The sequence below is a fragment of the Streptomyces lancefieldiae genome, assembly GCF_031845825.1.
GTDB lineage: Bacteria > Actinomycetota > Actinomycetes > Streptomycetales > Streptomycetaceae > Streptomyces > Streptomyces lancefieldiae.
This window is the reverse complement of sequence record NZ_JAVRFH010000024.1, coordinates 1-55808: the sequence shown is the minus strand read 5'-3', so window position 1 is coordinate 55808 and position 55808 is coordinate 1. Positions and strand designations below refer to the sequence as shown.

Below are 55808 nucleotides of genomic sequence, written 5' to 3'. Positions count from 1 at the left end.
GTGAGGACCGGGGTTTCCAGCTGCCGCTCGGCCTGCTGGCGCTGAAGACCGGCTGCCCGGTGAAACTGACCGCCACGCGCGAGGAGTCCTTCCTCGGCCACGCCCACCGGCACCCCACCCTCCTGCGCTACCGCCACCACGCGGACGCCGAGGGACGGGTGGTGAAGGTCGAGGCGCAGATCCTGCTCGACGCGGGCGCCTACGCCGACACCTCCTCCGACGCGCTGGCCGCCGCGGTGGCGTTCGCCTGCGGCCCCTACGTCGTCCCCAACGCCTTCATCGAGGGCTGGGCCGTACGCACCAACAACCCGCCGTCCGGTCATGTGCGCGGCGAGGGCGCCATGCAGGTGTGCGCCGCGTACGAGGCGCAGATGGACAAGGTCGCCAAGAAGCTCGGCCTGGACCCGGCCGAGGTGCGGCTGCGCAACGTCCTGGCCACGGGCGACGTGCTCCCCACCGGCCAGACGGTCACGTGTCCCGCCCCCGTCGCCGAACTCCTCCAGGCGGTCCGCGACTTCCCGCTGCCCGCCCTGCCCAAGGACACGCCCGAGGACGAGTGGCTGCTGCCCGGCGGCCCCGAGGGCGCGGGCGAACCGGGCGCCGTGCGCCGGGGCGTGGGCTACGGCATCGGCATGGTGCACATGCTCGGCGCCGAGGGCGCCGACGAGGTCTCCACGGCCACCGTGAAGGTCCACGACGGCGTGGCGACGGTGCTGTGCGCGGCTGTCGAGACCGGCCAGGGCTTCACCACCCTGGCCCGGCAGATCGTGCAGGACACCCTCGGTGTCGACGAGGTCCACGTGGCCCCCGTCGACACCGACCAGCCCCCGGCCGGCCCGGGCTGCCGGGGCCGCCACACCTGGGTGTCGGGCGGCGCGGTGGAACGGGCGGCCAAGATGGTCCGCACCCAACTCCTGCAGCCCCTGGCGCACCAGTTCGGGATGTCGACCGAGCTGCTCCAGATCGCCGACGGCAAGATCACCTCGTACGACGGCGTGCTGTCCACCACGGTCGCCGAGGCGCTGGACGGCAAGGAACTGTGGGCCACCGCCCAGTGCCGCCCGCACCCGACCGAGCCGCTGGACGAGGCAGGCCAGGGCGACGCCTTCGTCGGCATGTCCTTCTGCGCGATCCGCGCGGTGGTGGACGTCGACATCGAGATGGGCTCGGTACGGGTCGTGGAGCTGGCCGTCGCGCAGGACGTGGGCCGGGTGCTGAACCCGGCCCAGCTCACCGCCCGGATCGAGGCGGGCGTGACCCAGGGCGTCGGCATCGCGCTGACGGAGAACCTGCGCACTCCGCGAGGCCTGATCCGCCACCCCGACCTGACCGGCTACGCCCTCCCGACCGCGCTGGACGCCCCGGACATCCGGATCGTGAAGCTCGTCGAGGAACGCGACGTGGTCGCCCCCTTCGGCGCGAAGGCGGTCAGCGCGGTGCCGGTGGTGGCCTCCCCGGCGGCCGTGGCCTCCGCCGTACGCGCGGCCACGGGGCGCCCGGTCAACCGTCTCCCGATCCGGCCGCAGGCCGCGGTGGTCACCGGAAACTGACCTTCTCGCGCGAAACCGGCCTCCTCGCGCGCGTGAGGCAACGCGTGGGGTGTCCGGCGCGTCCTACCGGGGGAACGGGTCCCGCACGCGGACGCGTTGTCAGTGGCGGCGCGTAGTCTCCGCAGGAGTGGGAACGGCAGCCGTCCGCGTACGGGCGGACACACATGCTCGGGGGAGACGATGCACGCGGTCACGAGCGGGACGACGACCACGGTGCGCACGACGGCGACGCCCACCCGGGCGGTGCCGTCGCTGGTGACCCGGGTCCGCCTCGCGACGTCGCTGGAGGACCCGCGGTGGACGCGCGGCGCCGCCCGGCGGGCACCGGGGGGTGGTGAGACACCGTCGCTGTGGAACACCTCCGCGCTGATGAGCTGCCTGCTCCTGGCCGCGGGCCACCGCACGGCGCCGGGACCGTCCCAGGACCTGCCGGCGCGGTTCCTGGACCGTGAGTTCGGCCGGAGCCGGGTGACGCGGTTCGAGGACGTCGACTTCCCGGGGACCCTCCACCACGAACCCACCCGCCGCTTCCTTCGGCAGACGGGCCTGCCCGAGGACGCCCACCCCTTCCGGCTGGACCGGGACCCGGACGACCTGCCGCTGCCGACGCTGGCCGAGTACTGCGAGGAGTTCCCCGGGCGCCGGGCCCCCGACCGCGCGGCTCACCTCATACGCCTGGGCCGGCTGGCGAGCGGGGATCACGTGGTCGTCGACGGCACGACGGGCGCCGTCCTGACCTGGAGGGCGCCCGACGACGCCCTCCACCCCCTGGTGTCGGACGTCTCCGCCCTCGCCCTCACCCTCTGGGCGCTGCGCCGCGCGACACTGCTGGAGGCCGTGGCGGGGTTCGAACCCGCGTAACTCGCTTTGCAGGCGAGCCCCTCAACCACTCGGGCACACGGCCGTGTCCCGAGCTCGGTCCGGACCGGTGCCGAACTCGGTGACTCGACCGTAGGGCGGCGCGGGGGAGGGGCTCAAGGCATCCGGAGGCGCCGCAACGTGACTGCCACACGCCGTTCACGAACGCTCGGACCGGGCCGGTGGTCGTACGACCAAGGTCCTGGTCCGGGACCGTCTCCCGACAGGGGTCACCGCGGGCTGTGGCCCTTACTCTGGCGACCATGACCGTCCCTGAGCCCCGCGACACCGATGTCGCCGTCCCCGCTGTGACCGCCGTAGACCCCGCGACCCCCGACGACAGCGCCACTCCCGACGACAGCGCCACCCCCGACGGCCCCGCGAGTCCCGACGACACCGTGCTGAGCCGCGCCTACCGGGCGTTGAGCATCGGCATCGTCTCCGTCGTCGTGCTGATCGCCTTCGAGGCGACGGCGGTCGGTACCGCGATGCCGGTGGCGGCGCGGGAGCTGGACGGGGTGTCGCTGTACGCGTTCGCGTTCTCCGGGTACTTCACGACGAGCCTGTTCGGGATGGTGCTCTCCGGACAGTGGTCGGACCGGCGGGGCCCGCTGGCGCCGCTGACCGTCGGGATCGCCGCCTTCGCGGCCGGGCTGGTGCTGTCCGGCACGGCGGGCGCGATGTGGCTGTTCATCCTCGGGCGGGCCGTGCAGGGGCTCGGCGGCGGGCTGGTGATCGTCGCGCTGTACGTCGTCGTCGGGCGGGCCTACCCGGAGCGGCTGCGGCCCGCGATCATGGCGGCGTTCGCCGCGGGCTGGGTCGTCCCGTCCGTCGTCGGCCCGCTGGCCTCCGGAGCGGTGACCGAGCACCTCGGCTGGCGCTGGGTGTTCGTCGGCATCCCGGTGCTGGTGGTGTTCCCGCTGGCCCTCGCGCTGCCGCAGATACGCAGCCGGGCGGCGGGTCCGGTGCGGGGGCCGGACGCGCAGGACGCGCCGGCCTCCTTCGACCGCCGCCGCATCCGCCTCGCCCTCGCCATCTCACTGGGCGCCGGCCTGCTCCAGTACGCCGCCCAGGACCTGCGCTGGGTCTCCCTGCTGCCCGGCGCGGTGGGCGTGGCGCTGCTCGTCCCGGCCGTCCTCGGGCTGCTGCCCCGCGGCACCTACCGGGCGGTGCGCGGCCTGCCCTCCGTCGTCCTGCTCCGCGGCGTCGCCGCGGGCTCCTTCATCGCCGCCGAGTCCTTCGTACCGCTGATGCTGGTCACCCAGCGGGGGCTCAGCCCGACGCTGGCCGGGCTCTCCCTCGCGGCGGGCGGCGCGACCTGGGCGGCGGGCTCCTGGCTGCAGTCCCGGCCGCGCATGGAGCCGTACCGGGACCGGCTGATGACGTTGGGCATGGTGCTGGTCGCGGCGGCCATCGCCACCGCCCCGAGCGTGCTGATCGACGCCGTGCCCGCCTGGACGGTCGCCGTCGCCTGGGGCTTCGGCTGCCTCGGGATGGGCCTGGTGATCTCCTCCACCAGCGTGCTCCTGCTCCAGCTCTCCGCCCCCGAGGAGGCCGGGACCAACTCCGCCGCCCTCCAGATATCCGACGGCCTGTCCAACGTGATCCTGCTGGCCGTCGGCGGAGCCGCCTTCGCGGCCCTCGGCGGCGGCACGGTGACCCACGCCGCCACCGAGGCCACCGGCTCCCACCCGACGGCCTTCGCGGCGGTGTTCCTGCCGATGGCGGCGGTGGCGCTGGTGGGCGCGTGGGTGGCCACACGGGTACGTGAGCGTGCCGAGCCGTGAAACCGGCCGTGGTGGTCGGGAGGGGGCGCTCGCGGGGCGGGCGCGGCGGCTGTGACGTCCGTCCCACCGGGGGGTGACCCGCCCCGGTGGGCGCCTTGATCACGTCGGGGCGCCGGTAGGGTGGCCCGGTTGTCATACGTGGCCGAGCCGTTCTACCCCCCTTCGGAGACCGTGACTACCACCGCCAGCTCCAGCACCTCGCACCACCTCTCCCCGGCCTTCCCCGGCCGCGCCCCGTGGGGCACCGCCAGCAAGCTGCGGGCCTGGCAGCAGGGGGCGATGGAGAAGTACCTCCAGGAGCAGCCCCGGGACTTCCTCGCGGTCGCCACCCCCGGCGCCGGAAAGACCACGTTCGCGCTGACGCTGGCGTCCTGGCTGCTGCACCACCACGTCGTGCAGCAGGTGACCGTGGTCGCGCCGACCGAGCACCTGAAGAAGCAGTGGGCGGAGGCCGCGGCGCGGATCGGGATCAAGCTGGACCCCGAGTACAGCGCCGGACCGCTCAGCCGCGAGTACCAGGGCATCGCCATCACCTATGCGGGCGTCGGCGTGCGCCCCATGCTGCACCGCAACCGCGTCGAGCAGCGCAAGACCCTCGTCATCCTCGACGAGATCCACCACGCCGGTGACTCCAAGTCCTGGGGCGAGGCCTGCCTGGAGGCGTTCGAGCCGGCCACCCGGCGCCTCGCGCTGACCGGTACGCCGTTCCGGTCCGACACCAACCCGATCCCCTTCGTCACGTACGAGGAGGGCAACGACGGCATCCGCCGCTCCGCCGCCGACTACACCTACGGGTACGGCTCCGCGCTCGCCGACGGCGTCGTCCGTCCGGTCATCTTCATGAGCTACAGCGGCAACATGCGCTGGCGCACCAAGGCCGGCGACGAGATCGCGGCCCGGCTCGGCGAGCCCATGACCAAGGACGCGGTCAGCCAGGCCTGGCGCACCGCGCTCGACCCGCGCGGCGAGTGGATGCCCGCCGTGCTGCGCGCCGCCGACCAGCGGCTCACCGAGGTCAGGAAGGCCATCCCGGACGCCGGCGCCCTCGTCATCGCCGCCGACCAGGACTCCGCCCGCGCCTACGCCAAGCTGATCCGCGAGATCACCGGCAGCAAGGCCACCGTCGTCCTGTCCGACGACACCGGCGCGTCGAAGAACATCGACGACTTCAGCGCGAACACCGACCGGTGGATGGTCGCCGTCCGCATGGTGTCCGAGGGCGTCGACGTCCCCCGCCTCGCGGTCGGCGTGTACGCCACGACCATCTCCACGCCGCTGTTCTTCGCCCAGGCCGTCGGACGCTTCGTCCGGTCCAGGCGGCGCGGCGAGACCGCCTCCGTCTTCCTGCCGACCGTGCCCGACCTGCTCACCTTCGCCAACGAGATGGAGCGCGAGCGCGACCACGTCCTCGACAAGCCCAAGAAGGAGGGCGAGGAGGACCCGTACGCCGAGTCCGAGAAGGAGATGGACGAGGCGAACCGGGAGCAGGACGAGGACACCGGCGAGCAGGACATGCTGCCCTTCGAGGCGCTGGAGTCCGACGCCGTCTTCGACCGGGTCATGTACAACGGCGCCGAGTTCGGCATGCAGGCCCACCCGGGGAGCGAGGAGGAGCAGGACTACCTCGGCATTCCGGGCCTGTTGGAGCCCGACCAGGTGCAACTCCTGCTCCAGAAGCGGCAGGCCCGGCAGATCGCGCACAGCCGCAGGAAGCCCGACGACGAGGCCGACCTGCTCGAACTGCCCGCCGAGCGGCGCCCGGTCGTCTCCCACAAGGAGCTGATGGAGCTGCGCAAGCAGCTCAACACCATGGTCGGCGCCTACGTCCACCAGAGCGGCAAGCCGCACGGCGTGATCCACACCGAGCTGCGCCGCGTGTGCGGCGGCCCGCCCAGCGCCGAGGCCACCGCGGGGCAGTTGCGCCAGCGCATCGCCAAGGTGCAGGAGTGGGCGACGCGGATGAAGTGATCCGCGGGGTGGGAGGCGGCCGCGCGAGCGCTGTACGTATCCGGACAAACACAGGTAGTCCCCACCGGTCACCGCCCGGATTCTGGACGGAGCCTTCCGCTGAGCGAACCTGGTCGCTACTGTCCCGCTACGCACACGCCCCGTGGCAGCGCCGCCGCGGAGCGCAGCCGTGAAGCGACTGGGCCCGGGCACAAGGCCGGGCCGTCAGCCGATCGGCGGCCTCTGAAGCGCGTCACTGACGGGACTCGGTGACGCATCCGCCGCGAGGGGGCCGTCGACCTCACCACTAAGGAGTGGGCGTCGTGACCGCGGAGACCTCTCAGACGCTCGACCGGGGACTGCGGGTCCTCAAACTGCTGGCCGATACGGACCACGGGCTGACCGTCACCGAGCTTTCCCACAAACTGGGCGTGAACCGGACTGTCGTGTACCGGTTGCTCGCCACGCTGGAGCAGCACGCATTGGTACGCCGTGACCTGGGCGGACGCGCCCGGGTCGGACTCGGGGTGCTGGGACTGGGCCGTCAGGTGCACCCACTGGTGCGCGAGGCGGCGATGCCCGCGCTGCGGTCGCTGGCCGAGGACATCGGGGCGACGGCCCATCTGACGCTGGTGGACGGGGCGGAGGCGTTGGCCGTGGCCGTCGTCGAACCGACCTGGACGGACTACCACGTGGCCTACCGGGCGGGGTTTCGGCACCCGCTGGAGCGGGGGGCCGCGGGGAAGGCGATCCTCTCCGCCCGGCAGCAGCCGCTGCCCGCCGGCGGCGACGCGGACGGGCCCGGATACACCCTGACCCACGGGGAGTTGGAGACCGGGGCCTGCGGGGCGGCCGCGCCGCTGCTCGGGGTGACGGGGGTGGAGGGCAGTGTCGGGGTGGTGATGCTGGCCGACGTGGTGCCGGAGCGGGTGGGGGCGCGGGTGATGGACGCGGCCCGGGAGGTGGCGGAGGCGTTGAGGTGACGTTCCGAAGGTGAACGCGGGCGCCCCGTACCGAAGATGCTCGACCGGTGCGGGGCGCTGCGTCGTTTGTGCGGGTGTTTCGGTCCCGCGTGGTGTACGAGGGCGCCGCCCCGCGCGGCGGAGCGTCCGTGCCGGGCCGGGCCTGCGGCGCCTTGCCTCCGGGTGGCGCGCGAGTGCGCGCACTCGGAAGCACACGTGTGGATACCCGTCCCCCGGTGGGCCCCGGACACCGTGGCCATGGGGCGCGCCGGCTCCGGCAAGGCGCCGGCCGGCCGAAAGCCGAAAAGGGGAGCGGCATGACCGTGGTGACCGGGTTGGTCACGCACGTCGATCTGGGCGACGACGTCGCGGACGCTCGGCAGATGTCGGTGTCGGCACGGCTGGAAGCCGTCCTTGCGGACGGCCGCAGCCTGGTGTTGCTCGACGGCCGTGGCTGGGGCTGGAGTTCCTCGGCCTCGGCGGATCCCGGGGACCGGATCACGGCCTCGGACATCGAGGAGGATGCCCGCACGGTGGTCGGGCCGGACGAGCCGGTCGACGGCGAGACGCATGAGCGGATGGCGGCTGCCCACTGGCGCCACCTGGCCGGCGTCCTCGGGCGGCAGGGCGTGGACGTGGGTGACCAGGAGCTGGAGCGGCTTCCGCATGACGTCGTGCTCGGTGAACGCCTTCGAGCGCGGCTTCGAGGGCGCCTTTGAGACCCACGAGGACAGCTCCCCCCTGGGGCGCGGGCGCAAGGGCACCGCTAACCGGATAGCTCATCCGAATATGTGTTACCGTCCCGATAACCGGATGGAGTATCCGGATGTTGGTGGAGGGGCGCATGAGGAAGACAGCCGTGGTCACGGCCGGGACGGCCGGTATCGGAATGGAGACGGCGCTGGGGCTGGCCGCCGCCGGCTTCTCCGTCACCGTGGTCGGACGCGACGCCGACCGGGGCGCCCGGGCGGTCGACCGCATCACCGCGGCGAACCCGGAACGCCCCGGCCGGTTCCTGTCCGCCGACCTGGGCTCGCTCGACGCCGTGCGCGCGCTCGCCGACCGGATCGCCTCCGACCACGCCGCCTCCGGTGAACCGCTGACCGTGCTGGTCAACAACGTCGGGGGGATGTTCCCCGAGCGACTGGCCATGGACGGCGTGGAGGCGTCGTTCGTCGTCAACCACCTTTCGCCGTATCTGCTGACGGAACTGCTGCTGCCCACGCTGACGGCCGGTGCGCCGAGCAGGATCGTGAACGTGACCTCGGCCGCGGTGGTCGCCGCCAAGCGGGTCTTCGACGCCGTCGAGCCGCCCGGCGGCTACTACGGTTTCCACTGGTACGGTCGCGCGAAGCTGGCCCACCTCGCCCACACGCTCGACCTGGCGACGCGACTGGAGGGTACGGGCGTCTCGGTGTTCGCCGCCGACCCCGGAGGCGCCGCGACCGCCATGACCGACGGCACCATGACCGACCCGAAGATCGTCTCTCCGGCCCTGCGTCTGCTGTGGCCGCTGGTGCGCCGTAAGTTCGAACGCTCGACGTCGGGTCCGGCGTCCGAGGCCGCCCGGCCCTCGATCGTCGCCGCCACCGACGAGGCTCTGACGGGCCGGACCGGCATCGTCATCGGCGCACGGTCGCGCCCGGTGGCGCCGTTCCGCGCGGCGACCGACCCCCGCCTCGCGGAGGCCGTGCGCCGGCTCGGCGAGCGGTACGCGCCCCTCGTGGCGACCTGACCCGTCAGGCGGGGCCGGCCCGGACGGGCAGGCCATCCGGATGAGCCATCCGATTAACATGTCCCCATGACGACGACGCCACTGCGCAAGGACGCGGCCCGCAACTGGGAACGGATCGTCGCCGTCGCCCGTGAGTTGGTCGAGCAGGGCACACCCTTGCAGCTCAACGACGTCGCCCGCCGCGCGGGACTCGGCGTCGGCACCGTCTACCGGCACTTCTCCACCCCCGAGGCGTTGCTGGAGACCGTCGCCACCCCCTGCCTGGAAGCCCTGGTCGCGCACGGCGAGCAGGCGCTGGCCGACACCGACCCCTGGCGGGCGCTCGAGGGCTTCCTCACCCGTACCGTCGAGGCGCAGGTCACCGACGCCTCCCTGGCCCCGGTCACCGCCGCACCGGAGGAAGCCCTGCCGCGTACCAGGGAGCTCAAGGCGTCGCTGTGGTCGACCGGCACCGAACTCTTCGACCGGGCCCGCGAGGCCGGGACCATCCGTGTCGGCCTGGCCGCCGCCGACATGGTCCCGCTCATGTGCGGCATCGCCTACGCCGTGGACGTCCACGGCGGCGCCGCCGCCGACCGGGTCGGCACCGCGCACCGCTACCTGGCCACCTTGCTCGGCGGCCTGCGCGCCACGCCCTCGAACGCGTGAGACGCCTCCCGGGGCGGGGCCGTACCCATGGTGGGCTGTCCGCGGCCGCGCGGGCGGGCCGCGCTGCCCGCAGCCGGGGCGGCAGCCACCGCGCGTTAGATTGACCCCGTGCTCTCTCGTCTCACACGCCCCCAGGCTCTCGCCGTCTGTGCTCTGCCCGTCGTGGCGCTGCTCGCCGCCGTCCTGTTCGCGCCGTTGCCGTTCTCCGTGGCGCGGCCCGGGCTGACGGCCGACGTGCTCGGCAGCCACCGGGGCGCGCCGGTGATCACGATCAAGGGGGCGCCGACCCACGACACGAGCGGGCAGCTGCGGATGACCGCGATCGAGGCGACCGGCCCGGAGGCGAGCATCCACCTCGGTGACGTGATCGGCAACTGGTTCGACACCGATCGGGCGGTGATGCCGCGCGACGCCGTCTATCCGAGCGGCGACGATCTCAAGGAGATCGAGGAGCACAACGCGGAGCAGATGAAGGAGTCCCAGGACGCGGCGGTCACGGCCGCGCTGGGCTACCTGGACCTCGAGGACTCGGGCGTCGACGTCAGCCTGAGCCTGGAGCGCGTCGGCGGCCCCAGCGCCGGTCTGCTGTTCTCCCTCGGCATCATCGACAAGCTGGGCGCCGACGACCTCACCGGCGGCCGGGTCATCGCCGGTACCGGCACGATCACCTCCGGCGGCAAGGTCGGCGCCGTCGGCGGCGTGCCGCTGAAGACGCAGTCCGCCCGGCGGGACGGGGCCACCGTCTTCCTGGTGCCGAAGGCGGAGTGCTCGGAGGCGCAGGCACAGCTGCCGAAGGGGCTCAGGCTCATCCCGGTCACCACCCTCAAGGGCGCGGTCGACTCGCTGCGGGCCCTGGATTCGGGCAAGGGCGAGGTCCCCGCCTGCTGAGGGCGTGCTGAGCGCGCCCTGCCGATCCTGCCGCGCGGGGCTCAGCTCTCCTTCACGAAGCCCTTCTCCACCATCCAGTCCAGCGCCACCTGGTGCGGGTCCTCCCCGTCCACGTCGACCTTCGCGTTCAGCGTCCGCGCGACCTCGTTGGTCAGCGCCTCGGTGACCGGGGCGAGGACGGAGGCGATCGCCGGCCACTTCTCCAGGGTGTCCGTGCGGACCATGGGCGCCGCGTTGTAGTTCGGGAAGAACTTCTTGTCGTCCTCCATCACCACCAGGTCCATGGACTTGATCCGCCCGTCGGTGGTGTACACCTCGCCGTACGTACAGGCGCCCTTCGCGGTCTGCGTGTAGATGATGCCGGTGTCCATCTGCGTGCTGTTCCGGGCCGGGATGCTCATCCCGTACGCCTTCTGCAGCCCCGGCAGCCCGTCCGCGCGGTTGGCGAACTCGCCCTCCACGCAGAGCGTCACCGCGCCGGGGTCCTTCTTCGCCAGCTCGGCCACCTCGGACATGGTCGTCGTGCGGTACTTCCGGTGGTTGGCCTGGTTCATCGCCAGCGCGTAGGTGTTGTTCAACGACGCGGGCGCCAGCCAGGTCAGCCCCTTCCTCGCATCGGCGTCCCGTACCGCCTCCCACTGCTGCCGCGGGTCGGGGATCGGCCGGCTGTGGCCCAGGTACGTGATCCAGGCGGTGCCCGTGTACTCGTACGCGGCGTCCGCGTCGCCGTTCTCGACCGCCGCGCGGGTGCCGACGGAGCCCTGGATGCCGGTGCGGTCGAGCACCTCGGCGCCGGCCGCCTCGAAGGCGATACCCATGACCGCGCCGAGGACCAGCTGCTCGGTGAACTGCTTGGAGGTGACGGCGAGATCGGCACCCTCCAGCGGCCGGCCCTTCCCGATCGAGCCGGGCTCGACGTCGTCGACCATGGGGGAGCCGCTGGTCAGGCCGCAACTGGCGACCACCGCCAGGACCGCGGCGGCCGGCAGCAGCGACGTACGCCGTCTCATGTCCCCGCCTCCAGACCGTGCGGGCGCAGCAGCAGCTCGGCGAGCGAGGCCAGCCAGTCCACCAGCAGCGCGAGGGCGACGGTGAGGATCGAGCCGAGCACCAGCACCGGCATGCGCTGGCTGGTGATGCCCGTGGTGATCAGCACGCCCAGGCCGCCGCCCCCGCCGAAGGTCGCCAGGGTCGCCGTACCGACGTTCAGCACCAGGGCCGTGCGCACACCGGCCAGGATGAGCGGGACGGCCAGCGGCAGCTCCACGCGCGTGAGCACGCCCAGGGGGGACATGCCGATGCCGCGGGCCGCCTCCAGCAGCGTCGGGTCGTTCGCCTTCAGGCCCGCGATGGTGTTGGAGAGCACCGGCAGGACGGCGTAGACGATGATGCCGATCAGAGCGGCCCTGCGGCCGATGCCCAGCCAGATCACCAGCAGCGCCAGCAGGCCGATCGCCGGGGTGGCCTGTCCCATGTTGGCGAACGCCATCGCCACCGGCGTGGCCCTGCGGAACATCCGGCGGGTCAGCAGGACGCCCAGCGGGATGGCGATGATCAGCACGAAGAAGGTGGAGATCACCGTGAGCTGGACGTGCTGCCACAGGGCCTTGGTGACCTGGCCGTTCGACAGGGCGTTCTGGCTCAGTGCATCCAGCTCGGCCTGCCGGAACCACAGCCAGGTCGCCAGCAGCAGGGCGACCAGGACCGCGGGCAGGAAGGTCAGCTTCTGCCAGGTGACCCGCCGCCCGGTCGCGGCCGGGGACGGCGGGCGGAGCTCCTGCCCCGCCTCGTCCTCGTCCTCGTCGTCGTGGGCGACAGCGTCCTCGTGGCCGCCGTCGGGCCGCCGGCCGGAAGCGGTGCTCACGCCTTCGCCTCCCCTCCGAAGCCTCCGGGACCTCCGGGACCTCCCGGGCCTCCGGGACCTCCCGGGCCTTCGAAGCCGCCGACGCCCTCCTGCTCGGAGTGCGTCTGAGCGGCCCGGGCCTCCTCCAGGTCGTGCTGGTGCTCCAGCGCGTCGAGCCGGTCGGCCTCCAGCATCTCGTGCACGGAGTTCATCAGCGTCTCCATGTCGACGACGCCCTCGTACTGCCCGCGCCGCCCGGTGACCGCGACCCGCCCCGTGTTGTCGGTCAGCACCGCCTCCAGCGCGTCCCGCAGCGTGGCGTCCCGGGTCACCGTGTCGTGCACCAGCGTTCCGGCCCGCGCCAGCGAACCCCTGGCCCGCATCAGGTCGCCGCGCCGCAGCCACTTGTAGGGCCGCCCGCGCCGGTCGAGGAGCAGGATCTCGTTGGTGCCGGCCGCCCGCAGCCGGTCGAAGATGTGCTGGAGCGGGTCCTCCACGGTCACCGTCGGGTAGTCGGTGATCCCCACGTCCCGCACGCGGGTCAGGTTCAGCCGCTTCAGGGCCGCCCCGGCGCCCACGAAACCGGAGACGAAGTCGTCCGCCGGGTTGGTGAGGATGGCCTCCGGGGTGTCGAACTGCGCGATGTGGGAGCGTTCGCGCAGCACGGCGATCCGGTCGCCCAGCTTGATCGCCTCGTCGAAGTCGTGGGTGACGAAGACGATCGTCTTGTGCAGCTCGCGCTGGAGCCGGATCAGCTCGTCCTGGAGGTGGTCCCGGGTGATCGGGTCGACCGCGCCGAACGGCTCGTCCATCAGCAGCACCGGCGGATCGGCCGCCAGTGCCCGCGCCACGCCCACCCGCTGCTGCTGGCCGCCGGAGAGCTGACGCGGATAGCGGCCGTGGAACTCCGCGGCGTCCAGCCCCACCAGGTCGAGCATCTCCTCCACCCGCGACCGGATCCGCGCCTTCGACCAGCCGATCATCTTCGGTACCAGCGCGATGTTCTGCGCGACCGTCATGTGCGGGAAGAGACCGGAGGACTGGATCGCGTACCCGACCTTCCGGCGCAGCTTCACCGGGTCGATGTCGGTGACGTCCTCGCCGTTGATGCGGATGCGCCCGCCGCTGGGCTCGATCAGTCTGTTGATCATCTTCAGGGTGGTGGACTTGCCGCAGCCCGAGGGGCCGACGAAGATCACCGTCTCGCCGGCCCTGATCTCCATCGACACGTTGTCGACGGCCGGCTGCGGATTGCCGGGGTAGCGCTTGGTGAGGGACTCCAGCTCGATGGTCGCCCCGGTGGCGGTGGCGCCGTCACCGGTCGTCCCAGCGGGCCCGGTCGTCTCAGGCACGGATCCCCCTCGGAATGGTCAGCCGCCCGAGCAGGACGTACGCGGCGTCGAACAGCAGCGCCAGGACGATGATCCCGAGCGTGCCCGAGAGGACCTGGTTGAGCGCGTTCCTGCTGCCCAGCGAGGCGATCCCGCGGAAGATCTCGTTGCCGAGGCCCGGGCCGGAGGCGTAGGCGGCGATCGCGGCGATGCCCATCAGCATCTGCGTCGAGACCCGGACCCCGGTGAGGATCGGCGGCCAGGCCAGCGGCAGCTCCACCCGCAGCAGCCGGGCCGCACGCGACATGCCGATGCCCTTGGCCGCGTCCACCAGCGCCGGGTCGACCCCGCGCAGACCGACGATCGCGTTGCGCACGATCGGCAGCAGCCCGTACAGGGTCAGCGCGGTCACCGTCGGCGGCACCCCCAGGCCCACGACCGGGATGAGCAGACCGATCATGGCCAGCGACGGAATGGTCAGGATGGTCGACGTGGTCAGGGTCGCCAGGTTCCCCGCCCACTCGCTGCGGTAGGTGACCGTGCCGATCAGGACCCCGAGCAGCGTCGCCACGACCATGCACTGGAAGACCGCGCTGGCGTGCTGGTAGGCGTCGGTGAGCAGCTGCTGGTGGCGGCTGCCCAGGAACTCCCAGAAGTTCACCGCCGCTCACCTCCGGTCGGCCGGTCTCAGTCGCTGCTGCCCTGGTCGCGGGCCGCCTGCTCCACCAGCGGGATGATCCGCAGCGGAACGGGGTTCTCCATGACGATCGCCGTGGCGGCCCGGACGATGCCATCAAAACCGACAACCCGGTCGATCACCCGCTGGAGATCCGCGTTAGAGCGGGCCACCAGCCGGCACAGCATGTCCCCGGTGCCGGTCGTGGTGTGCAGCTCCAGCACCTCCGGAACGGTCGCCAAGTGCGCCCGTACGTCGGCTCCTTGGCCCTGCCGGATCTCCAGCGTCGCGAACGCGGTCACCGGGTACCCGAGCGCCGCCGGGTCCACCTCCGGACCGAATCCGCGGATGACGCCGTTCGACTGAAGGCGGTCCAGGCGCGCCTGCACGGTGCCGCGCGCCACCCCCAGCCGCCGGGACATCTCCAGCACCCCTGTCCGCGGCTCCCGGGCCAGCAGGCCGATGATCCGCCCGTCCAGTCGATCGATCCCCATCCCCGCACCCTCCCGGCTGGTCATCCTGTACACATCGCCCGCCCCCACCGGCGTATCACTGGTCAGATTGCCCAGCGAATGCGCGAACTATTGCGCACCTTGCAGACGCGGGAGAACCTGCGGCTATGACGCAGACCACACACCACACTCCCGACACCGCCCGGCAGGCCGATCCCTTCCCGGTCAAGGGAATGGACGCGGTCGTCTTCGCCGTGGGCAACGCCAAGCAGGCGGCGCACTACTACTCCACCGCCTTCGGCATGCGGCTGGTCGCCTACTCCGGACCGGAGAACGGCAGCCGCGAGACCGCGAGCTACGTCCTGGAGAACGGCTCCGCCCGCTTCGTCCTCACCTCCGTCATCAAGCCCACCACCGACTGGGGCCGCTTCCTCACCCAGCACGTGGCCGAGCACGGCGACGGCGTCGTCGACCTCGCCATCGAGGTCCCGGACGCGCGCGCCGCCCACGCCTACGCCGTCGAGCACGGCGCCCGCTCCCTCGCCGAGCCCCACGAGGTCAAGGACGAGCACGGCACCGTGGTCCTCGCCGCCATCGCCACCTACGGCGAGACCCGCCACACCCTCGTCGAGCGCACCGGCTACGACGGCCCCTACCTGCCCGGCTACGCCGCCGCCGCGCCGATCGTCGAGCCGCCCGCGCAGCGCACCTTCCAGGCCGTCGACCACTGCGTCGGCAACGTCGAACTCGGCCGCATGAACGAATGGGTCGGCTTCTACAACAAGGTCATGGGCTTCACGAACATGAAGGAGTTCGTGGGCGACGACATCGCCACCGAGTACAGCGCGCTGATGTCCAAGGTCGTCGCCGACGGCACCCTCAAGGTCAAGTTCCCGATCAACGAGCCCGCCGTCGCCAAGAAGAAGTCCCAGATCGACGAGTACCTCGAGTTCTACGGCGGCGCCGGCGTCCAGCACATCGCGCTGAACACCAACGACATCGTGCAGACCGTGCGCACGATGAAGGCGTCCGGTGTCCAGTTCCTGGACACCCCCGACTCGTACTACGACACGCTCGGCGAGTGGGCGGGGGAGACCCGGGTGCCCGTCGAGACGCTGCGCGAGCTGAAGATCCTCGTCGACCGCGACGAGGACGGCTACCTGCTGCAGATCTTCACCAAGCCGGTCCAGGACCGCCCGACCGTCTTCTTCGAGCTCATCGAACGGCACGGCTCGATGGGCTTCGGCAAGGGCAACTTCAAGGCCCTGTTCGAGGCGATCGAGCGCGAACAGGCCAGGCGCGGCAACCTCTGACGGCAGCGGCGGCCACCGGGGCGGGCCCTCCACGGAGGGCCCGCCCAGCCCGCCGGTGCCCCCCTCGCCACCGGCGCGCCCCGCCCCGGGCGCCCACACCGGAGAGGCCCGACGGGGTTCACATCGGTGCCCCCGGGTGCGAACCTCTGATCATGAGCCGTATCGAAGCGCCTCGCGACGAGGACGACGCAGCCACGGCGGTCCCCGGCACCCTCGTCGACCGGCTGCTCGCCGGCCTGCCCGCCGAGGCCGTCCTCACCGACCCCGACGTCACGGCCTCCTACGCCAACGACATGGCGAGCTTCTGCCCGGCCGGCGCCCCCGCCGTGGTCGTCCTGCCGCGCACCGTGGAGGACGTCCAGCACGTCATGCGCACCGCCACCGAGCTGCGCGTCCCGGTCGTCCCGCAGGGCGCCCGCACCGGCCTGTCCGGCGGGGCCAACGCCACCGACGGCTGCGTGGTCCTCTCCCTCACCAGGATGGACCGCATCCTGGAGATCAACCCGGTCGACCGCGTCGCCGTCGTCGAACCGGGCGTCGTCAACGCCACGCTCTCCCGCGCGGTCGGCGAACACGGCCTGTACTACCCGCCCGACCCCTCCAGCTGGGAGACGTGCACCATCGGCGGCAACATCGGCACCGCCTCCGGCGGCCTGTGCTGCGTCAAGTACGGGGTGACGGCCGAGTACGTCCTCGGTCTGGACGTCGTCCTCGCCGACGGCCGCCTGATGTCCACCGGCCGCCGCACCGCCAAGGGCGTCGCCGGGTACGACCTCACCCGCCTGTTCGTCGGCTCCGAGGGCTCCCTGGGCATCGTCGTACGGGCCGTTCTCGCCCTGCGCCCCAAGCCGCCCGAGCAACTGGTGCTGGCCGCCGAGTTCGCCTCCGCGTCCGCCGCCTGCGACGCGATCTGCCGGATCATGGAGGGCGGGCACGTGCCCTCCCTCCTCGAACTGATGGACCGCACGACCGTCAAGGCCGTCAACGACCTCGCCCACATGGGGCTGCCGGAAACCACGGAAGCCTTGTTGCTGGCCGCCTTCGACACGGTCGACCCGGCCGCCGACCTCGCCGCCGTCGGCGCGCTGTGCGAGGCCGCGGGCGCCACGCAGGTGGTCCCCGCCGACGACGCGGCCGAGTCGGAACTCCTCCTCCAGGCGCGGCGCCTGTCGCTCACCGCGCTGGAAGCCGTCAAGGGCACGACGATGATCGACGACGTGTGCGTGCCCCGGTCCCGGCTCGGTGACATGCTGGAGGGCATCGAGCGCGTCGCGGCGAAGTACGACCTCACCATCGGGGTCTGCGCCCACGCGGGCGACGGCAACACCCACCCCACCGTCTGCTTCGACGCGGCGGACCCCGACGAGTCGCGGCGGGCCCGCGAGTCCTTCGACGAGATCATGGCCCTCGGCCTGGAACTCGGCGGCACCATCACCGGCGAGCACGGCGTGGGCGTGCTGAAGAAGGAGTGGCTGGCCCGCGAGATCGGCCCGGTGGGCCTGGAGATGCAACGGGCCGTCAAACAGGTCTTCGACCCGCTGGGCATCCTCAACCCGGGCAAGCTGTTCTGACCCCGCGTCCTCCGCCACCGACTTCTTTCCCGGCTCCGCCCCGGGTGTGAAGGTGTGTGCACGAGGTTGCCCGAAAGGGGCGGGTCCGGCGGGACCGGCGGTGCGGATTGCGCCCGTCTGATAGATGTTGAGGCCCCCCTATCAACCCCCGAGCAGATACGGGACGACGGACATGAGCGCCCCAACCCCGGCCCCCGGCGACGACAGGCCCCGCGAAGGGTATTACCCGGACCCGTCCATTCCTGGATATGTCCGGTACTGGAACGGCGCCTCCTGGATGCCGGGCACGAGCCGGCCCGCACCCAAGGACGGCGAGCCGCTCGCGCCGCCGCCCGGCGCGCGGGCCTCCGTGGAGGAGACCGGCCCGCACTTCTTCGACGAGGACCCGGTCGAGGAGGCGCCGCCCGCCGCCGCGTCCCAGCACGGCGGCCGCCCGGAGCCCGCCTCGGCCTGGGGCGCCGACGGCTCCCACCGGTCCGGCTACGCCGGTGACCCGAACCACCTCGTCGCCTGGCCGGGCACAGCCCAGGGCCCGGACCCGCGGGTCCCGCACGCGCGGGAGGCCGGGGGAGCGGCGGCCGACGCCGGTTCGGAGAACGGCACCGGTGGCTCCGGGCGCCAGGGTTCCGGTACGGGATCCGCCGGTGGGGGGACCGCGAGCGATCCCCGTGCCGCGGGGGCGGACGGCTCGGCGGGGGCCGCGTCCGGTGAGGCGGAGGCCGGGTCGGGCAACACCTTCGTCTTCCGGCGCCCGACGGAGGGGGCCCAGGGCACTCCGGCCGCGGACGGCGCCGCCGACGACGGCACCCTCACCTTCCGCGCGGTCCCCGGCACGGGCGGCCCCGGCTTCGGCACCGGGCAGGCCGCGCAGGGCCCCGGGGCCGGCGCACCGACGGCCCCCTCCGGCCCGCAGCGGACGGGCGGCGCGACCGGTCCGGCCGTCCCCCACCAGGCCGCCGCCCCGCTGCCCGCCGCCTCGCAGCAGCCTGCCGGCCCGCTGCCCGTCACCTCCCAGCCCGTCGCCCCGCTGCCCGCCACCTCCCAGCCCGTCGCCCCGCTGCCCGCCGCCTCGCAGCCTGCCGGCCCGCTGCCCGGCGCCGCCCAGCCCGCCGGCCCGCAGCCGGCCGCCCCGGCCCCGATCACGGCCGGGCCCGGCGGCGGTCAGTCCTCCTGGGCGCAGCAGGTGCACCAGCTCGCCGGCGCCGGCGGGGACGAGCAGCCCGTCGCGCCCTGGAAGCCGCCGGTCGAGGACGTGTTCCAGGCCGCCGCCCGGCGCCAGGCGGCGGCGCGCCCCGCCGGACTCGGCAAGCGGCTGGCCGCGCGGCTGATCGACACCCTCGTCCTCGCCGCCGTCACCGCCGTGGCCGCCGTGCCCCTCGGCACCAAGGCGATCGACCACGTCAACGACAAGATCGACGAGGCCAAGCTCTCCGGCGAGACCGTCACGGTCTGGCTGCTCGACGGCACCACGGCCACGTACCTGGGCATCGTGCTGGCCGTCCTGCTGCTCTTCGGCGTCGTCTACGAGGCGCTGCCCACCGCCAAGTGGGGCCGCACCCTGGGCAAGAAGCTGCTGGGCCTGGAGGTACGGGACATCGAGGGCCACGAGCCCCCGTCCTTCGGCGCGTCCCTGCGCCGCTGGCTGGTCTACAGCGTCCCCGGCCTCCTGGCCGTCGGTGTCGTCGGCGTGGCGTGGTGCCTGTTCGACCGGCCGTGGCACCAGTGCTGGCACGACAAGGCGGCCCGTACCTTCGTGGCGCACTGACCGCCCACCCACCCCCACGGGCACGCCGTACTCCGGACGGCGGCTCGCCGGATGCGTTGTCCGGGGGTTCGCGGTCGACTCGGGCCATGAGCAGCGAACCGCCCCCCGGCCCCGGCGGGCAGCCGCCGGAAGACGACCCGTTCAGGAAACGCCCCCCGACCCCCGGACCGGGCCCGGAGCCCGGCCCCGGCACCGGCGCGGGCACGGGCGGCGCGGGCTCGCCGTACGACAGCCCGCCCCCGCCCGGCGGTCCCGGCCAGCCGCCACCGTACGGCGGAAGCCACCCCCCGCCCCCCGGCGGCGGAGGCGGCCCCTACGGCGGTGGAGGCGGCCCTTACGGCGGCGGAGGAGGGGGACCCTACGGCGGTGATCCGTACGGTGGCGGATCCTTCCCCACCGACCCGCTCGCCGGCATGCCCCCGCTCGCCGACAGCGGTCGGCGCACCCTCGCGCGGATCATCGACATGATCCTCGTGGGCATCGTGGTCTGGCTGCTCAGCTGGGCGTTCAACGTCCAGGAGTACGACGTGGACGGCGACCAGGTCGAGGCGGGCAAGTCCTTCGGGCAGTCCCTGATCGCCGCCGTGCTCTACATCGCCTACGACACCTACATGACCGCCAGCAGGGGCCAGACCCTCGGCAAGAAGTGGCTCGGCCTGCGGGTGGCCAACCTGGACGACGGCGCCACGCCCTCGGTGCAGACGTCGCTGGTCCGCGCCCTGGTGCTGTGGATCCCGTTCGCGTTCTGCTGCGCCTGTGTCTGGACGGTCATCGCGGGGGGCTGGAGCTTCTTCGACCGGCCTTACAAACAGGGCCTGCACGACAAGGCGGCCAAGACGGTGGTGGTCAGCACCCGTTGACGGCCCGGCAGGAGGCCGGTGAGGGTCAGGCGGCCCGCCCGCGTGCCGGTTCGCCCGACCCCGCGGCGACCGGCGCCGCCGGCACCGGCTCCTGGGCCGCGGCGGGCGTGCGGTTCGGCACGGCGGTCACCGTGCGCGTCCTGGGCAGCGGCACCGTCATGGCGACCAGCAGCCCGAGGGCGAGCGCCGCGACGGCGACGACAGCGACTCCGGGACCCGAACTCGTCCGGGACAGCAGCAGCATGGCGAGCGTCGAGAAGATCACCGTGCACGAACCGTAGGCGAACTGTGCGGCAGTCGGACGGGGCATGGCCATCGTGTCCTCGGAAGGCAATCTGTGGGTGAGACGTGCTGTCGGCCTGGCATTCCACCGGTTTCCGGGCTTTCTGCCAAGCGACTCTAACGGGCTGTGTGCCCGAGGGGAACCGGCAGTAAGCGTGACCCAGCCGACAGGGCCGATGCACGGGGGGCGCACGGATTCATGACGTCCGGCAAGTGGACGGCGGTACGCGCCCGTTGGAAGAGCGTGACGGCGACGCCGGCCGGGATGCGGGCGGTCCGGTGTCCGCAAAGCGAACGCCGACTCCGCATAGTGCACTTGTTCTGCCCAAGTCAAGGTCTGTCTTTTCTGTCGAACCTCTAGTCAAATGTCGTCACTTGACTACACGCGTTGATCACGTGTGCGCGGACTTTGCCCTGTCCTTGTCCCCCCTTCCGCGCGCGTGAACGCGGGGGAGGAACTCAAGTGACCAGAGGATCCTGGACGTTCAGAACGGCGGCGACCGCCGTCGCACTCGCCGCGGCCACCGCCACGCTCTCCGCGGCCGGTGTGGCGCAGGCGGACTCGCCCGCCCGGCCGGAAGCCGTGGACCGCCACGACCCGCACCCGGAGAAGGGCACGCACTCCCACGACCTCGAGGGCCCGCTGAGCAGGACTCAGGACGCCCAGCGCGAGGAGGCCCTGAACCAGGTCATATCCGGCGAGGCCTCGGTGAAGAGCAAGGACGGCTCGAAGGTCGTCCAGCTCAAGAGCAAGAAGGGCGACAGCAAGTACGTCGAGCTGGGCCGGGAGAAGACCGACAAGATCTTCACCATCCTGGTCGAGTTCGGCGACAAGGTCGACAGCCGCTACGGCGGCGACGCGGGCCCGCTGCACAACCAGATAGCCAAGCCGGACCGCAGGACGGACAACTCCACGGCCTGGAAGGCCGACTACGACCAGCAGCACTTCCAGGACCTGTACTTCGGCTCCGGCAAGGGCGTCGACTCGGTCAAGACCTACTACGAGAAGCAGTCCTCCGGCCGCTACTCGGTCGACGGCGAGGTCTCCGACTGGGTCAAGGTCCCCTACAACGAGGCCCGTTACGGCAACAACGCCTGCGGCGACACCAACTGCCCGAGCGTGTGGAACGTCGTCAGCGACGGCCTGAACGCCTGGGTCGCCGAGCAGAAGGCCGCCGGTCGCACCGACGCCCAGATCAAGGCGGACGTCGCCCGGTTCGACGAGTGGGACCGCTACGACTTCGACGGCGACGGCGACTTCAACGAGCCCGACGGCTACATCGACCACTTCCAGATCGTGCACGCCGGCGAGGACGAGTCCGCGGGCGGCGGCGTCCAGGGCACGGACGCCATCTGGGCCCACCGCTGGTACGCCTTCGGCACCGACGCCGGCGCCTCCGGCCCCGAGCAGAACAAGCTCGGCGGCGCGCAGATCGGCTCCACCGGCGTCTGGGTCGGCGACTACACCATCCAGCCGGAGAACGGCGGCCTCGGCGTCTACGCCCACGAGTACGGCCACGACCTCGGTCTGCCGGACCACTACGACACGGCCGGCGGCGACAACTCCACCGGCTTCTGGACGCTGATGTCCTCCGGCTCCTGGCTCGGCACCGGCCGCAACGAGATCGGCGACCTGCCCGGCGACATGACCGCCTGGGACAAGCTCCAGCTCGGCTGGCTGAACTACGACACCGCCAAGGCCGGCGTGAACTCCTGGCACAAGCTGGGCGTCGCCGAGTACAACACCAAGCACAAGCAGGGCCTGGTCGTCCAGCTGCCGAAGAAGGCCGTCACCACCGAGATCGTCACCCCGGCCGAGGGCCGGACCCAGTGGTGGAGCGGCAGCGGCGACAACCTCAAGAACACGCTGAGCCGCTCGGTCGACCTGACCGGCAAGTCGTCCGCCGCGCTGACCTTCGACGGCTGGTACGACATCGAGGCCAACTACGACTACCTCTACACCGAGGTCTCCACCGACGGCGGCGCCAACTGGACCGCGGTCGACGGCACGGTGGACGGTCAGCCGATCCCGCGCGACGCCGCCGACAAGCCGGCCCTGCACGGCACGCTCGACGGCCACCAGAAGTTCACGTACTCCCTGGACGCCTACGCCGGCAAGAAGGTCGACGTCCGCTTCCGCTACCAGACCGACGGCGGCGTGGCCCAGAAGGGCTTCACGGCCGACGCGATCGCGGTCACCGCGGACGGCGAGGCGCTGTTCACCGACAACGCCGAGAGCGCGGACGCCGCCTGGACGGCCACCGGCTTCTCCCGCGTCGGCGCCTCCTTCACCAAGGACTACGCGCAGTACTACATCGCCGAGAACCGGCAGTACGTGTCGTACGACAAGACGCTGAAGACCGGCCCGTACAACTTCGGCTTCACGACGCGCCCGAACTGGGTGGAGCACTACGCCTACCAGAACGGCCTGCTGATCTGGAAGTGGGACACCTCCCAGGCGGACAACAACACCAGCCAGCACCCGGGCACCGGCCTGGTCCTGCCGATCGACTCGCACCCGACCGCGATGAAGTGGAAGGACGGCACCCTGCTGCGCAACCGCGTCCAGGCGTACGACTCGCCGTTCAGCCTCTACCGCACGGACGCCATCACGCTGCACAAGGCGGACGTGGCGACGTACTTCCCGGGCTCGAAGGGCGTCTCGGTCTTCAACGACCGCACGAGCGACTACTACGACGAGTCGAACCCGACCGGTGGCGTCAAGGTCACTGACACCAACACCAAGGTCAAGATCCTCAAGGAGGCCAAGGACGGCTCGACGATCGAGCTCGAGGTGGGTCCCGCGGGCAGGTAAATAGCATCTGCCCAGGTCAGAGCGTGATCGGCGGTGGCCCCCTGGCGGGTCGCCGCCGATCCGTGTTTAGGTGCGTCCTGTGGTTCTCTTATTGACACCTGGTTCGACAACCGGACCGACACCGGCTGACACGGGGGTATGACCGCATGGCCGCAGGAGGCTTCTGCAAGCTGCCGAACGGCACCGTGGTGGTGGCACTGAACCTGCCCAGCCCCGCCGCCGACGGGCCCGGAGGCGTCCGGGTGCTCGTCCACGCGCTCAACCGGGCGCGCGCCCTGACCAGGCTGCGCAACCTGGGCCTGCGGTCGGTCTACCTGCGGGGCAACGCCGCCCCGCCCACCCCGGACGAGATCACGGCGGTCCTGCACCACCCGGACGGCCTGATATGGCGCACGGCGCCGGTGGCCGGTGCAGCGGGCGGAGGGGACCTGGTCCAGGAGCTGTGGCACCCGATCCGGGCGCTGCTCCGACGCCCCGCGGCACAGGCGTAGGACTACTGGACGACCGGCTTCCCCGACAGCTCCACGCCCGCCTTCCGCAGCTCCTCCAGCGCCCGCTCGGTGGTCTGAGCGGCCACCCCGGCGGTCAGGTCGAGCAGCACCTGCGTGCGGAAACCCTCGCGGACGGCGTCCAGGGCGGTGGCCCGTACGCAGTGGTCGGTGGCGATGCCCACGACGTCCACCTCGTCGATCCTCCGGTCGCGCAGCCAGTCGGCGAGCTTCGTGCCGTTCTCGTCGGAGCCCTCGAAACCGCTGTAGGCCGCCGCGTACGCCCCCTTGTCGAAGACGGCGTCTATGGCGCCGGAGGCGACGGCGGGGGCGAAGTTCGGGTGGAAGCCGACCCCTTCCGTGCCGGCGACGCAGTGCGCCGGCCAGGAGTGGACGTAGTCGGGGTGGTCGGCGAAGTGGCCGCCCGGTGCGACGTGGTGGTCGCGGGTGGCCACGACGTGGCGGTAGCCGGCGGGCGCCTGCCCGATCAGCTCGGTGATGGCGGCGGCCACGTCGGCACCGCCGGCCACCGCGAGACTGCCTCCCTCGCAGAAGTCGTTCTGCACGTCAACGACGATCAAGGCGCGGCGCATGGTCGGTGTCCTTCGACTGGGTCGACTGTGGGGTCGGGGGGACGCGTGGGGCGGGCGGGACGGGCGGGGACAGGTGAAGAGGGGGCGGGGGTGCGGGGCCTGTCGGGCCGCACCAGCTTTAGCTACCCGAGCCCCCGTGCACGTACTCCGTCGGAATGACGGGTTCCCCCCGGGAGAGCTGGGTGGCGGACAGCGGCAGGTTGGCGCGGGCCGCCGCGTGCCGGTCCCGGGCGACGTCCAGCGACTCGCGGGCGACGACCTCACCGCCCTTGACCAGCTCGACCAGGAGCTGCCGGTCGGCGAGGTCGGCGGGCACGGGCCCGGTGCCGACGACCTCGGCCTCGGCGTAGCCGTACGGGTCCTGCCGCCGGGCGGCCCACTTGCGTCCGCCGATCGAGGTCTTGCCGCCGCTGGACTTCTTGGCCACCGGCACCAGCGGCGCGTCGGCGCCGCCGGACTCGGCGCGGGCGACGAGCTTGTAGACCATCGAGGCCGTCGGGTGCCCGGACCCGGTCACCAGCTGGGTGCCGACGCCGTACGCGTCCACGGGCGCCGCCGCCAGCGAGGCGATGGCGTACTCGTCCAGGTCCGAGGTCACGACGATCTTCGTCTCCGTGGCGCCCAGCTCGTCCAGCTGCTGGCGCACCCGGTGAGCCACCAGCAGCAGGTCGCCGGAGTCGATGCGCACGGCGCCCAGCTCGGGCCCGGCGATCTCCACGGCCGTACGGACGGCCTCGGCGACGTCGTAGGTGTCCACCAGCAGCGTGGTGTTCCGGCCGAGGGCGTCCACCTGGGCCCGGAAGGCGTCGCGCTCGCTGTCGTGCAGCAGGGTGAAGGCGTGGGCGGAGGTGCCGACGGTGGGGATGTTGTAGCGGAAGCCCGCGGCCAGGTCGGAGGTGGTCGCGAAGCCGCCGACGTAGGCGGAGCGGGCGGCGGCCACCGCGGCCAGCTCGTGGGTGCGGCGGGCGCCCATCTCGATCAGCGGGCGGTCCCCGGCGGCGGAGGACATGCGGGAGGCGGCGGCGGCGATCGCCGAGTCGTGGTTGAGGATGGACAGGAGCACCGTCTCCAGCAGCACGCACTCGCCGAAGCTCCCCTCGACCCGCATGATCGGCGAGCCCGGGAAGTACACCTCGCCCTCGGGGTAGCCCCAGATGTCCCCGCTGAAGCGGTACCCCGCGAGCCAGTCCAGGGTCTCCTCGTCGACGATGCCCCGCTCGCGCAGGAAGCGCAGGACGTCCGTGTCGAAGCGGAAGTTCTCCACCGCGTCCAGCACCCGGCCGGTGCCCGCCACGACGCCGTAGCGGCGCCCGTTCGGCAACCGCCTGGTGAAGACCTCGAACACGCTCCGCCGCCCGGCCGTGCCCGCCTTCAGGGCGGCGCGCAGCATGGTCAGCTCGTACTGGTCCGTGAAGAGCGCCGTCGACGGGACGTCCACCGGCAGCCCAAGGTCCGCTACGCCCACCAAACTCTCCTAGCCATGACTCGCCGGGTGTCCCCCGAGGCGGCCGGGGGTCCGGGGGGTCGTCCCCCGGTGTATGCGGCACGGAAAGAATCGTACCCCCATTTCGTCAGTCTGACGATTTGTGGTCCAGTGGCGTGGCCCACAGGCCCGTTTGTGCGGGTGCCCCCCTGTGGTGGCAGCATGGGCCATGTGACGGCAGCCGCACCCATGGAGATCGAGAAGACCGAGTCGGCGGAGGAGGTATTCGCCGTACCCGAGCCCGACGTGCCCTGGCTGACGATCGTGCACAACGATCCCGTCAACCTCATGAGCTACGTGACGTACGTCTTCCAGTCCTACTTCGGCTACTCGAAGGACAAGGCCACCAAGCTCATGCTCGACGTCCACCACAAGGGCCGGGCGGTCGTGTCCAGTGGCTCGCGCGAGGAGATGGAGCGGGATGTCCAGGCCATGCACGGCTACGGTCTGTGGGCCACCCTCCAGCAGGACCGGAAATGACCCACGCCCGCCCGCAGGACGGAAGTAGCTGAATCGCCTTCATGCCCGGACAATTCGAACCGATCCCCGGCGGCGGCGCGGCCGTCGCCCTCGACGACGTCGAGATCTCCATCATCCGGTCCCTGGCCGTCCAGCTCCTGGAGCTGATCGGACCCGGTCCCGCCGAGAACGCCTCCGACGACCCGCTCGCCGAACTCTTCGCCGAGGGCCCGAGCGAACCGCCCTCCGACCCGGTGCTGCGCCGCCTGTTCCCGGACGCCTACGGCGACCCCGAGGGCACCCCGCAGGCCAAGGAGGCAGAGGAGCAGCGGGCGCACTCCGCCGAGTTCCGCCGCTACACCGAGAACGACCTGCGCGCCGGCAAGCGCGAGAACGCGCTCGCGGTGATCCGTGCCCTGGACGCCCTGGCGTCCGAGGCGGCGGGCGAGAGCGGGGCGGTGCTGAAGCTGTCGGCCGAGGAGTCCCGGCAGTGGCTCGGTGCCCTGAACGACCTGCGCCTGGCGATCGGCTCCCGGCTGGAGATCGCCGACGAGGACGACACCGACCTGCTCTACCGGCTCCCGGACGAGGACCCGCGCAAGCCGATGGTGATGGCGTACCTGTGGCTCGGCGGGCTCCAGGAGTCGCTCGTCGCGACCCTCATGCCCTGAACAGGGCGGTTCGCACCACACCCGCCACACTCGGCACCACACCCGCCACCACCCTCCGCGCACGCTCCGTGTCCGCTCAGCGGTTCATCAAATCCGGATAACGATCCCGTCAAAGCGGCGCCCTTTTTGCACCTCAAGGGCGCCGTTCGTCCGCTTCTGCTTGTGCGACACATCACAGGCCGCCCCTGTGATCAGCGCTGCGGTCGTGGTAAATCTTCACGACCGCCCGGCGAACACCACCCGAATGTTCGGCCGGGTGCGCCACCGAGCCGGCGGACCGCCGGCCAGGCACGAGCGGGACGTGAGGCCCGCTCAGCTCCATCATCCGGGGGGATCGAGATCCGATCCGAGGCCGACGAAAGGCCCGGATCGGCATGGAGAAAGGCGCACCACACATGACCTCTGCGCAGGTCGACACGGAGAAAGCCCCCGAAGAGGGCTACGAGCGCGGGCTGGGCAGCCGCCAGGTCCAGATGATCGCCATCGGCGGCGCCATCGGCGTCGGCCTCTTCCTGGGCGCCGGGGCCAACATCGCCAAGGCCGGCCCCAGCATCATCCTCATGTACGCCCTCGCAGGCGTGATCATCTTCTTCATCATGCGGGCGCTCGGCGAGCTCCTGCTCTACCGCCCGGTCTCGGGCTCCTTCGCCGAGTACTCACGCGAATTCCTCGGCCCCTTCTTCGGCTACTTCACCGGCTGGACCTACTGGCTGATGTGGGTGGTCACCGGCATGGCGGAACTCACCGCCGCCGCCATCTACATCCACTACTGGTTCCCGGACATCCCGCAGTGGGTCTCCGCCCTGGTCTTCCTGGTCCTGCTGTTCGCGGCCAACCTGATCTCGGTGAAGCTCTTCGGCGAGATCGAGTTCTGGTTCTCGATGGTCAAGGTCACCGCCATCATCGGCATGATCGTGATCGGCGTCGGCGTGCTCACCCTCGGCTTCAGCCAGGCCGGCGACACCGCCGCCGTCTCCAACCTGTGGGAGTTCGACGGCTTCTTCCCCAAGGGCATCGGCTCCTCCCTGATGACCCTCCAGGGCGTCATGTTCGCCTACCTCGCCGTCGAGCTGGTCGGCGTCACCGCCGGCGAGTCCGAGGACCCGGAGAAGACCCTCCCCAAGGCGATCAACACCCTGCCGTGGCGCATCGCCCTGTTCTACGTCGGTGCCCTCACCGTCATCCTGGCCGTGGTGAAGTGGACCGAGTTCGCCGAGGGCGTCAGCCCCTTCGTGAAGGCCTTCACGGTCATCGGCATCCCGGCCGGCGCCGGCATCGTCAACTTCGTCGTGCTCACCGCCGCCCTGTCCTCCTGCAACTCCGGCATGTACTCCACGGGCCGCATGCTGCGCACCCTCGCGGACAACGGCGAGGCGCCCAGGGTCTTCAGCCGGCTGTCGTCCACCAAGACCCCGGCCCTCGGCATCGGCATCTCGGTGATCTTCATGGGCATCGGCGTGATCCTGAACTACATCGTCCCGGAGAAGGCCTTCGGCTACGTCACCTCCGTCGCCACCGCCGCCGGCATCTGGACCTGGCTGATGATCCTGATCAGCCACGTCCTCTACCGCCGCAAGGTCGTCGCGGGCCGCCTGCCCGCCTCCTCCTTCCCGGCACCCGGCGGCTCGGTGTGCTCCTACGTCGCCATCGCCTTCCTGCTCTTCGTCACCGGCCTGATCGCCTACGACGCGGACGCCCGCATCTGCCTCTACGTGATGGCCGGCTGGGCCGCCGCCCTCGGCATCGGCTGGGCGGTGCTCAAGAGCCGCAACCCGGAGGTCACCCAGCGGCGCGGCGAGCCGGAGTTCGAGAAGATCGGCTGACCGGCGCCCCCCACGGCGCCGCCGACGTCCGGCCGCACGGGGTGCTCGTGGCACCCCCTCCCGGCCCGGCCGCCGCTCACGCTGTCCGGCATATGGGCCGGTCCGTACCACCCATCGGTACGGGCCGGCCCTTCTGCTTATGCTGACCGCATGCTGACCATCACACAGGCCCTGTACGACCAGATCGTCGCCCACGCGCGCGAGGACCACCCCGACGAGGCGTGCGGCGTGGTGGCCGGTCCGGTGGGCCAGGGCCGCCCCGAACGGTTCGTCCCCATGCTCAACGCCGCCCGCTCGCCCACCTTCTACGAGTTCGACTCGCAGGACCTGCTGAAGCTCTACCGCGAGATGGACGACCGCGACGAGGAGCCGGTGGTCATCTACCACTCCCACACCGCCACCGAGGCCTACCCCTCCCGCACCGACATCAGCTACGCCAACGAGCCCGGCGCCCACTACGTCCTGGTCTCCACGGCGGACACCGACGGCGCCGGCGACTTCCAGTTCAGGTCGTTCCGGATCCTGGAAGGAGAGGTCACGGAGGAGGAGGTCGAGGTCGTCGAGGCGTACTGACCCCGACGGACCCCGACGGACCCCGACGAACCCCGCCCCATCTCGAACCCCGGATGGAATGTGTCCGAACAATGAGATCGGCTTCCGGAAGCCGGACCGGGAATCGATACGATGACCCCATGGTTCTTCTCGACGTGAGCGAAAAGGCGCCGGGCACGCTGCTCGTGGCGCGCCTGCACGTCGACCTGTGCAGGCTGAACAGCGCCATCTGTTGATCTTCCGCTGCCGCCGTACGGCCGTGAGCCGCGGCGGGCCGCCGCGTGCCGCCGCGCGCTTCCGAACCCACGACACCTTCCGACAGGAGCCCTCAGCCATGGCCATCGAGGTCCGCATCCCGACCATCCTCCGCCAGTACACCGACGGCCAGAAGGCGGTGGAGGGCACCGGGGACACCCTCACCGAGCTCTTCGCCGACCTCGAGACCCGGCACGCGGGCATCCGGGCCCGCCTCGTCGACCAGGAGAACGGCGACCAGCTCCGCCGCTTCGTCAACGTCTACCTGAACGACGAGGACGTCCGCTTCCTGGACGGCATCGACACCAAGCTGACCGACGGCGACAGCATCACGATCCTGCCGGCCGTCGCCGGCGGCATGGCCTGACCCGCGATGCGTTACGACTCCCCGCTGGCCGCGGTGGGCAACACCCCTCTGGTGCGCCTGCCGCGGCTCTCGCCGTCCGCCGACGTCCGCATCTGGGCCAAGCTGGAGGACCGCAACCCGACCGGCTCCGTCAAGGACCGCCCCGCGCTCCACATGATCGAGCAGGCGGAGAAGGACGGCCGCCTCACCCCGGGCTGCACCATCCTCGAGCCGACCAGCGGCAACACCGGCATCTCGCTGGCCATGGCCGCCCGGCTCAAGGGCTACCGCATCGTCTGCGTGATGCCCGAGAACACCTCCCAGGAGCGCCGGGACCTGCTCGCCATGTGGGGCGCGGAGATCATCTCCTCCCCGGCCGCGGGCGGCTCCAACACCGCCGTACGGGTCGCCAAGGAGCTCTCGGCCGAGCACCCGGACTGGGTGATGCTCTACCAGTACGGCAACCCGGACAACGCCGGCGCCCACTACGCGACGACCGGCCCGGAGATCCTCGCCGACCTCCCCTCCGTCACCCACTTCGTGGCCGGCCTCGGCACCACCGGCACCCTGATGGGCGTCGGCCGCTACCTGCGCGAGCAAAAGCCCGACGTGAAGATCGTCGCCGCCGAACCGCGCTACGACGACCTGGTCTACGGCCTGCGCAACCTCGACGAGGGCTTCGTACCCGAGCTCTACGACGCCTCCGTCCTCACCACCCGGTTCTCCGTGGGCTCCGCCGACGCGGTCACCCGCACCCGGGAACTCCTCCAGCAGGAGGGCATCTTCGCGGGCGTCTCCACCGGCGCCGCCCTGCACGCCGCGATCGGCGTCGGCAACAAGGCGGTGAAGGCCGGCGAGAGCGCCGACATCGTCTTCGTCGTCGCCGACGGCGGCTGGAAGTACCTCTCCACCGGCGTCTACACGGCGGCCACCACCGAAGAGGCCATCGAGACCCTCCAGGGCCAGCTCTGGGCCTGACGGGGCGGCACTACCGCGCGAGGTGACGGACCTGGTCCCACAGGACCGGGTCCACCACCCCCACCCGGCGCCGGAAATCCCCCACCGGCACCTCCCGCAGCTCGTCCGTCTCCAGGAAACTCGTCCGCCCCCGCGCGTCCCCGACCGAGCCCGGCGGCAACGGGATCACCCCCGCCCGCTCGTCCCGGTACCGGCTGGTGATCTTCGCGACGAGCACGCGCCGCCCGCGCACCGCGATCACCAGACACGGCCGGTCCTTCGCACCCGCCACGTCCTCGTACGGCACGTTCGCCCACCAGATCTCCGCGGGCCGCGGCCGGACCGCCCGTCCCCCCGGTCCCGTCGGCCGGCCCGGCGGACGCCGGATGCCTCCCGCCCGGGGCGGACGCCGCCCCCGGCCGCGGCCGTCGACGACCGCGGCGACGAACGCCAGCACCACCACCGCCGCGAGAGCGAGCCACCAGGACGTGTCCATACCGACGACGGTACCGGCGCACACTCCGCGCACGCGCCCCCTGGACGGCCCCGAGCGCCCCGCTTCCAGCCGAACCGGTGACACCACAGGTGAGTTCGCCCACAACGGCCCCTGGCGGAGGAGCGACCAAAGGTTTTGCGCCTTACGCTCGACAAACCGCACGACCCCCGTCACTCCACACGCGCCAGCGGAGGTTTCTGCTTCATGAAGCTCACCGTCGTCGGCTGCTCGGGGTCGTTCCCGTCCGCGGAATCGGCCTGCTCGAGCTACCTCGTAGAGGCCGACGGCTTCCGGCTGCTCCTCGACATGGGCAACGGCGCCCTCGGCGAGCTGCAGCGCCACTGCGGTCTCTACGACCTCGACGCGATCTTCCTCAGCCACCTGCACGCCGACCACTGCATCGACATGTGCGCCTATTTCGTGGCGCGCTACTACCGGCACGACGGCGGTCGCTGCGAGCCCCTGCCGGTCTTCGGACCCGAGGGCACCGAGCACCGGCTCACCACCGCCTACGCCGACACGCCCTCCGCCTCGTCCATGAGCGAGGTCTTCGACTTCCACACGGTCAAGCCGTCCACCTTCGAGGTCGGACCCTTCACCGTGCACACCGAACGCGTCGCCCACCCCGTGGAGGCCTACGCCGTCCGCGTCGAGCACGACGGCCGGTCGCTGACCTACTCCGGCGACACGGGCGTCACCGCCACGCTGGACGAACTCGCCCGCGGCACCGACCTGTTCCTGTGTGAGGCCGCCTTCACGCACGGCAAGGAGAACATCCCCGACCTGCACCTCAACGGCCGCGAGGCGGGCGAGAGCGCCGCCCGCGCCGACGCCCGGCGCCTGGTCCTCACCCACATCCCCCCGTGGACCGACCCCCAGGTCAACCTGGCCCACGCGCGGGAGGTCTACGACGGGCCGGTGCACCTGGCGGCGCCGGGGGCGGTGTACGAGATCTAGGGCGCACGCGGACATGGCGGAGGCCCCGGAACCTTCCCGGTTCCGGGGCCTTCGTCATGCCGTACGGCGGGGACTCACGCCTTCGTGAGGTCCTCGACCTCCTCCTCGGGCTCGCGGCCCGGGGTCTTCAGGTCGAACTTGACGATCGCGAAGCGGAACGTCACGTAGTAGATCGCCGCGAACACCAGGCCGATCGGGATGATCAGCCAGGGCTTGGTGGCCAGGTTCAGGTTCAGCAGGAAGTCGATCGCGCCCGCCGAGAAGTTGAACCCGTCGTGCACGCCCAGCCCCCACGTGACCGCCATCGACGCCGCGGTGAGCAGCGCGTGGATGACGTACAGCAGCGGCGCGATGAACATGAACGAGAACTCGATCGGCTCGGTCACACCGGTGACGAACGAGGTCAGGGCGAGCGAGACCATCATGCCGAGGACGGCCTTGCGGCGCTCGGGACGGGCGGTGTGCGCCATGGCCAGGGCGGCGGCCGGCAGACCGAACATCATGATCGGGAAGAAGCCCGCCTGGAACATGCCCGCGGACGGGTCACCGTGCAGGAAGCGCGGGATGTCGCCCTGCCAGACCTGGCCCGCGGCGTCCGTGAAGTCACCGAGCTGGAACCAGGCGACGGTGTTCACGAACTGGTGCATGCCGACCGGGATCAGAGCGCGGTTGACGCCACCGAAGAGGGCGGAACCGCCCGCGCCGAGGCCGGTCATCCACTCGCCGAAGTCGGAGATGCCGTTGCCGATGGGCTCCCAGACCAGGCCGAAGAAGACACCGACGACGATGCCGACGAACGCCATGATGATCGGCACCAGGCGGCGGCCGTTGAAGAAGCCGAGCCAGTCCACCAGCTTGGTGCGGTGGAACCGCTGCCACAGCACGGCGGAGAGCAGACCCATGATGATGCCGCCGAGCACACCTGGGTTGTTGTACGTCGCGGCGACGTCCGCACCGTCCTGGACCACCGCCTCGGTGACCGGGAAGGCCTCCAGCACCTTGCTGTAGACGAGGAATCCGACCACCGCGGCCAGCGCCGTCGAGCCGTCCGCCTTCTTGGCGAAGCCGATGGCGACACCTATGCAGAACAGGATCGGCAGCGAGCCGGTGAGGGCACCGCCCGCGTTGTTGAAGACGGCGGCGACCTTGTCCCAGCCGAGACCGTCCTTGCCGAAGATGTCGTCCTGGCCGAGCCGGACCATGATGCCCGCCGCCGGCAGTACGGCGATCGGGAGCTGCAGGCTGCGGCCGACCTTCTGCAGGCCCTGGAAAAGGCCCTGTCCCCGCTTCTTTGCGGGGGCCGCCGTTGCGGTGGCGGTGCTCATACGTCCTCCATCGGGTGATGGTCTACACCACTCAGTGGTGTAGACCTGTTGTAGCACGATGAAGGCTGCGTAAGGAACCCGTGATTGCGCGACGGAGGCACTACGCCCCGTACCCGGTCAAGCCCCCGCGGGCGCCCGCGCGAGGGCGCGCCGAAGGCCCCCGGACCGAGGTCCGGGGGCCTTCGCGAGACCACACCCCAAGGGTACGTGAGCGCTACACCTTGGTGACGTCCTCCACCTCCTCCTCGGGCTCCCGCCCCGGAGTCCTCAGATCGAACTTCGTGATCGCGAACCGGAAGACGACGTAGTACACCACCGCGAAACACAGACCGATCGGAATGATCAGCCACGGCCGCGTCGCCAGATTCCAGTTGATCACGTAGTCGATCAGCCCCGCCGAGAAGCTGAACCCGTCGTGCACGCCCAGCCCCCACGTCACCGCCATCGACACGCCCGTCAGCACCGCGTGCATCCCGTACAACAGCGGCGCGACGAACAGGAACGAGTACTCCAGCGGCTCCGTGATCCCCGTCACGAACGACGTCAACGCCACCGACAGCATGAGACCGCCGACCTCCTTGCGCCGGTGCGGCTTCGCGCAGTGCGTGATCGCCAGCGCCGCGGCCGGCAGCGCGAACATCATGATCGGAAAGAAGCCGCTCGTGAACTGACCCGCGTCCGGATCACCCGCCAGGAACATGTTGATGTCCCCGTGCACCACCGTGCCGTCCGGCTTCGTGTACGAACCGAACTGGAACCACATCGGCACGTTCAGGAACTGATGCAGGCCGATCACCAGCAACGCCCGGTTCGCCAACCCGAACACACCCGCACCCCACGCGCCCAGCCCCGACAGCCAGTCACTGAAGGTCTCCAGCGCGTCCCCGATCGCCGGCCACACCCACAGGCACAGCACCGCGAAGGCGATCGACACGAACGCCATGATGATCGGCACCAGCCGCCGGCCGTTGAAGAAGCCCAGCCAGTCCACCAGCCTCGTCCGGTGGAAACGCTGCCAGAAGAACGCCGCCAGCAGACCGATGACGATGCCGCCGAAGACACCCGGATTCTGGTACGTGAAGGCCGTCACCGCCCCGGCCGAGGTCTGGCAGCCCACCCCCGCGACCGTCTTCGCCCCGCTCGGACAATCCTGAGGGAACTGCCGCAGCACGTTGTAGTAGACGAGGAACCCCGCCACCGCCGCCAGCGCCGTCGACCCGTCGGCCTTCTTCGCCATGCCGATGGCCACCCCGACGCAGAACAGCAGCGGCAGCCCCAGCGAACCGTCGAGCAGCGCCCCGCCCGCCCCCGCCATCACCTTGGAGACATCGGTCCAGCCCAGCCCCTCGTCCCCGAACAGGTCCGGCTGCCCCAGCCGGTTGAGAATGCCCGCGGCGGGCAGCACCGCGATGGGCAGCTGAAGACTGCGACCCATCTTCTGCAACCCCTGGAACCACGCGTTCCAGCGGGCGCGGGCGGGACTGACCGCGCTGTCGGCGCTCATCCGGGCTCCTTGTGGGGGAGGCGGTTTGGCGGCCGTCAGTCTGGTGGTGTAGACCAGCTGACAAACGGTTCCGCTGTCGTGACGCCATCATTCGGTACACACCGCATGACCGCTCGCGAAGATGGGCCAACTGTGGGTTACTGCGACAAAGCGGTTCGGATCAGGGAGAAAGAACATGGCCAGCAAGGCTGAGAAGATCGTCGCCGGCCTCGGCGGCATCGACAACATCGACGAGATCGAAGGCTGCATCACCCGCCTCCGCACCGAGGTCAACGACCCCGCCCTGGTCGACGAAGCCGCCCTCAAGGCCGCCGGCGCCCACGGCGTCGTCAAGATGGGCACCGCCATCCAGGTCGTCATCGGCACCGACGCCGACCCGATCGCCGCGGAAATCGAAGACATGATGTGAACCACCCGGTTCACCGGCAAGGGGCCTTCTCCACAGCGGGGGAAGGCCCCTTCCCCATGGGCCGCTAGGCTCACCCGCATGTCACGCATCGACGGCCGCACCCCCCAACAGCTCCGCCCCGTCACCATCGAACGCGGCTGGAGCAAGCACGCCGAAGGCTCCGTCCTCGTCTCCTTCGGCGACACCAAAGTCCTCTGCACCGCCTCCGTCACCGAAGGCGTCCCCCGCTGGCGCAAGGGCAGCGGCGAAGGCTGGGTCACCGCCGAATACGCCATGCTCCCCCGCGCCACCAACACCCGCGGCGACCGCGAATCCGTCAAGGGCCGCATCGGCGGCCGCACCCACGAGATCAGCCGCCTCATCGGCCGCTCCCTGCGCGCCGTCATCGACTACAAGGCGCTCGGCGAGAACACCATCGTCCTCGACTGCGACGTACTCCAGGCCGACGGCGGCACCCGCACCGCCGCCATCACGGGCGCCTACGTCGCGCTGGCCGACGCCGTCGCCTGGGCCCAGGGCAAGAAGCTCATCAGGCCCAGCCGCAAGCCCCTCACCGGCACCGTCTCCGCCGTCTCCGTCGGCATCGTCGACGGCACCCCGCTCCTCGACCTCCGCTACGAGGAAGACGTACGCGCCGACACCGACATGAACGTCGTCTGCACCGGCGACGGACGCTTCGTCGAGGTCCAGGGCACCGCCGAGGCCGAGCCCTTCGCCCGCGAGGAACTCAACACCCTCCTCGACCTCGCCACCGCCGGCTGCACCGAACTGGCCGACCTCCAGCGCAAGGCACTCGACACGGTCCTCGAAAGGTAAAGAGAACCCCAAAAGCGCATCAAGGAAGGGCGACGGAGTACGCAACTCCGCCGCCCATCAGCGCGTCACTAGGGGTAGGACAACCCGTCCTGCGTACGGCCCCACCCGCCGTACGCCCGACCCCGCACCACACCGCACACGGGCCGCCCGGCCCAGTCTCAAGGGAAGGACCGAGACCCATGGCCGCGCCCCGCCACCGCCGCCTCCGCCGCACCGCCGCCACCGCCGCCACCGTGGCGGCCGTCGCCCTCACGGCCGGCCTCACCACCGGCTGCGACGCCGTGGACAAGGCCCTCGACTGCGTCCGCACCGCCGACGCCATAGCCGACAGCGTCACCGCACTCCAGCAGGCCGTGGAGAACGCGTCCAACGACCCGACGCAACTCGAGGAATCCCTCAACTCCATAGACAAGAACCTCGACAAGATCGGCGACCAGACCGACAACACCGACGTCAACAAGGCGGTCGACGACCTCGGCAAGGCCGTCGACAACGTCCGCACCTCGGTCGAGAACGGCGACAAGACCCCCGACCTCAGCCCCGTCACCGACGCGGCGGGCGAACTGACGAAGGTCTGCACGCCGTAAGCCGGAGCAGGTGAGAGCGGTCCGGCGAGGGCCCGGGATACTGGACCCCATGACCCGCCTGATCCTCGCCACCCGCAACGCCGGAAAGATCACCGAACTGAGGGCCATCCTCGCCGACGCGGGCCTGCCCCACGACCTCGTCGGCGCGGACGCCTACCCCGAGATCCCCGACGTCAAGGAAACCGGCGTCACCTTCGCCGAGAACGCCCTCCTCAAGGCCCACGCCCTCGCCCGGGCCACCGGCCTCCCCGCCGTCGCCGACGACTCCGGCCTCTGCGTCGACGTCCTGAACGGCGCCCCCGGCATCTTCTCCGCCCGCTGGTCCGGCACCCACGGCGACGACCAGGCCAACCTGGACCTCCTCCTCGCCCAGATCGCCGACATCGCGGACGAACACCGCGGCGCCCACTTCGCCTGCGCGGCGGCACTGGCCCTGCCCGACGGCACGGAGCGCGTGGTCGAGGGCCAACTCAGGGGCACGCTGCGCCACGAGCCCGCCGGCACGGGCGGCTTCGGCTACGACCCGATCCTCCAGCCGGAGGGCGAGACCCGCACCTGCGCGGAACTGACGGCGGCCGAGAAGAACGCGATCAGCCACCGCGGCAAGGCGTTCCGGGCCCTGGTACCGGTGGTGCGGGAGCTGCTCGGCTGACTCGACGGAACGGCCCCGCATCAACGAATCGAAGGTGCGGGGCCTGTTCTCCCTGTGGGCCCGGTGGGACTCGAACCCACGACACACCGGACCTAAACCGGCGCCCTCTTGGCCAGCTGGGGTACGGGCCCTCAGCGGTGCCTACTCTACTGGGCGCCGGGTGAGGTTCGTCGGCCTCCTCCGCGGCAGGTGCCGGTGACGGTGTGGCGCCCGAACTGTACGGGCCCCGTGGGGATCGTCAGATCCCCAGGTCCTTGATGATCTTGGCGACGTGGCCCGTCGCGCGGACGTTGTACAGGGCGCGTTCGACCTTGCCCTCCTCGTCCACGACGATCGTGGAGCGGATGACGCCCATGTAGGTCTTGCCGTAGTTCTTCTTCTCGCCGAAGGCGCCGTACGCGTCGAGGACCTTCTTGTCCGGGTCGGCGAGGAGGGTGACCTCGAGGGACTCGGTGTCGCGGAACTTGGCGAGCTTCTCCGGCTTGTCCGGGGAGATGCCGATCACGTCGTACCCGGCGCCCGCCAGCAGCTCCAGGTTGTCCGTGAAGTCGCACGCCTGCTTCGTGCAGCCCGGGGTAAGGGCAGCGGGGTAGAAGTAGACGATGACCTTGCGGCCCTTGTGGTCGGCCAGGGACACCTCGTTGCCGTCGGCGTCCGGGAGGGTGAAGGCGGGGGCCGGGTCCCCCGGCTGCAGTCGCTCGCTCATCGATCCAGGGTAACGGGGGGTCCTGACAGTGCGGCGTGAGCCGGAGCTGACAGACTGTCCGGAACAGCGTCAGCAGACTTCGGAGGCCGTACGGTGGCGGACACGTCGGACATCAGAACCCCGGCGCAGATCGAGGCGGACATCAAGCGCCGCCGCGAGGTGCTGGCCGAAACGCTCGACGAGCTCGGGATGCGGGTGCACCCGAAGACGATCATGGACGATGCGAAGGCCAAGGTCGCCTCCAGCGTCGATCACACCCTCGGACGGGCGTACGTCGGTGTCAATCGTGTGGTCAGCGACGTGAAGTCGCGGTTCGTGGACGAGGAGGGCGCGCCGCGGCTGGAGCGGGTCGTGCCCGTCGCCCTCGTCGTCGTCGGCGTGGTGGGGCTGCTCGCTCTGGGCGGTACCCGGCGGCGCAGGCGTTGAGCGGGGCCAGGTAGGTTCGGGGCGTGAGCGCCAAGAGAAACCAGCACAGTTCCCCGGACGACAAGCTGCCCATCCGGATGCTGCACGACCGGGTACTCGTGCGGCAGGACACCAGTGAGGGCGAGCGGCGTTCCGGGGGCGGCATCCTGATCCCGGCCACGGCGGCGGTCGGCCGGCGGCTGGCCTGGGCCGAGGTCGTCGCGGTGGGGCAGAACGTGCGGACCGTGGAGCCGGGCGACCGGGTCCTGTACGACCCGGAGGACCGGGCGGAGGTCGAGGTGCGGGGCACGGCGTACGTGCTCATGCGCGAGCGGGATCTGCACGCGGTGGCCGCCGACCGGTTCGAGGGGTCGGAGGATTCGACCGGGCTGTATTTGTAGGCAGAGCAGCGGTAGAGCAGCGGTAGAGCAGCGCGGAGGGGCCGGTGACCAGGGTCACCGGCCCCTCCGCGCTGTCTTTGCTACCTTGGAGGCACCCGACGAGACGCGCCGTACCGGGTTGAGGAAAAGACGACGCACCACCGTTCAGTTCGCTCCACGGAGGTGCCTGTCATGGCGTGGGTTCTGCTTGTCGTCGCCGGTCTGCTCGAGGTCGGCTGGTCCATCGGGATGAAGTACACGGACGGTTTCACCCGTCTCGTGCCCAGTCTGTTCACCGGTGCCGGGATCGTGGCCAGCATGCTGCTGCTGTCGTACGCGGCCCGGACGCTGCCCATCGGTACCGCCTACGGCGTGTGGGTGGGGATCGGTGCGGCCGGTGCGGCGGTGCTCGGCATGGTGGTGCTGGGGGAGCCGGCGACCGCCGCCCGGATCTTCTTCGTCTGTCTGCTGCTGGTGGCCGTGGTGGGGCTGAAGGCGACCTCGGGTCACTGATCCCCGGGTCGTCGATCCCCGGGTCACTGATCCCCGTGCGGCGTCACTGGCCCGGGGGTGTGATGGGGAGGCCTGCGACCGTTCCGGTGTCCGTGTCGCCGCCGCCCGCTCCACTGGTGTCGCCGCCGCCTTCGGTGTCGCCCCCGTTCGACGAGCCGTCGTCGCCACCGCCACCGCCGTCGTTGCCGCCACCGTCGCCGCCGCCGGTGGGGCCCGGCCGGCTGGTGGCGCCGCCCGTGGTGGGGCCGCCGGTCGAGGGGTCGCCGGTGCCGGTGCCGGTGTCGCCGGTCGGGGTGCCGGCGCCGCCGTTCTGGTTCGGGGCCCCGGTGCCGGTCTCCTCGTCGCCGGTGGCCTCGTCGTCCGGGTCGCTGCTGCCGCTCGACTCGCCGGTGCCCGGTTCGTCGGAGGCGCTGCTGGAGGGGGCCTCGGTGACGTCGGCGCCGGCCTGGAGCTGGAGGTCGAAGTCGGTGACCGGCTCGCCCTTGAGGGCGTTGCGGGTGTACTGGCCCCAGATCTCCGCGGGTGCTCCGCCGCCGTTGATCCGGTCCAGGCCCATCGCGCCGTACAGCGGCTTGTGGGCGGCGGTGACCGGGTCCTGGCCCATGACCGCGACGACGGTGGCGAGTTCGGGGGTGTAGCCGGCGAACCAGGCGGCCGTGTCCTCCTCGGCGGTGCCGGTCTTGCCGGCCGCCGGGCGGCCCGCGGACTGGGCGGCGACGGCGGTGCCGTTCTCGACGACGCTGCGCAGGACGGAGGTGGTGGTGTCGGCGGCCTCGCGGCTGACGGCCTGCCGTTCCTGCCGCTCGGGCAGTTCCACTTCGTGTTTGCCGTCCTTCATGACCTTCTCGACCAGGGTGTACGTGCCGTGCCGGCCGTGGTTGGCGAGGGTCGCGTAGGCCTCGGCCATGTCGAGGGGGCTGGCGGTGGCGACGCCGAGGGCGATGGAGGGGGAGGGTGTCAGCTCGGGGGTGTTCTTGGAGAGCCCGAGGTCGATCGCGGTCTGCATGACCTTGTCGGAGCCGACGTCCACGGCCATCTGGGCGTACACGGCGTTGATGGACTTGTCGGTGGCCTCGCGGACGGTGACGTCGCCGTAGTCGCGGTGGTCCTCGTTCTCCGGGGCGTAGCGGCCGCCGCTCCAGCCCTGGACGGGGCGTTCGCTGGTGCCGTCGTAGCGGGTGTTCGGGTTGATCCTGCGGCCGTCCTGGGTCTGGGAGTGGTTCTCGACGGCGGCGGTGAAGACGAAGGGTTTGAAGGTGGAGCCGACCTGGAAGTCGCGGCGGGTGGCGTTGGGTGTGTACTGCTTGACGTAGTCGATGCCGTTGTACATGGCGACGACCTCGCCGGTCTTCGGGTCGACGGAGGCGCCGCCGGCGCGGACGTAGGTGTCGACCTTGCGGTCCTTGTCGAGCTGGGAGATCAGCTTGTCGTCGACGGCCTTGACGAAGGCGTCCTGCTTGTCCTTCTGGAGGGTGGTGGTGATCCGGTAGCCGCCGCGGCTGAGTTCCTCCTCGCTGACGATGTCGTTCTTGAACAGGTAGTCCTTGACGATGCCGACGACGTAGCCGCGCTGGCCGGACATGCCGGTGGAGACGGTGGTCCCCTTGGGCATGGGGAAGGTCAGGCCGGTGCGTTCGGACCGGCTGAGCCAGTTCTTCTTGACCATGCCGTCCAGGACGTAGTTCCAGCGGGACTCGACGGCGGGCCTGTTCTCGGGGTGGGCGACGACGTCGTACTCGCTGGGTGCGTTGAGCAGTGAGGCGAGGTAGGCGCCCTGGGCGGCGGTGAGGTCCTTGGCGTCGATGCCGTAGTAGGCCTGGGCGGCGGCCTGGATGCCGTAGGCGCCCCGTCCGAAGAAGCTGGTGTTGAGGTAGCCCTCGAGGATGTCGGACTTGCTCTTCTCCCGGTCGAGCTTGATCGAGATGAAGAACTCCTTCACCTTGCGGGTGACGGTCTGGTCCTGGGCGAGGTAGTAGTTCTTGACGTACTGCTGGGTGATCGTGGAGCCGGACTGCTTGCCCTTGCCGGTGGCGGTGTTCCAGCCGGCCCGGAGCATCGCCTGGGGGTCGACGGCGGACTCGGTGTAGAAGTCGCGGTCCTCGGCGGCCAGGACGGCGTGCTGGGCGTCCTTGGAGATGCGGGCGAGGTTGACGTTCTCGCGGTTGACCTCGCCGTCGCGGGCGAGGACGCTGCCGTCGGCGTACAGGTAGACGTTGCTCTGCTTGGTGGCGAGCGCGTTGGCGGACGGGATCTTCACCAGGGAGTAGCCGAGGAAGAAGCCGCCGACGATCAGCAGGAGGCCGACGATGACGGTGCTGAGCACCATGCGCCAGGTCGGGATCAGCCGGCGCCATCCGGTGCGCTTGGGCCTCTTCGGCTTCTTCGGCTTCTTCTCCGTCGCCGGTTCCGGCGCCCAGCTCGGCTGCTGCCGCTGCGGCTCGTCGCTCATCTCGTGCACGGACTCCTGTTTCGCGTCGTACGGTCTGGTCTCGTACGGCCTTGTACGCTTCTGCGCCCTCTGATGAAGACTCTCGCACCGGGCGTTCCGTTCCCGCTCGGCGGCACACCCGTGAAACCGGGTGCCATCCGTCCGGCGTCGTGCCCTGTGCCCTGTGCCCTGTGCCCTGTGTCCTGTGCCCTGTGCCCCGTGTCCCGTGCCGCGGATATTGCGTGGCGCGGCCCGTGGCCGTCGCCCTAGGCTCGTGCGCTTTGGTGCCGGCCGGTGGAGGAGGGCTGTGGGTGTGGGCTCGGGGCGGTTGTACGCGGCCGTTGCGGCCGGGGGATTCAGACGGTACGCGACGTATCGGGCGGCCACGGCGGCCGGGGTGTTCACCAACACGGTCTTCGGGTTGGTCCTGGTGTACACCTATCTGGCCCTGTGGGACGAGAAACCGCAGCTCGGGGGCTACGACCAGGCGCAGGCCGTCACCTTCGTGTGGCTGGGGCAGGCGTTGCTGGCCGCGCTGGCGATCGGGGGCGGCGGCATGGAGGACGAACTGATGGAACGCATCCGTTCGGGTGACATCGCCGTCGATCTGTACCGGCCGGTGGACCTCCAGCTGTGGTGGCTGGCGGCGGACGCGGGGCGGGCGCTGTTCCAGTTGCTGGGGCGTGGGGTGGTGCCGTTCGCGTTCGGGTCGCTGTTCTTCCCGGTGGCGCTGCCGCGGGAGGCGGGCACGTGGCTGGCGTTCCTGGTGGCGGTGCTGCTGGCGATGGTGGTGGGTTTCGCGCTGCGGTATCTGGTGGCGCTGTCGGCGTTCTGGCTGATGGACGGCGCGGGGGTGCAGCAGATGGCGTGGATCGCGGGGCTCTTCTGTTCGGGGATGCTGCTGCCGCTGAACGTCTTCCCGGGTGCGCTGGGCGAGGTGGTACGGGCGCTGCCGTGGTCGTCGCTGCTGCAGGCGCCGGCGGACGTGCTGCTGGGGGAGGCCGATGTGCTGGGCACGTTCGTCTTCCAGGCGGGGTGGGCGGTGGCGCTGCTGGCGGTGGGGCGGCTGGTGCAGTCGGCGGCGACGCGTCGCGTGGTGGTGCAGGGTGGCTGAGGCGGCTGAGGCGGCCGAGCGGGGGGTGCGGCGCGGCGGCCGGTTCGTCGAGGGGCTGCGCGCGTACGGGTTGATCGCGGGGATGTGGGTGCGGTCGACGATGGCGTACCGGACGTCCTTCGTGCTGACGACGTTCGGGAACTTCGCGATGACCGCGCTGGACTTCGTGGCGATCCTGCTGATGTTCTCCCGGGTCGACGCGCTGGGCGGCTACTCGCTGTCCGAGGTGGCGTTCCTGTACGGGCTCTCCGGGGTCTCCTTCGGGCTGGCCGACCTGGCGATCGGCTCGATGGAGCGGCTGGGCCGCCGGGTGCGGGACGGCACGCTGGACACGCTGCTGGTGCGTCCGGCGCCGGTGCTGGCGCAGGTGGCGGCGGACCGTTTCGGGCTGCGCCGGCTGGGCCGGGTGGTGCAGGGCCTGCTGGTGCTGGGCTACGCGCTGGTCGTCGTGGACATCGACTGGACGCCGGTGAAGCTGCTGCTGGTGCCGGTGATGCTGCTCAGCGGCGCGGGGATCTTCTGTGCGGTGTTCGTGGCGGCGGCGGCGTTCCAGTTCGTGGCGCAGGACGCGTCGGAGGTGTCGAACGCCTTCACCTACGGCGGTACGACGATGTTGCAGTATCCGCCGACGGTGTTCGCGCTGGAGATGGTGCGGGGGGTGACGTTCGTGGTGCCGCTGGCCTTCGTGAACTGGTTGCCGGCGAGTCATGTGCTGGGGCGGCCGTATCCGCTGGACCTGCCGCAGTGGGTGGCGTTCCTGCCGCCGCTGGTGGCCGTGGCCTGTCTCGGGGCGGCGGGGCTGGCGTGGCGGGCGGGGCTTCGTTCGTACCGGAGTACAGGCAGCTGATGGAGTCACTGGAGTCACGGCAGTCGAGGGAGTCGGCAGAGGTGGACACCGATCGTGGGGCGCCCGGGGCGGCCTTCATCGAGTTGGACGGCGTCGAGAAGGTCTTCGACGTGCGCAGGCGGACCGGGTTCCTGAGGAGGGAGCGGCGGCAGGTGCGGGCGGTGGACAGGCTGTCGTTCACCGTGGCGCGCGGTGAGATGGTCGGCTACATCGGTCCGAACGGTGCCGGGAAGTCGACGACGATCAAGATGCTCACGGGCATCCTGACGCCGAGCGGGGGCCGGCTGCGGGTGGCCGGCATCGATCCGTCCCGGGAGCGGGTCCGGCTGGCGCACCGCATCGGGGTGGTGTTCGGTCAGCGGACGACGCTGTGGTGGGACCTGCCGCTGATCGACTCCTACCGGCTGATGCACCGCATGTACCGCGTCCCGGACGCCCGTTACCGGGAGAACCTGGACCGCTGCGTGGAACTCCTCCAGTTGGGGGAGCTGCTGGACGTGCCGGTGCGGCAGCTGTCGCTGGGGCAGCGGATGCGCGGCGACATCGCGGCGGCGTTGCTGCACGATCCGGAGGTGCTGTACCTGGACGAGCCGACGATCGGCCTGGACGTGGTGTCGAAGGCCAAGGTGCGGGGCTTTCTGCGGGAGTTGAACGCGGAGCGCGGCACGACGGTGCTGCTGACCACGCACGATCTGCAGGACATCGAGCAGTTGTGTTCCCGGGTGATGGTCATCGACCACGGGCGGCTGATGTACGACGGTGCGCTGGCCGGGCTGCACGAGGCGGGGGAGAGCGAGCGCACGCTGGTGGTGGACCTGGAGCGGGAGTTGCCGCCGATCGAGGCGCCCGCGCCGGCGCGGGTGGTGCGGGTGGAGGGGCCGCGGCAGTGGCTGGCGTTTCCGGCGTCGGCGTCGGCGGCGGGGCTGGTGGCGCGGGTCGCGGCGGAGTATCCGCTGGTGGACCTGTCGGTGCGGGAGCCGGACATCGAGTCGGTGATCGCCAAGATGTATGCGGAACGCACCGGCGCGTAGTGTCCGGCGCCGGTCACCTCGTAGGCTGCTGTACATGACCGACGACGCCCCGGAGCTCCGCGCCTCCGACGCCGACCGTGAACGAGTCGCCGAGGTCCTGAGGGACGCCCTCGCGGAGGGGCGTCTGGACATGTCCGAGTTCGAGGAGCGGCTGGACGCCACGTACAGCGCGCGGACGTACGGGGAGCTGGCGCCGATCACCCGGGACCTGCCGGCCGGTACGGCGGACGCGGCGCCGCGGGTGTCGATGACGAAGGAGCCCGAGCGCGGCGGGGGCTGGGCGGGCCGGATCACCGGCGGCGAGGGTTCGTCGTCCTGGGCGGTCGCCGTGATGTCCGGCTTCCAGCGCAAGGGGCGCTGGACGGTGCCGAGGCGGTTCAACTCCTTCGCGTTCTGGGGCGGCGGGGAGATCGACCTGCGCGAGGCGAACTTCGCGGACGGCGAGGTCGTGATCAACTGCGTCGCCGTCATGGGCGGGATGAACGTGATCGTGCCGCCGGGTGTCGAGGTGGTCGTGCGCGGCCTCGGGATCATGGGCGGTTTCGACCACCGTGAGGAGGGTGTCCCCGGGGATCCGGGCGCCCCGCGCGTCGTCGTGACGGGCTTCGCCTTCTGGGGCGGGGTCGGCGTCGAGCGCAAGCTGACGCGGGCGGAGAGGCAGCGGCAGAAGGAGGAGCGCCGGCAGGAGAAGCTGGAGCGCAAGGCCGCGATGAGGGAGCTGCACTCCGATTTCCGCGAGGACGTGGAGGGCGCCCACCGCAGGATGCTGGACGGCCACCGGGACATGCTGCGCGAGCACCGCGACGAACGCCGCGAGCAGCGCGAACTGCGCCGCGAGGAGCGGGACCGCCGCAGGCGCGACGACGACTGACCGCACCGCGGGCGCGCGGGTCGCGGCTGGGCCGGTGCCGTGTGCGGGTCCGCCGGGTGCGGGACCGAGTGACGGTGGGCCGAGGTCGTTGAGCCGGCCTTCCGGGGTGCCGTGCCGTGGTGTGCGGTCGGTTCGGGTGGCGGCGGGGCCGGTGCCGTGTGCGGGCCGGCCGGGTGCGGGACCGAGTGACGGTGGGCCGACGTCGGTGAGCCGGCCACCCGGGGCGCCGTGTCGTGCCGTTCGGACGAGGCCGGGGCCCCGTGCCGGTCACAGTTGGACCCGGGCCGCGCCCTTCAGGTCGTCCAGGTCGAGGGTCCGGCCCATCCGTGCGTACCCCTTGTCGCTGGGGTGGAGGTGGTCGCCGCTGTCGTAGTGGGAGCGCAGTCGGCGCGGGTCGTAGGGGTCGCGCAGGGCCTTGTCGAAGTCGACGACCGCGTCGAACACGCGGCCCGAGCGGATCTCCTCGTTGATCTCCTGCCGCATCCTCTCGCGGGCCCGCGTGTAGCCGTCGTGGCCGCCGAACGGCGTGATCGTCGCGCCGACGACCTTCAGCCCGCGGGCGCGCGCCTGGTCGGCCATCGTGCGCAGCCCGGCGAGGACACCGTCCCGGTCGGCGAGTTCCGGGCTGTGCAGGACGTCGTTGACGCCGAGGGCGATGACGACGACCTTGACGTTGGTGCGGCCCAGCACGTCCCGGGGGAAGCGGCTGAGCGCGCTCGGGTTGTCGGCGGGCCGACCCGTCCTGCCGGTCAGGATCCGGTTGCCGCTGATGCCCTCGTTGACGACGCTGTAGCGGGGCGTGTCCCGCCCGTCCCGGGCCGCCCTGTGCAGTCGCTCGGCGAGGACGTCGGTCCAGCGGTGGTTGGCGTCGGTCTTGGCGCCGAGGCCGTCGGTGATCGAGTCCCCGATGGCGACGACGGTGCCGTCGGCCTCGTGGGTCAGCACGTCCAGCGCGGTCAGGTAGCGCCAGTACCGGGTCTCGGTGGTGTACGCGAGCGCGGTGACGTCCGCGACGTGGTCGCCGTCGGCGAGGTAGCTGGTCTGCCGTGCCTGCGGGTGGAAGGTGACGGGGCCGGACGGGACGGGGGAGTACGTGGTGACCAGGACGTCCGCGCCGTACGGGATGGCGATGCGGGCGATGTCGCTCATGACCTGTCCGCCCGCCGGGACGACGACCCGGACGCTGCCGCCGAAGGTGAGCCGGCGCATGGTGTCGGCGAGCGCGGCGGCGGTGCCGGTGCCGTCGGCCAGGGCGACGGAGGCGTGGGTGACGGTCAGCGGGGAGCGGCCGTAGAGGTTGGACAGGGTGATCCGGGCGCTGGTGCCGCCGACGCTGGTGTGCACGACGTTGCGTACCGAGCGGCCCGCCATGCCGGTCGCCGCGGTGCCCGGTTCGGCCGCGGCCGGTGCGGTGGCCCAGGCGCCGACCCAGGTGCCGGTGGAGGCGGGGGCGGCGTTGCTCCCCGGGAACCGGTCGCCGGCGAGCGGTGCGCGGTCCCTCGTGCCGTCGTCGGCGGCCGCGGCGGCGTATATGGCCGCGGAAATCGCCACGATCAAGGTGATGATCGCGGCGAGCAGGGCACGGTGCTTGGAGGGAGGCGCCCCCGCACCTCCGTCACGACCCCGGGTCATGTTGTGCTGTTCTCCTCGGGCGAAGGGAGCCCCGAGGCTCCGGTCCGACTCGTCCATGATGCGGCATGGGCCGGTGATGGGCCCAGGAGCCCGGGGCGTTCCCCTCCCTGGCAGTCCCCGGGAACTTGTGTTCCGTTCCAGGAGTCGGTCAGGAAGGGACAATGTGTGCGGGGCGGATCGGCGAACGGTGGAGTGGATGGAACGCACGAGAGCGGAACACCGGGACGGTTCCGGAGGTGTCGAGGTGCCGCGAGGTGCCGGAGGCGGCCCCGGAGCCGACGGGGCCGACGGGGCCACAGCGGCCACGGGTGCCTCGGGGACCCCGGCTGCCTCCGGCGCCGTACGCGACCGCGCGATGACGTCCTTCAGCCCGGCCGACGAGGTCAAACGCCGCGGCGTGCGCCGCATGAAGCTCACCGCGACCGGCCTGCTGCTGTTCGTCGCCGTGGTCTACGTCCTGGCCGAGTGGGCCTCCCACCGGGGCGCGGGCGCCTGGGCGGGCTATGTCTCGGCCGCCGCCGAGGCCGGCATGGTCGGCGCGCTCGCCGACTGGTTCGCGGTCACCGCCCTCTTCCGCCACCCCCTCGGCATCCCCATTCCGCACACCGCGATCATCCCCAAGAAGAAGGACCAGCTGGGCGTCTCGCTCGGCGAGTTCGTCGGGGAGAACTTCCTCTCCGAGGACGTCGTACGGCAGCGGCTGCGCGCCGTCGGCATCGGCAGCCGGCTCGGTGCCTGGCTCGCGGTCCCCGACCACGCCGACCGGGTGACGGCCGAGCTGTCCGCCGCCCTGCGCGGCGCCCTCACCGTGCTGCGCGACTCCGACGTGCAGGCGGTGGTGGGGGAGGCGATCACGCGCCGCGCCGGCGCGCAGGAGATCGCCCCCGGCATCGGCAAGATGCTGGAGCGGGTCGTCACCGACGGCGGCCACCGGCGCGCCGTCGACCTGATCGTCTCCCGCGCCCACGACTGGCTGATCCTGCACGGCGACTCCGTGATGGACGCCGTGCAGGGCGGGGCCCCCGGCTGGACGCCCCGGTTCGTGGACCGGAGGGTCGGCGAGCGCGTCTACAAGGAGCTGCTGCGCTTCGTCACCGAGATGCGCGACATGCCCGCCCACCCCGCCCGCGGCGCCCTCGACCGCTTCCTCACCGACTTCGCCTCCGACCTCCAGTCCGACACGGAGACCCGTGCGCGCGTGGAGCGGCTGAAGACGGAGGTGCTGGGCCGCGGCGAGGTCCAGGACCTGATCGCCTCCGCCTGGACGGCCGTACGATCCATGATCGTCTCTGCGGCGGAGGACGAGCGGAGCGAGCTGCGCCTGCGGGTGCGGGCCTCGCTGCTGTCGCTGGGTGCCCGGATGGCCTCCGACGACCGGCTCCAGAGCAAGGTCGACACCTGGGTCGAGGGCGCCGCGGTGTACGTCGTCACCACCTACCGCCGGGAGATCACGTCCCTGATCACCGACACGGTGGCGAGCTGGGACGCCGAGCACACCACGAGGAAGATCGAGGCGAACATCGGCCGCGACCTGCAGTTCATCCGGATCAACGGCACGGTGGTCGGCTCGCTGGCCGGGCTGCTGATCTACACGGTCTCCCGCATCCTGGGGGCGTAGCCTCCCGGCGCGGCGGGCGTGTCGCTCCCGGTCCAGGGCACACGGGAGGCGTTCGCTCGACGGAGAGGGAGCCATGACAGCAGAATCGTCGTCACCGGCCGCCGTGCCCGCCTCCACCGGAACCGTCACCACCGCGGTCCCGGCCCGCCTGGACCGGCTGCCCTGGTCACGGTGGCACTGGATGATCGTGATCGGCCTGGGCACCGTCTGGATCCTGGACGGCCTGGAGGTCACGATCGTCGGCAACGTCGCCGGACGCATCGCCGAGGACGGCAGCGGCCTGGACATCAGCTCCGCCCAGGTCACCGGTCTCGCCGCCGCCCTGTACGTGGCGGGCGCGTGCACCGGGGCGCTGTTCTTCGGCTGGCTGACCGACCGCCACGGCCGCAAGAAGCTGTTCATGGTGACGCTGGTGGTCTATCTGGCGGCGACCGCGCTGACCGCCCTGTCCTTCGAGTCCTGGTGGTTCTTCCTCTTCCGGTTCCTCACCGGCTTCGGCATCGGCGGCGAGTACGCGGCCATCAACTCCGCGATCGACGAGCTGATCCCGTCCCACTACCGGGGCCGGGTCGACCTGATCATCAACGGCAGCTACTGGCTCGGCGCGATCGGCGGCGCGCTGCTGTCCATCGTGATGCTGGACACCGACATCTTCCCCAAGGACCTCGGCTGGCGGCTCAGCTTCGGCCTCGGCGTGGTCCTGGGCCTGGTCATCCTTCTCGTCCGCCGGCACGTCCCGGAGAGCCCGCGCTGGCAGTTCATCCACGGCCAGGGCGAGAAGGCCGACCGGCTCGTGTCGTCCGTCGAACGGGAGATCGAGGAGGAGAAGGGTGAACGGCTGCCGCGGCCGGCCCGTGAGATCACCATCCACCAGCGCAAGAGCATCGGCTTCGGCCTGATCGCCAGGACCGTCTTCCGCCGCTACCCGCGCCGCGCGGTCCTCGGCCTGTCCCTCTTCATCGGCCAGGCCTTCCTCTACAACGCCATCACCTTCGGCTTCGGCACCATCCTCATCACCTTCTTCGACGTGCCGACCGGCTCCACCGGCTACTACTTCGCCGTCATCGCCGCCGGCAACTTCCTGGGCCCGCTGCTGCTCGGCAAGCTCTTCGACACGGTCGGCCGCCGGATCATGATCTCCGGTACGTATCTGCTGTCGGGTCTGCTGCTGTTCGGCACGGCCTACCTCTTCGACCGGGGATCGCTCACGGCCACGACGATGACCGCCTGCTGGTGCGTGGTGCTGTTCTTCGCGTCGGCGGGCGCCTCCAGCGCCTACCTGACCGTCTCCGAGGTCTTCCCCATGGAGACCCGCGCCATGGCCATCGCCTTCTTCTACGCCCTCGGCACCGCCGCCGGCGGTATCAGCGGCCCGCTGCTCTTCGCCGACCTGACCGAGTCCGGCGTGGTCGGCGACACGGTCATGGCCTTCCAGGTCGGCGCCGGGCTGATGTGCGCGGCCGGTCTGGTGGCGGCGTTCCTGGCGGTGAAGGCGGAACGCCGCTCCCTGGAGGACATCGCGGAGCCGCTGTCGACGGTGGAGGCGGGCACCCGGGGAACCACGGGATCCGGCGCGGCGACCGCGTAGCGTACGCACCCGTGCGCAAGCATGCGCACCGCACACACCCGCACACACCCGTACGCATCCGTACGCACCGGGATCGCGACCCCCGACCGGCAGAACGCGAGGAGCCGCCCGATGACCGTCCGCAGGACCGTCCCCAACATCCACGTCGAGGCCGAGGAACGGTGGAACACGAGTCGCGACTTCTACGGTCTGCTCGGCTTCGAGGAGGTCATGGACATGGGCTGGATGACGACGCTGGCCTCACCGTCCAACCCCACCGCACAGATCAGCCTCTTCACCGAGGAACGCACCGCGCCGGTCGTCCCCGACCTGAGCGTGGAGGTCGAGGACGTCGACGCGGTGTACGCGCAGGTGGTGGCGTCGGGCGCGGAGGTCGTACGGGAGCTGCGGGACGAGGAGTGGGGCGTACGGCGCTTCTTCGTACGGGACCCGAACGGGCGCGTCGTGAACGTGCTGACGCACCGGACCTGAGCCCCGGCGGCCGCGGCCCGTGCCCGCGGGCCCTCGCCGTCTCTCAGGCGCGCCGGTCGGCGACCGCCCACGAGGCCAGCGCCACGGCACCGGCGACACCGAGGACGGCGGGCCAGGCGCCCACCTTCTTGGCCAGCGGGTGGGACCCCGCGAAGCCGGCGACGTAGGCGGCCGTGAGCGCACCCGCGGCCTTCCCGCCGGCCCGCTGCCGCCACTGCTGCGCGGCAGCGGCCCCGGCGACGGCGAGTACGGCCCCGCCGAGCTGCCGCTTCTTCGTCCAGCGGGCCACGCCGTACCCGCCGACCAGACCGCCCGCGGCGACCACCGCGCTGGGAACCTTCGCCATGCCTGCCTCCTGCTGACTGACTGCCGCGCCGCTTCCGTCCCGCCGCGCCGCTTCCTGCGACCGAGGCTAATCCGCACCGGGCATGACGCACGCGCCGGGGTGAACGCCCGTGGGCCGACCGGCCGGACGGGCGGCCATGTCCGGGTACGAGAGGTAGGGATGCCATGACCACTTCCCTCTTCCGTGGCCTTCACATCACCCTCGCGCGCTAGGTTGTAGCCGTGTGACGCCCACGGGCGACGACTGACGACCACCACCGACCAACGATGGATGGCCACACCATGGATGCTCGACTCAACATCTTCGGCAACCCCCTCGCAGGCCGGCTCATCCGGCACATCAACTCGGCGGGCAAGGTCCTGGCGGACTCGTCGCTGCCCGCCACGACGCAGGAACTGGTGAAGATCCGCGCCAGCCAGATCAACGGATGCGGTCTCTGCCTCGACATGCACACCAAGGACGCCGCGAAGGCGGGGGAGACCGCGCTGCGCCTTAACCTGGTCGCGGTGTGGCGGGAGGCCACGGTCTTCACCGACGCCGAGCGCGCCGCCCTGGAACTGACCGAGCAGGGCACCCGCATCGCCGACGCCGCCGGAGGCGTCACCGACGAGGCCTGGGCGGAGGCGGCGAAGTACTACGACGAGGAGCAACTCGTCGCCCTGGTGGGCCTGATCGCCGTGATCAACACGTACAACCGCCTGAACGTCATCACCCGGCAGGCGGGCGGCGACTACGAGCCGGGGATGTTCGGCTGACGCCCCGTTCTCCGACGTTGCCGGACGGCGACGGGGACGGCGACGTCGCGCGCGAGTACGGCATCGGCATGCCGGTGGCAGCCGGGCCGGTCGGCCTCTCCGTACGGCGCGGCTTCCTCCTTCGCGCCCGGTCCTCCGGTCCAGCCCGTTGTCCGGGTCCGCCCCACGGAAGAACGTTCTCGCAGTGCCGGGCTGACACGCAGCACAGCAGCGGACGGCCGTCCGCCCGCGCGAGCCTCGCGCAGGCGGACGGCCCCGCCGTTTCAGCGGTAGTGCCTCCCGGTCACGCGGAGGCCAGCTGGTCCGTGATCTCCTTGATCCAGTCGGCCTTGCCCGCCGGGTCCCTGAGGCTCGCCTCCCACTCCTCCGGGTCTATGTTGTGCTTCGCGGGGTTGGCCTTGATCGCGATCAGCAGGTTCATGGCGGAGCGGCGCAGCTCGGGATCCGTGTGGGGGCTCGCGGCCATGTTGTAGATCTTGTGCGCCGCCAACTGGCGCTTGTGCCTCGACACCTTCTTCCAGACGGTCATGGCGTGCTTCAGCGACTCCCAGGTGGGCTTGGCCACCGGGGGCGATTCCTCGCCGTCCGGCGTGAAGCGTTCGGGGTGGTGGGCCTCTTGGAAACGCTTGTAGGCCGCCCGGCCTCCCTTGTAGCCGGCGACGGTGACGACGAGGCCCGCCCCTACCGCGGCGATGATCCAACCGGCCGGGTTGCTCGCCAGGGTTCCCGCGGCGACCGCGGTCGCCGTCACGATGCCGGCCGCGCCCTTGAGGCCCTCGCCCACGACGCCGCCCGTCATCTCCTTGCCGATCTTGGAGCGCTGCTTCTTCTTCGCGAACTTCTGCGTTTCGACCAGGGTGTCCACGTCCCGCAGGGCGGTGAAGTAGGCGAGCTTGGCCTCGACCTCGAGCTGCGCCACCGCCTCGTAGCGCTCCACTGCCTCCGCGATCGCAGCCGTCCGCTCCTCCTCCGGGCGGCTTCCGTCGGCCGCCGCCCTCGATATCGCCGTATACGCGGCGGCGGCGTTCTGCATCGAGGTGTTCGCTCGGTCGCGGAGAGTGTCCAGCAGTTCGGCGTGGGCGACGCCGGCATCTCCGAGCTTCCTCAGCTTCCGGTACTTGCTGGACGCTCTCCCGACCTTGCCCATGGCGCGGATGCTCTTCGCCAGACCGGCGACGGCGCTGAGGATGCCGCTCGCTTCGGCGGCGGTCGCGGTGTTCGCCACTCCCTGGATCTTGACCGCGTCCTTGGCGATGGCGCCGCCGTTGGCACCCGTACTGAGGACACTGACGCCCGCGTCGGTCGCCTTGGCCTTGGCCTTCTTCCGCGCGTTGTGGTGCCCGGCTCCGGCCGTCTTCCTCAGGGACACCTTCAGGTTCCTGAGCGAATCCGCGATGCTGGCCCCGAGGGCGAGGAGCTCGGTGAGGGCGCTCATCGATGCGCCGGAGACCCCCGAGGCAGCGGCGTCGTGCTTCAGGGCGGAGGCGTCCGGAGCGCCGGAGGCCTCCCCGGCGGTGGCCTGCTGGCCGAGACCGGCGGAGGTGGGGGCCATGGTGCCCTTGCTCGGAGCGTCGACGAGGTCGCCGGTCCGCTTCAACGCATCCGCGTTCTCGGCCACCTCTTTGAGGCGGTCGCTCTTCTTCCCCGTCGCGTCGGTTTCCGCCTTGCGTTCCTGTGGGGTGTCGGTTTCCGAGGCGGGGGCGGGGGTGGTCTCGGGCTCTTCGACGGCGACTTCCGCGGCCGCGCGTTCCTCGGAGACGCGTACTGTTTCGGCGGCGACCTGTTCGGTGTCGGCACGTGCTTCTTCTGCGACGTGTGCGTCGGTGTCGGCGCGCTCCGCGGAGATGCGTGCCTCTTCGGCGGCGCGTTCTGCCGCGACACGTGCGTTTTCCTCTGCGAGGCGCTCGGCGGCGGCGCGTGCCTCTTCCGCGATGCGTGCTTCTTCCGCCGCGCGTTCGGCGGCGGCGCGTGCTTCTTCCGCGGCGCGTGCTTGGGCGACGGCGCGTTCGGTGGCGGTGCGTGCCGCTTCGACGGCGGCGCGTTTCATGGTGGTGCGTGCCGCTGCTTCCGCGGTGCGTTCCGCGGCGGTGCGTGCCGCTTCGACGGCGGCGCGTTTCATGGCGGCGCGTGCCGCTTCTTCCGCGGCGCGGTCGGCGGCGGCGCGTGCTGCGCTCCTGGACGCTTCGATGTGGTCCCCGAAGCGGGGGTCGGCTTCCATGTCCTGGAGGCCGGATTCCGAGCCGCGGCGGGTACGGCCGGCCGGGGCGGGTCGGGCGCCGGGGGCTGAGCCGCTTCGGGTGCGGCCGGTCGGGGGGAAGCGGGTTTCCGCGGCGTTCTCGGGTGTCGCGTCGCGTTCCGGGGTGCTGGTGGTGGGCCGGATTTCGGAGTCCGGGTCGCGTGGGGCGCGGTCGGCCAGGGCGCCGGGTGCTGAGCCGCTCCGCTCGCGGCTGGCCGCGGTGCGTCGGGCGCCGGGGTCCGAGTCGGTGCGGCGGGTGTCGGTTGCCGGGGACCGTTCCAGGGTCCTGCCTCTGGCGCGCTGCACCGAGGCGGTCGCCGCCTGGTTGCCGGCGGTGGCCTGGAGTCCGAGGAGGGCCTGCTGCGCCGAGGTCCTGGACCCGGACGAACCCCCGGCCCGCCGTTCCTCCCGACGCTCCCGGGCCGATGTCAGGGCGGCTACGGAAGGCCGTTCGGAGGTGCGGTGGACAGGGGTGCTCATGGACGTACCTCTCCTGCTGCCGGACCGGGCGAGGTGAAGGTAACGAGGCACGCTCAATAGAAGAGGTGTGGCAGGGAAACGTTTGGCGGACACTGTGGAACGCGTCGGGGTGGAGGCGCCCTGTGGCCCAGGCCATGACCGCAGACTGCGCCGCAACACCGTCCTCCGTACGACAGGCCGCCGAGGTTCCTCGGCAGAAACCGTCCCGAGGAACCTCCACCGAACAAGGTCCGTGACAGCCCGCCACGGGGATGACCGCCGCGATGCTCCCGTTCGCGGTGAAGGTACCGGCTCGCACGAGCCACGGCCCTGCCACCGGGGCCCCGATTCGTACGCCCGCCGCCCCGGCCGACAAGGGCGCGCAGGAAGCCGGCCGTTCCGGCAAGGGTGCGCAGGAGGCACATCCCTCCGGCAACGGGGCGCCGGCCCGTCCCGGACGGATGCCGGAGCTGGGGGCTTGCCAGCCTTCCTGGCCTTTTCACCGACACAAGCTCAGGTTCCGCCGCTATGACTGTCCCCGCCCCCCACCCCCTTTTCACACCTACGGGACGCTGCAGTCGCGCGAGGTCCAGCTCGCACGCTTCGGCGGGGGAATGGGATGAGGTGTCGGCGGTCTCTGAACCTGGACCCCTTTGGGGTCGGTGACTTTTGACCCCGCATGTGCAGTTGTTCACCCGGTTGCCGCGCTTGGTGTGCGGCCGATGTCGCGGTTCTTGAGCCGGTAGGAGTCT

At 71.3% G+C, this 55808-nt stretch carries 54 protein-coding genes, 2 tRNA genes and 1 riboswitch (1 of these 57 running past the window's edge); of the genes, 38 read left to right on the top strand and 18 right to left on the bottom strand.

The window, feature by feature from the left end:
- Together RM812_RS22915 and RM812_RS22910 are read left to right on the top strand one after the other, a co-directional pair.
- Positions 1-1550, top strand: partial view of a xanthine dehydrogenase family protein molybdopterin-binding subunit gene (locus tag RM812_RS22915; protein WP_311575117.1) — the 3' portion only. Its footprint begins 766 nt before the window's first position; the window shows 1550 of its 2316 coding nt (coding positions 767-2316); the start codon falls outside the window, past its left edge; the stop codon is at positions 1548-1550.
- Positions 1551-1730: 180 nt separating this feature from the next.
- On the top strand, positions 1731-2411 hold the full coding sequence (locus tag RM812_RS22910; protein ID WP_311575116.1) for an SUKH-4 family immunity protein: 681 nt from the start codon (positions 1731-1733) through the stop codon (positions 2409-2411).
- Here RM812_RS22910 and RM812_RS22905 read toward each other — a convergent pair.
- A tRNA-Cys gene (locus RM812_RS22905) sits at positions 2380-2454 on the bottom strand. The genes RM812_RS22910 and RM812_RS22905 overlap by 32 nt on opposite strands.
- 217 nt (positions 2455-2671) lie before the next feature.
- Here RM812_RS22905 and RM812_RS22900 point away from each other — a divergent pair.
- The 7 genes from RM812_RS22900 (at position 2672) to RM812_RS22870 (ending at position 10375) form a co-directional block, all read left to right on the top strand.
- Entirely contained in the window at positions 2672-4195 is a 1524-nt protein-coding gene (locus RM812_RS22900) for an MFS transporter (RefSeq protein ID WP_311575115.1), read from the top strand.
- Positions 4196-4366: 171 nt separating this feature from the next.
- Complete coding sequence (locus RM812_RS22895; protein WP_311575114.1) at positions 4367-6163, top strand: DEAD/DEAH box helicase; 1797 nt, start codon at positions 4367-4369, stop codon at positions 6161-6163.
- Between the two features lie 302 nt (positions 6164-6465).
- A complete protein-coding gene (locus tag RM812_RS22890; RefSeq protein ID WP_311575113.1) occupies positions 6466-7125 on the top strand; it encodes an IclR family transcriptional regulator in 660 nt (219 codons plus the stop codon).
- A 296-nt stretch (positions 7126-7421) separates the two neighbouring features.
- Complete coding sequence (locus RM812_RS22885) at positions 7422-7823, top strand: hypothetical protein (RefSeq protein WP_311575112.1); 402 nt, start codon at positions 7422-7424, stop codon at positions 7821-7823.
- 125 nt (positions 7824-7948) lie between these two features.
- Positions 7949-8839, top strand: a complete 891-nt coding sequence (locus RM812_RS22880) for an SDR family NAD(P)-dependent oxidoreductase (protein ID WP_311575111.1) — start codon at positions 7949-7951, stop codon at positions 8837-8839.
- A gap of 66 nt (positions 8840-8905) precedes the next feature.
- Complete coding sequence (locus RM812_RS22875; protein ID WP_311575110.1) at positions 8906-9487, top strand: TetR/AcrR family transcriptional regulator; 582 nt, start codon at positions 8906-8908, stop codon at positions 9485-9487.
- 108 nt (positions 9488-9595) lie between these two features.
- A complete protein-coding gene (locus tag RM812_RS22870; RefSeq protein WP_311575109.1) occupies positions 9596-10375 on the top strand; it encodes a S16 family serine protease in 780 nt (259 codons plus the stop codon).
- A gap of 41 nt (positions 10376-10416) precedes the next feature.
- Here RM812_RS22870 and RM812_RS22865 read toward each other — a convergent pair whose 3' ends face one another.
- The 5 genes from RM812_RS22865 to RM812_RS22845 are packed head-to-tail and all read right to left on the bottom strand — an operon-like array spanning position 10417 to position 14719.
- Positions 10417-11385 carry a glycine betaine ABC transporter substrate-binding protein gene (locus tag RM812_RS22865; protein ID WP_311575108.1) on the bottom strand — a complete coding sequence of 323 codons (969 nt, stop codon included), beginning with the start codon at positions 11383-11385 and terminating at the stop codon, positions 10417-10419.
- On the bottom strand, positions 11382-12239 hold the full coding sequence (locus RM812_RS22860; protein ID WP_311575107.1) for an ABC transporter permease: 858 nt from the start codon (positions 12237-12239) through the stop codon (positions 11382-11384). The genes RM812_RS22865 and RM812_RS22860 overlap by 4 nt, the downstream gene beginning before the upstream one ends.
- Complete coding sequence (locus tag RM812_RS22855) at positions 12236-13570, bottom strand: betaine/proline/choline family ABC transporter ATP-binding protein (protein WP_311575106.1); 1335 nt, start codon at positions 13568-13570, stop codon at positions 12236-12238. The genes RM812_RS22860 and RM812_RS22855 overlap by 4 nt, the downstream gene beginning before the upstream one ends.
- Entirely contained in the window at positions 13563-14210 is a 648-nt protein-coding gene (locus RM812_RS22850; RefSeq protein WP_311575105.1) for an ABC transporter permease, read from the bottom strand. The genes RM812_RS22855 and RM812_RS22850 overlap by 8 nt, the downstream gene beginning before the upstream one ends.
- Positions 14211-14236: 26 nt before the next feature.
- Positions 14237-14719: an Lrp/AsnC family transcriptional regulator gene (locus RM812_RS22845; RefSeq protein ID WP_311575104.1), complete on the bottom strand. Its 483-nt coding sequence runs from the start codon at positions 14717-14719 to the stop codon at positions 14237-14239.
- 125 nt (positions 14720-14844) lie between these two features.
- Between RM812_RS22845 and hppD the strand changes: the two genes are divergently transcribed.
- From hppD to RM812_RS22825, 4 genes are all read left to right on the top strand, one after another.
- Positions 14845-15990, top strand: coding sequence for a 4-hydroxyphenylpyruvate dioxygenase (hppD, locus tag RM812_RS22840; protein ID WP_311575103.1), 1146 nt, complete (start codon positions 14845-14847; stop codon positions 15988-15990).
- A 146-nt stretch (positions 15991-16136) separates the two neighbouring features.
- A complete protein-coding gene (locus tag RM812_RS22835) occupies positions 16137-17561 on the top strand; it encodes an FAD-binding oxidoreductase (RefSeq protein ID WP_311575158.1) in 1425 nt (474 codons plus the stop codon).
- Positions 17562-17733: 172 nt separating this feature from the next.
- Complete coding sequence (locus RM812_RS22830) at positions 17734-19326, top strand: RDD family protein (RefSeq protein ID WP_311575102.1); 1593 nt, start codon at positions 17734-17736, stop codon at positions 19324-19326.
- Between the two features lie 86 nt (positions 19327-19412).
- Positions 19413-20186, top strand: coding sequence for an RDD family protein (locus tag RM812_RS22825; RefSeq protein WP_311575101.1), 774 nt, complete (start codon positions 19413-19415; stop codon positions 20184-20186).
- 25 nt (positions 20187-20211) lie between these two features.
- Here RM812_RS22825 and RM812_RS22820 read toward each other — a convergent pair whose 3' ends face one another.
- Positions 20212-20496, bottom strand: a complete 285-nt coding sequence (locus RM812_RS22820) for a hypothetical protein (protein ID WP_311575100.1) — start codon at positions 20494-20496, stop codon at positions 20212-20214.
- Between the two features lie 435 nt (positions 20497-20931).
- Here RM812_RS22820 and RM812_RS22815 point away from each other — a divergent pair, with 435 nt between their 5' ends.
- Both RM812_RS22815 and RM812_RS22810 read left to right on the top strand, forming a co-directional pair.
- The gene (locus tag RM812_RS22815; protein WP_311575099.1) at positions 20932-23283 is read left to right on the top strand and encodes an immune inhibitor A domain-containing protein; all 2352 of its coding nucleotides are present in this window, start codon (positions 20932-20934) and stop codon (positions 23281-23283) included.
- Between the two features lie 146 nt (positions 23284-23429).
- Positions 23430-23774, top strand: coding sequence for a hypothetical protein (locus RM812_RS22810; protein ID WP_311575098.1), 345 nt, complete (start codon positions 23430-23432; stop codon positions 23772-23774).
- Between the two features lie 2 nt (positions 23775-23776).
- Here the strand turns inward: RM812_RS22810 and RM812_RS22805 are convergent, their stop codons facing one another.
- Both RM812_RS22805 and RM812_RS22800 read right to left on the bottom strand, forming a co-directional pair.
- A complete protein-coding gene (locus tag RM812_RS22805) occupies positions 23777-24364 on the bottom strand; it encodes an isochorismatase family protein (RefSeq protein WP_311575097.1) in 588 nt (195 codons plus the stop codon).
- A gap of 118 nt (positions 24365-24482) precedes the next feature.
- Positions 24483-25829 carry a nicotinate phosphoribosyltransferase gene (locus tag RM812_RS22800; protein ID WP_311575096.1) on the bottom strand — a complete coding sequence of 449 codons (1347 nt, stop codon included), beginning with the start codon at positions 25827-25829 and terminating at the stop codon, positions 24483-24485.
- Between the two features lie 180 nt (positions 25830-26009).
- Here RM812_RS22800 and clpS point away from each other — a divergent pair, with 180 nt between their 5' ends.
- The 7 genes from clpS to RM812_RS22765 all read left to right on the top strand — a co-directional run bounded on the left by clpS (position 26010) and on the right by RM812_RS22765 (position 30931).
- Complete coding sequence (gene clpS, locus RM812_RS22795; RefSeq protein ID WP_311575095.1) at positions 26010-26327, top strand: ATP-dependent Clp protease adapter ClpS; 318 nt, start codon at positions 26010-26012, stop codon at positions 26325-26327.
- A gap of 41 nt (positions 26328-26368) precedes the next feature.
- Positions 26369-26977, top strand: a complete 609-nt coding sequence (locus RM812_RS22790) for a DUF2017 domain-containing protein (protein ID WP_311575094.1) — start codon at positions 26369-26371, stop codon at positions 26975-26977.
- Positions 26978-27372: 395 nt separating this feature from the next.
- A complete protein-coding gene (locus RM812_RS22785; RefSeq protein ID WP_311575093.1) occupies positions 27373-28800 on the top strand; it encodes an amino acid permease in 1428 nt (475 codons plus the stop codon).
- Positions 28801-28950: 150 nt separating this feature from the next.
- Positions 28951-29373 (top strand): M67 family metallopeptidase, encoded by a 423-nt coding sequence (locus RM812_RS22780; protein WP_311575092.1) that lies wholly within the window; start codon positions 28951-28953, stop codon positions 29371-29373.
- A 119-nt stretch (positions 29374-29492) separates the two neighbouring features.
- Positions 29493-29588 carry a putative leader peptide gene (locus RM812_RS22775; RefSeq protein WP_310873142.1) on the top strand — a complete coding sequence of 32 codons (96 nt, stop codon included), beginning with the start codon at positions 29493-29495 and terminating at the stop codon, positions 29586-29588.
- A gap of 98 nt (positions 29589-29686) precedes the next feature.
- The gene (locus RM812_RS22770; RefSeq protein ID WP_311575091.1) at positions 29687-29974 is read left to right on the top strand and encodes a MoaD/ThiS family protein; all 288 of its coding nucleotides are present in this window, start codon (positions 29687-29689) and stop codon (positions 29972-29974) included.
- A gap of 6 nt (positions 29975-29980) precedes the next feature.
- Positions 29981-30931, top strand: coding sequence for a PLP-dependent cysteine synthase family protein (locus RM812_RS22765; RefSeq protein WP_311575090.1), 951 nt, complete (start codon positions 29981-29983; stop codon positions 30929-30931).
- Positions 30932-30941: 10 nt separating this feature from the next.
- On the opposite strand, the gene RM812_RS22760 is transcribed toward RM812_RS22765, so the two are convergent.
- Complete coding sequence (locus RM812_RS22760) at positions 30942-31406, bottom strand: type II toxin-antitoxin system PemK/MazF family toxin (protein ID WP_311575089.1); 465 nt, start codon at positions 31404-31406, stop codon at positions 30942-30944.
- A gap of 204 nt (positions 31407-31610) precedes the next feature.
- On the opposite strand from RM812_RS22760, the gene RM812_RS22755 reads away from it, so the two are divergent.
- Complete coding sequence (locus RM812_RS22755; protein WP_311575088.1) at positions 31611-32363, top strand: MBL fold metallo-hydrolase; 753 nt, start codon at positions 31611-31613, stop codon at positions 32361-32363.
- A 74-nt stretch (positions 32364-32437) separates the two neighbouring features.
- On the opposite strand, the gene RM812_RS22750 is transcribed toward RM812_RS22755, so the two are convergent.
- Positions 32438-33688 (bottom strand): PTS transporter subunit EIIC, encoded by a 1251-nt coding sequence (locus RM812_RS22750; protein WP_311575087.1) that lies wholly within the window; start codon positions 33686-33688, stop codon positions 32438-32440.
- 214 nt (positions 33689-33902) lie between these two features.
- Entirely contained in the window at positions 33903-35192 is a 1290-nt protein-coding gene (locus tag RM812_RS22745) for a PTS transporter subunit EIIC (protein ID WP_311575086.1), read from the bottom strand.
- Between the two features lie 175 nt (positions 35193-35367).
- On the opposite strand from RM812_RS22745, the gene RM812_RS22740 reads away from it, so the two are divergent.
- The 4 genes from RM812_RS22740 to rdgB all read left to right on the top strand — a co-directional run bounded on the left by RM812_RS22740 (position 35368) and on the right by rdgB (position 37656).
- A complete protein-coding gene (locus tag RM812_RS22740) occupies positions 35368-35601 on the top strand; it encodes a glucose PTS transporter subunit EIIB (protein ID WP_077801219.1) in 234 nt (77 codons plus the stop codon).
- Positions 35602-35679: 78 nt separating this feature from the next.
- On the top strand, positions 35680-36417 hold the full coding sequence (gene rph, locus RM812_RS22735; RefSeq protein ID WP_311575085.1) for a ribonuclease PH: 738 nt from the start codon (positions 35680-35682) through the stop codon (positions 36415-36417).
- Positions 36418-36596: 179 nt separating this feature from the next.
- Positions 36597-37004, top strand: a complete 408-nt coding sequence (locus RM812_RS22730; protein ID WP_311575084.1) for a hypothetical protein — start codon at positions 36597-36599, stop codon at positions 37002-37004.
- Between the two features lie 49 nt (positions 37005-37053).
- Positions 37054-37656, top strand: a complete 603-nt coding sequence (gene rdgB, locus RM812_RS22725) for an RdgB/HAM1 family non-canonical purine NTP pyrophosphatase (RefSeq protein WP_311575083.1) — start codon at positions 37054-37056, stop codon at positions 37654-37656.
- Positions 37657-37711: 55 nt separating this feature from the next.
- On the opposite strand, the gene RM812_RS22720 is transcribed toward rdgB, so the two are convergent.
- Together RM812_RS22720 and bcp are read right to left on the bottom strand one after the other, a co-directional pair.
- Positions 37712-37787: transfer RNA gene (locus tag RM812_RS22720), tRNA-Leu, on the bottom strand.
- 107 nt (positions 37788-37894) lie between these two features.
- The gene (gene bcp, locus RM812_RS22715; RefSeq protein WP_311575082.1) at positions 37895-38362 is read right to left on the bottom strand and encodes a thioredoxin-dependent thiol peroxidase; all 468 of its coding nucleotides are present in this window, start codon (positions 38360-38362) and stop codon (positions 37895-37897) included.
- A 93-nt stretch (positions 38363-38455) separates the two neighbouring features.
- Here bcp and RM812_RS22710 point away from each other — a divergent pair, with 93 nt between their 5' ends.
- The 3 genes from RM812_RS22710 (at position 38456) to RM812_RS22700 (ending at position 39660) form a co-directional block, all read left to right on the top strand.
- The gene (locus tag RM812_RS22710; RefSeq protein WP_311575081.1) at positions 38456-38788 is read left to right on the top strand and encodes a DUF3618 domain-containing protein; all 333 of its coding nucleotides are present in this window, start codon (positions 38456-38458) and stop codon (positions 38786-38788) included.
- A gap of 23 nt (positions 38789-38811) precedes the next feature.
- The gene (locus RM812_RS22705) at positions 38812-39168 is read left to right on the top strand and encodes a GroES family chaperonin (protein WP_217144067.1); all 357 of its coding nucleotides are present in this window, start codon (positions 38812-38814) and stop codon (positions 39166-39168) included.
- 74 nt (positions 39169-39242) lie between these two features.
- A riboswitch (guanidine-III (ykkC-III) riboswitch) is annotated at positions 39243-39307 on the top strand.
- 32 nt (positions 39308-39339) lie between these two features.
- On the top strand, positions 39340-39660 hold the full coding sequence (locus tag RM812_RS22700; RefSeq protein ID WP_311575080.1) for a DMT family transporter: 321 nt from the start codon (positions 39340-39342) through the stop codon (positions 39658-39660).
- Positions 39661-39703: 43 nt separating this feature from the next.
- Here RM812_RS22700 and RM812_RS22695 read toward each other — a convergent pair whose 3' ends face one another.
- The gene (locus RM812_RS22695; protein ID WP_311575079.1) at positions 39704-42109 is read right to left on the bottom strand and encodes a transglycosylase domain-containing protein; all 2406 of its coding nucleotides are present in this window, start codon (positions 42107-42109) and stop codon (positions 39704-39706) included.
- A 286-nt stretch (positions 42110-42395) separates the two neighbouring features.
- On the opposite strand from RM812_RS22695, the gene RM812_RS22690 reads away from it, so the two are divergent.
- From RM812_RS22690 to RM812_RS22675, 4 genes are read left to right on the top strand one after another with little or no spacing between them, the layout of a single operon-like run.
- Positions 42396-43202 carry an ABC transporter permease gene (locus RM812_RS22690; protein WP_311575078.1) on the top strand — a complete coding sequence of 269 codons (807 nt, stop codon included), beginning with the start codon at positions 42396-42398 and terminating at the stop codon, positions 43200-43202.
- Positions 43195-44049, top strand: coding sequence for an ABC transporter permease (locus tag RM812_RS22685; RefSeq protein ID WP_311575077.1), 855 nt, complete (start codon positions 43195-43197; stop codon positions 44047-44049). Before RM812_RS22690 ends, RM812_RS22685 begins: the two co-directional genes overlap by 8 nt.
- Complete coding sequence (locus RM812_RS22680) at positions 44049-45080, top strand: ABC transporter ATP-binding protein (RefSeq protein WP_311575076.1); 1032 nt, start codon at positions 44049-44051, stop codon at positions 45078-45080. The genes RM812_RS22685 and RM812_RS22680 overlap by 1 nt, the downstream gene beginning before the upstream one ends.
- A 34-nt stretch (positions 45081-45114) precedes the next feature.
- Entirely contained in the window at positions 45115-45951 is an 837-nt protein-coding gene (locus tag RM812_RS22675; protein WP_311575075.1) for a DUF1707 SHOCT-like domain-containing protein, read from the top strand.
- A 267-nt stretch (positions 45952-46218) separates the two neighbouring features.
- Here the strand turns inward: RM812_RS22675 and RM812_RS22670 are convergent, their stop codons facing one another.
- Positions 46219-47583 (bottom strand): SGNH/GDSL hydrolase family protein, encoded by a 1365-nt coding sequence (locus RM812_RS22670; protein WP_311575074.1) that lies wholly within the window; start codon positions 47581-47583, stop codon positions 46219-46221.
- A gap of 196 nt (positions 47584-47779) precedes the next feature.
- Here RM812_RS22670 and RM812_RS22665 point away from each other — a divergent pair, with 196 nt between their 5' ends.
- From RM812_RS22665 to RM812_RS22655, 3 genes are all read left to right on the top strand, one after another.
- Entirely contained in the window at positions 47780-49201 is a 1422-nt protein-coding gene (locus RM812_RS22665) for a DUF445 domain-containing protein (protein ID WP_394816504.1), read from the top strand.
- Positions 49202-49274: 73 nt separating this feature from the next.
- Positions 49275-50789 carry an MFS transporter gene (locus RM812_RS22660; protein ID WP_311575073.1) on the top strand — a complete coding sequence of 505 codons (1515 nt, stop codon included), beginning with the start codon at positions 49275-49277 and terminating at the stop codon, positions 50787-50789.
- Positions 50790-50900: 111 nt separating this feature from the next.
- Complete coding sequence (locus tag RM812_RS22655) at positions 50901-51260, top strand: VOC family protein (RefSeq protein ID WP_311575072.1); 360 nt, start codon at positions 50901-50903, stop codon at positions 51258-51260.
- Between the two features lie 43 nt (positions 51261-51303).
- Here the strand turns inward: RM812_RS22655 and RM812_RS22650 are convergent, their stop codons facing one another.
- Positions 51304-51606, bottom strand: a complete 303-nt coding sequence (locus tag RM812_RS22650; protein ID WP_311575071.1) for a hypothetical protein — start codon at positions 51604-51606, stop codon at positions 51304-51306.
- 281 nt (positions 51607-51887) lie between these two features.
- On the opposite strand from RM812_RS22650, the gene RM812_RS22645 reads away from it, so the two are divergent.
- Complete coding sequence (locus RM812_RS22645; RefSeq protein ID WP_311575070.1) at positions 51888-52361, top strand: carboxymuconolactone decarboxylase family protein; 474 nt, start codon at positions 51888-51890, stop codon at positions 52359-52361.
- 283 nt (positions 52362-52644) lie between these two features.
- Here RM812_RS22645 and RM812_RS22640 read toward each other — a convergent pair whose 3' ends face one another.
- Positions 52645-55077 carry a hypothetical protein gene (locus RM812_RS22640; RefSeq protein ID WP_311575069.1) on the bottom strand — a complete coding sequence of 811 codons (2433 nt, stop codon included), beginning with the start codon at positions 55075-55077 and terminating at the stop codon, positions 52645-52647.
- Positions 55078-55808 lie beyond the last annotated feature (731 nt).

Excerpts from the sequence above, each read along its gene's own strand:
- RM812_RS22660 (WP_311575073.1), top strand. The coding sequence starts at position 49,275 with ATGACAGCAGAATCGTCGTCACCGGCCGCCGTGCCCGCCTCCACCGGA.
- RM812_RS22830 (WP_311575102.1), top strand. The coding sequence starts at position 17,734 with ATGAGCGCCCCAACCCCGGCCCCCGGCGACGACAGGCCCCGCGAAGGG.
- RM812_RS22845 (WP_311575104.1), bottom strand. The coding sequence starts at position 14,719 with ATGGGGATCGATCGACTGGACGGGCGGATCATCGGCCTGCTGGCCCGG.
- RM812_RS22680 (WP_311575076.1), top strand. The coding sequence starts at position 44,049 with ATGGAGTCACTGGAGTCACGGCAGTCGAGGGAGTCGGCAGAGGTGGAC.
- RM812_RS22700 (WP_311575080.1), top strand. The coding sequence starts at position 39,340 with ATGGCGTGGGTTCTGCTTGTCGTCGCCGGTCTGCTCGAGGTCGGCTGG.
- RM812_RS22900 (WP_311575115.1), top strand. The coding sequence starts at position 2,672 with ATGACCGTCCCTGAGCCCCGCGACACCGATGTCGCCGTCCCCGCTGTG.
- RM812_RS22785 (WP_311575093.1), top strand. The coding sequence starts at position 27,373 with ATGACCTCTGCGCAGGTCGACACGGAGAAAGCCCCCGAAGAGGGCTAC.
- RM812_RS22675 (WP_311575075.1), top strand. The coding sequence starts at position 45,115 with ATGACCGACGACGCCCCGGAGCTCCGCGCCTCCGACGCCGACCGTGAA.
- RM812_RS22745 (WP_311575086.1), bottom strand. The coding sequence starts at position 35,192 with ATGAGCGCCGACAGCGCGGTCAGTCCCGCCCGCGCCCGCTGGAACGCG.
- RM812_RS22760 (WP_311575089.1), bottom strand. The coding sequence starts at position 31,406 with ATGGACACGTCCTGGTGGCTCGCTCTCGCGGCGGTGGTGGTGCTGGCG.
- RM812_RS22655 (WP_311575072.1), top strand. The coding sequence starts at position 50,901 with ATGACCGTCCGCAGGACCGTCCCCAACATCCACGTCGAGGCCGAGGAA.
- hppD (WP_311575103.1), top strand. The coding sequence starts at position 14,845 with ATGACGCAGACCACACACCACACTCCCGACACCGCCCGGCAGGCCGAT.
- RM812_RS22640 (WP_311575069.1), bottom strand. The coding sequence starts at position 55,077 with ATGAGCACCCCTGTCCACCGCACCTCCGAACGGCCTTCCGTAGCCGCC.
- RM812_RS22695 (WP_311575079.1), bottom strand. The coding sequence starts at position 42,109 with ATGAGCGACGAGCCGCAGCGGCAGCAGCCGAGCTGGGCGCCGGAACCG.
- RM812_RS22865 (WP_311575108.1), bottom strand. The coding sequence starts at position 11,385 with ATGAGACGGCGTACGTCGCTGCTGCCGGCCGCCGCGGTCCTGGCGGTG.
- rdgB (WP_311575083.1), top strand. The coding sequence starts at position 37,054 with ATGACCCGCCTGATCCTCGCCACCCGCAACGCCGGAAAGATCACCGAA.
- RM812_RS22665 (WP_394816504.1), top strand. The coding sequence starts at position 47,780 with ATGGAACGCACGAGAGCGGAACACCGGGACGGTTCCGGAGGTGTCGAG.
- RM812_RS22790 (WP_311575094.1), top strand. The coding sequence starts at position 26,369 with ATGCCCGGACAATTCGAACCGATCCCCGGCGGCGGCGCGGCCGTCGCC.
- RM812_RS22885 (WP_311575112.1), top strand. The coding sequence starts at position 7,422 with ATGACCGTGGTGACCGGGTTGGTCACGCACGTCGATCTGGGCGACGAC.
- RM812_RS22755 (WP_311575088.1), top strand. The coding sequence starts at position 31,611 with ATGAAGCTCACCGTCGTCGGCTGCTCGGGGTCGTTCCCGTCCGCGGAA.
- RM812_RS22820 (WP_311575100.1), bottom strand. The coding sequence starts at position 20,496 with ATGCCCCGTCCGACTGCCGCACAGTTCGCCTACGGTTCGTGCACGGTG.
- RM812_RS22875 (WP_311575110.1), top strand. The coding sequence starts at position 8,906 with ATGACGACGACGCCACTGCGCAAGGACGCGGCCCGCAACTGGGAACGG.
- RM812_RS22740 (WP_077801219.1), top strand. The coding sequence starts at position 35,368 with ATGGCCAGCAAGGCTGAGAAGATCGTCGCCGGCCTCGGCGGCATCGAC.
- RM812_RS22805 (WP_311575097.1), bottom strand. The coding sequence starts at position 24,364 with ATGCGCCGCGCCTTGATCGTCGTTGACGTGCAGAACGACTTCTGCGAG.
- RM812_RS22780 (WP_311575092.1), top strand. The coding sequence starts at position 28,951 with ATGCTGACCATCACACAGGCCCTGTACGACCAGATCGTCGCCCACGCG.
- RM812_RS22770 (WP_311575091.1), top strand. The coding sequence starts at position 29,687 with ATGGCCATCGAGGTCCGCATCCCGACCATCCTCCGCCAGTACACCGAC.
- RM812_RS22765 (WP_311575090.1), top strand. The coding sequence starts at position 29,981 with ATGCGTTACGACTCCCCGCTGGCCGCGGTGGGCAACACCCCTCTGGTG.
- RM812_RS22880 (WP_311575111.1), top strand. The coding sequence starts at position 7,949 with ATGAGGAAGACAGCCGTGGTCACGGCCGGGACGGCCGGTATCGGAATG.
- rph (WP_311575085.1), top strand. The coding sequence starts at position 35,680 with ATGTCACGCATCGACGGCCGCACCCCCCAACAGCTCCGCCCCGTCACC.
- bcp (WP_311575082.1), bottom strand. The coding sequence starts at position 38,362 with ATGAGCGAGCGACTGCAGCCGGGGGACCCGGCCCCCGCCTTCACCCTC.
- RM812_RS22810 (WP_311575098.1), top strand. The coding sequence starts at position 23,430 with ATGGCCGCAGGAGGCTTCTGCAAGCTGCCGAACGGCACCGTGGTGGTG.
- RM812_RS22775 (WP_310873142.1), top strand. The coding sequence starts at position 29,493 with ATGGTTCTTCTCGACGTGAGCGAAAAGGCGCCGGGCACGCTGCTCGTG.
- RM812_RS22825 (WP_311575101.1), top strand. The coding sequence starts at position 19,413 with ATGAGCAGCGAACCGCCCCCCGGCCCCGGCGGGCAGCCGCCGGAAGAC.
- RM812_RS22650 (WP_311575071.1), bottom strand. The coding sequence starts at position 51,606 with ATGGCGAAGGTTCCCAGCGCGGTGGTCGCCGCGGGCGGTCTGGTCGGC.
- RM812_RS22670 (WP_311575074.1), bottom strand. The coding sequence starts at position 47,583 with ATGACCCGGGGTCGTGACGGAGGTGCGGGGGCGCCTCCCTCCAAGCAC.
- clpS (WP_311575095.1), top strand. The coding sequence starts at position 26,010 with ATGGGCCATGTGACGGCAGCCGCACCCATGGAGATCGAGAAGACCGAG.
- RM812_RS22750 (WP_311575087.1), bottom strand. The coding sequence starts at position 33,688 with ATGAGCACCGCCACCGCAACGGCGGCCCCCGCAAAGAAGCGGGGACAG.
- RM812_RS22910 (WP_311575116.1), top strand. The coding sequence starts at position 1,731 with ATGCACGCGGTCACGAGCGGGACGACGACCACGGTGCGCACGACGGCG.
- RM812_RS22645 (WP_311575070.1), top strand. The coding sequence starts at position 51,888 with ATGGATGCTCGACTCAACATCTTCGGCAACCCCCTCGCAGGCCGGCTC.
- RM812_RS22730 (WP_311575084.1), top strand. The coding sequence starts at position 36,597 with ATGGCCGCGCCCCGCCACCGCCGCCTCCGCCGCACCGCCGCCACCGCC.